We start from the raw sequence: 57,671 nt of genomic DNA, 5'->3' as shown, positions 1-57,671 counted from the left end.
TAACAGGATGTTTCTGAATATGGCGGAACGCATACAAAATCTGCCTCGCAATCTCAGCCAGCACAGTGGCGGTATGGTGATCTGCCAAGGGCATCTTGATTCGGTGGTGCCAATCGAGCGGGCTTCAATGACCGGACGCACGGTGATTCAGTGGGATAAGGACGACGCTTCGGATATGAAGATCATCAAGGTCGATCTCCTCGGCCTTGGGATGATGGCTGTGCTCGCCGATAGCCGGGATTTGGTGTCGAAACACTACGGTGTAGTTCTTGATTACGCGCAGATTCCACAGGACCCGGCTGTCTATAAAACAATTCAGCTTGCCGACACAGTTGGTTTATTCCAGATCGAGAGCCGGGCGCAGATGTCTTCCCTTCCGCGCACGTCCCCGGATAATCATGATGATCTGGCGAAGCAGGTTGGGATCATCCGGCCAGGTACGGTTATAGGAAAGTTTGTGAATCCCTACATCCAGCGAAAGCTGGGTAGGGAGCCTGTCACCTACCTTCATCCTTCATTCGAGCCATTTCTGAAAAGGACGCTCGGCGTTCCGCTATTTCAGGAACAGGTGATGAAGATAGGTATGGCTGCAGCAGATCTGACTGGAGCAGAAGCCGAAGAGTTGCGAAAAGCGATGGGCGGGAAACGCACCGATGCCATTCTGGCCAGACTGAAGTCCCGTCTCATCGAAGGGATGACGGCGAAAGGTATCGGAGCCAAAGTCCAGACGGAGATTCTGCGGATTCTCTCTACTGTACGGGAGTTTATGTTTCCCGAGTCGCACGCTCAAAGCTTCGCCTCGCTCGCATATTCGAGCGCATATACAAGGTTCCATTACCTGGCAGCGTATCTCTGCGCAATGCTCAACAATCAGCCCATGGGGTTCTATCGCCCATCGACTCTTATCAGCGATGCCAAGAGTCACGGCCTGAAATTCAGGCCGATCGATGTCCAGCACTCCAACTGGAGCTGCATACTGGAACCGTTGGGCACTGAGAATCAGAGCAATCAGCATGAACCGTTTGCGGTTCGAATCGGCTTTCGCTATGTGAAGGGATTGCGACAGGAGACTGGCCTTGCCATCGAAAAAGCGCGAGAAAGCGATGGGCCATTCGCATCGGAATACGATCTCAAGCGTCGCGTTCCATCTATTCGCAAAGCAGAACTTGCTCTGCTGGCGAAGGCTGGGGCGTTCAACTGGACGGGAGAGAAACACGACCGTCGGACAGCTTTGTGGCGAGCGGAGCGTGCTGGACAAAGCGCCGGTCCCCTGTTTGAAAACGTCGCTGACGAGTTTGAGATTGATGGAAGCTCGCCACTTCTGAGTATGACCACGGATGAGCGTTTGATCGCGGACTTCTTCGCCACTGGCTTCACTATCGGACCACATCCAATGGCATATCACCGTGCTGCCATGAATGAGGTTGGTGTGACCAGGGCCGCCGACCTCAGGAATGTTCCTAACGGGACATTCGTACGGATTTCAGGAGCTGTCATTGCTCGGCAACGACCCGGTACCGCGAGTGGTTTCATCTTTATCAGTGGCGAAGATGAATCCGGCATCTCGAACGCCATTATTCACCCAAAGGTATACGAGCAAGACAAGATGACGGTTACTCGCGGAAAATTCCTGCTGATCGAGGGTCTGCTCCAGAATCAGGACGGTGTTATCTCGGTGAAGGCGTCTGCTGTTCGTGAGCTGGAGTTCGGACCGATTGATATGCGATCGCATGACTTTCATTAAGACCCGCTGAAGATGGACGGCGGAAGATGCCAGTAGCATCGACGACTGCAAGCAGGGAGGAACTTTCCCTATCCTGAACATGAAAAGATCGGATGGTATCGAACGAGGACTAACAGATGAGTTGGGAGATCATGCGGACCGAAACCGGCCCTTGCGAATGTGGCGAGGGGACAGAGACATTTACGTTCGAGATGGACGACTGGAATCGGACGCGGAGTTCAACGGAGATCCACTGTCCGAAATGTCGAGAAAAGAAGAAGCGGCAAATAGAGGCAGAACAGGCCCACGAGAAGAAAAGGGACGAGCAACTACAGCAAGCGCAGCAACTGGCGACAGAACGCTATCTTCCTCAATGGTTGGCGCTCTTTGCAGGCATGACCAAGAAAGCAGCCTGGGAACGGTACACCGGAGGGTCAGGCTATCCGGCCCTAGGGACGTTCTATCAACACGTCAAACATTCCGGCAGCCTTAGCCAATATATGGAGTGGTGTCTAACGAACGATCTGGAGCGGTCGTTGTGCGTCCTTGAGGTAGAAGACCAGGAAATCGACACCCTCCTGCAGGAACGTGCGCGACTTTGGAAGCCTACCAGCGGTCCTATGTAAGAAAAGACAAGGAATTTGCTCCCGCGTTCTATGATGGAGAATCGCAGATTGCCCATTTCAAGGTGCATGAACAGAGCAAATTCCTATGCCCGAAGCTCGTACAGATAGAAAACAGGTGGGAGCAGTCGATCTCGCGCAGGCAGAATTGGTGCGGCGCGGCCTGGAAAGCATCCGCCGGCGTCTTCTCGATCTCACCAATCGAAATAAGCTGATTAGCTTCCGGCACGCAAAGTCGTCACTCAGAACCGTTGATGTCGATCTTGACTCCGTGTACCAGAGCCTTTTGGACGATAAGAGGTTTCCGTTTGTACCAGTCCCAGAGCCGAGCAGAGAGCACATTGCTGAGTTGGGTGAGAAGCCTGCGGCGAAGGACTTTGCCGAAGCGATCGGATGGTCAACCTCCTACGATCTGGTGAAAGGCACCGGGCAAACGGCATGTCTGCCTGTTCTGTACTACCAGGAAGATTTTGAAACCATCATCCGCAAGATTGGAACCAGTGCCAAGACCGCCATCGAAGAATCTGGCGCAAACATTCTGCATCTGGTTTTCGGTTTTCTGGAATGGCGTGAGTCGGACGACTCGACACAGATACGCCAAGCTCCCCTTCTCGTGGTCCCTGTCTCCCTGATTACTCCGAAGGCCAAAGAAGAGGAGCGTTCGATTCGCCTACAGTACACAGGCGAGGATCTGACTACGAATCTCTCCCTTGTCGAGAAGCTGCGGCGCGATTTCGGGCTGGAGATGCCATATATCGAGGAAGGGGAAACGCCAGATCAGCATTTTCAACGGTTCGCTCCAATCCTGAAGCTGAAACGCGACTGGCGAATCTGCCGACAGGTTTCCCTCGCACTCCTAAGCTTTGGCAAGCTCCTCATGTACCTGGACCTGGATGCGGAGCGTTGGCCGTCCGATGTGCCTTTAGATAGGCATCCCAGACTGGTCGATATGTTTTCTGGCAGCGCAGCTGAAGGTCTATCTTTCGCAACCGAATTTGAAATTGACGAAGAAGCCAGCAAAGGTGACGTACCCGCTATCGTCTGCGACGCCGATAGCTCGCAACATAGCGCACTGATTGATGCGGCGCGAGGAAAGAATCTAGTAATCGAAGGCCCTCCGGGGACAGGTAAATCGCAAACGATCACAAACCTGATTGCTTCGTCGATTGGCAATGGAAAGCGTGTTCTATTTGTGGCGGAGAAGATGGCGGCGCTGAATGTCGTGAAGCGCCGTCTCGATAACTGTGGCTTGGGAGATTTCTGTCTCGAACTGCACAGCCACAAGACAAGCAAGGTAAGTCTGCTGAAGTCGCTCGAAGAGAGGATTCAAGCATCCCCCCGGTTTTCAGCGCCCACCACGCTTGCCCACAAACAAAGTCTCCTGAACTATAAGCGCGACGAACTTACCAAATATGTTTTGCTGCTGAATACACCCTATGGGGCCATCGGAAAGACGCCGTTCGAGCTAATCTGGCAGCGCGACGCACTGCGGGAAGGAGCACCCGAGACCCTTCGAGACATCAATACCGCTTCTTTTCCCGAGGCATATACCTGGGACTACCGGGCGCTGCACGAGCGCAAAGACATGGTATTGACGTATGCGGCCCATCTGCGCCGGATGTCTGAAGCTGGGGGAGCTATTGAGAAGAAAGAGAACCCGTGGGGTTGGCTTCCCAATATAGAGTTAGGCCTTGCCGACCAAGAACGGTTATTAGCTGCTCTGCCCGCGTTAAGCAGTCAATGCACCCGGCGCATCGCGCTCATCGAATCCTTGAGCCGTACATTCTTGCACGCATCCGTGGATGTCAGCGAGTGGCTGGAAACGGTCAACCAGTGGTTCGGGGCGCAGGCGGCATCGGTCGACTTAAAGGTCGATGTTGGCGACCGGCTCACCGGCGTCGGTCAATGGATGGCGGAGATTTCCAATGGAGACGAAGACTGTCACTATGACCTTCTCGGCACGCTATCCGAACAAAAACGGGTTGCGGCGACAGAACACTTTCTAGGAGCCTGCGAACGATATACCGCCTTACTCTCTTCTCTGCCAAGCCGCGACGCTCTGTTGGATAGTAATATCCCGGCCCGTTTTCAAAAACAAGATGAGAAACTGCGCGATCTCGGCCTATCCGACTATTCGACGGGCACCCTGCTGGCCTTAGCAAAGTCTCTTTCTGATTCGGAAAAACACGTCGCCCGCGCCAAGAGCGCAACCAATGATTTGAGTCAGGCATTGGGGGTACGTGCGTCCTTCACGCTAAGGTGCGTTACCGACTTAGTTGCTGCGCGGCAATTATTGACCTCCGCTCCGCTCCATCTCGCGCATTTGCGTGGTCCAGACTTTGCAAAAGACGGCCTGGCTCATCTTCTGGAACTCGGACAGAAAGAATGTATCGCACTCCTGACGGAGAGAGACAGCCTCGCGGAACATTTCGTCGTCGATAGCGAAGCCACCTCTGCCGAACTGCTGGAAGCTGCGGCAACGCTGGACAACACCCCTTGGTACGGCAGACTGGGTAAGGCATATCGCCATGCAGGGATGGTCTACAGGACTCACTGCCATTCGAGCGCGAAGCGAACACGCAGCCAAAAGGCAGCCTGCTTGCGACTGCTTGCACACAGCCAGGCAAAAATACATGCCTTTTCGAGTAAGTCCGAATACACCACCCAACTACGAGAACATTTCACCGGATTGACAACCTCCTGGGATGATCTCATCGTGGTGACGAAATGGCATGAGGAGGTTTTTGTTCGCCTGCCTGAGCACCAGGTCTTTGCCTCCGAGATTCGTTCCGCACTGGTGACATTGCCCGCAACGCGACTGAGAGGCATCCTCGGCGTCGCAAGCGGAAGTTTGCCCCTCCCGGAAGAACTAGAGGATGCGCTGAATCTGCTTACGGATTTACATTCTCGTGTTCCCAATCTCAAGTTCGAGCACGTAGACGCAGAAGTGGACGTGTTCCTAGAAGAAGTGCGCTCCATCGTGTCGGTGTCTGCGAAGTTGCTGGAGATTCTGAGGCCCATCCAGCTTCCAGAATCCGCCACCAGAACTCACGTCCTGGAGTTGTTCGATTCCGTTGCCACAGCTCGCGCCCTGCGTGATTCACTTAATAACAATCACGAGGCACGGAACATTTTGGGGGATCACTATAAGGGAGTTGCAACCTCACCCGCGCCGATTGCTCGCGCACTCTCTATCGTTCGCGCCATTGGTGTATCCAATCTTCCTTCGGAAGTCCGCGGTTGGTTGTCGTCGAGTGAATTCCCGGTAAGACTTCAATGGCTTCGAGAGTGGATCAAGGATTTCAGAGAGAACGGCAATGCTTTGGCAAGCGCGGAGCGGGATGTCATCGGCGCGCTTCATTCTGAGATTCCCTTCGCCAAGCGCACATCGGTAGTTGCTCTGCAAAAGGCAGTCGCCTCAATCGAACGGTGCCGAGAGTCGCAAGCATTACTCCCGATCTGGATCGACGCGCAGCGTTCCGCGAAGCAGTTGCACACCGCAGGACTCGACTATCTCGTTACTTTGTGCCTGAACGGGTCACTTCAGCATGAGGAGCTGGCGAGTACGTTTGAATATCTGTTCTGTGACACGCTTCTTCGGCGGCTGTTCAATGAGCATCCTGACCTGTGGCGTCTGAGCGGAGTTACTCATGAGGAAGTTCGCTCTCAGTTCGCATCTCTGGATCAATCTGTCATCAGTCTCAGCCAACTCGATATAGCTCATCGTGCGAGTCGTCGCATCATCCCGTCAGGTATTCGCGGTTCCGTCGTTAAGGACACTACGGACCTTGCGCTGGTCCAACACGAGATTGCAAAACAACGCGCTCACATTCCTATCCGGCAATTAATGCTTCGGGCCGGGCGAGCCGTTCAAGGGTTGAAGCCCTGCTTCATGATGAGTCCGATGTCTGTAGCTCAGTTTCTGGCTCCGGGGCAGTTATCGTTTGATCTTATTGTCATGGATGAGGCATCGCAGCTACGCCCCGAAGATGCGTTGGGCGCGGTGGCGCGAGGCACGCAACTGGTTATCGTCGGCGATCCAAAACAACTTCCTCCCACGTCCTATTTCCAGAGAACCATAGATGATGAAGCAGAAGAGGCGGATGAGAAATCTGCTGTGGCGGAAGGCGAGAGCATACTGGACATCGCACTGAGCCGCTATCAGCCGGTTCGCAGGCTACGCTGGCACTACAGATCGCAGCATCACAGCCTGATTGCGTTTTCCAATTCTGAGTTTTACGACGATCATCTGATTGTCTTCCCTTCCGCCTACCAGGAACACACCGACCTCGGCGTCAAATACGTCGACGCCAAGGGAATTTACGAGAACCGCAAAAATCCTTTGGAGGCCGAGCGAGTTGTCGATGCCATCCTGGAACACATCATGCTTTATCCCTCGGAGTCATTGGGTGTTGTGACTATGAACTTCGAGCAGCGGGAGCTGATTGAAGAGTTATTGGACATGAAGTTGAAGCAGGACTCGTTCTCGAATGGTTGGATGGAGACCAGAGAAAACACTCCCGAACCGTTCTTCATCAAGAATCTGGAGAATGTCCAAGGGGATGAGAGGGACGTTATCTTTATCTCCGTAACCTACGGCCCGGACTCCCAGGGCAATTACTTTCAGCGATTCTCGGGCATTAATAGTCAGACCGGTCAGCGCCGCCTAAATGTCCTGATTACGCGAGCAAAGAAACGCACCGTGGTATTCAGTTCACTTGATCCAGACATGATCCGCTCAGAGCCGACTACCCCCTGGGGCGTCCGTGCGCTGAAGGGCTATATGCAATTTGCGAAAAATGGAATCTCCGCCAGGCCGGAAGTCTCTCCCGGTGCGGAGCCATCGAATGAGCACGAGGCCGCGGTAGGGGCAGTGCTGAAAGCACAAGGATATGACGTTGTACCGCAAGTGGGTGTCAGCGGGTACTATATCGACTTGGCAGTGCGGCATCCGAACAAGCCGGGAGCGTTCCTGCTCGGTATTGAGTTCGATGGGAAGAGCTATCATTCGGGACGATCCGCCCGTGATCGGGATAGGCTGCGTCAGATGACTCTTGAGAATCAAGGGTGGAAGATACACCGGATTTGGTCTACGGATTGGTTCAAGAATCGAAATGCTGAGGTCGAGAGACTGCTACAGCGCGTTCGGACGTTAGAAGTGCAGTAATAGCGACCTCATATTGTCTTCCGCAATTTACAAGCTGATTCCTTGATCGTTATTCGCCGCGCCCTTCGCATTGGAAAGCTCCCCTGTCATGTTGACCGCAGTTCCTTTGCCTACCTGCTCCAATGCATTTTCCCGTGTGATGGGCTGGGCGTGCCGGTCGTAGAAATCCCCATGCCGGTCGATGTGCAGCCATCCTTTTGTCTCTTCGCTGCGGTAACTCTGAATCGAACCGTTTTCTCCCTTCCAGGTGAAGGTCTCGGCGGTCTTGTAGTCGAGGGCCTGCGCCAGTGGCAACCAGTGTGCTTTGTCCTCGGCGGTCGGTTTGAGTGCTGCAATATGCTGTTGCGCCGTTCGCTCCGGGTGTTCCCGGAGGGCGTCCTTCACCAGGTCGGTGTATCTCCCCGTGATCTCTGGTATTTCCCCACTATTCCATTTTCTGTGCCTGGCTTCGACACGCTCCGCCGCAACCTCGTTGCCCGGAGTGGCTGCTTTCGTGAGGTCTCGAATGTCCTGCTCCATCATTCGTCTGGGAAGCAGGTCGGCGTAGATGGTGGCAGGCATCTCATGGCGTTGCTGCCGTTGTTCTTCTTTGGACTGCTCTTTGCTGTTATCCATTGCTGGCTCCTTGATCGGGGTTTGCTGCTGCGTTGTGGGTTGGGGTTTCTGGAGGTCGATGGCAGACGTTTTGTTCACGTCGGTACTGAGCCGTTCGCCCAGCACTGCGGCGTCGTCGGTGAAGATTCGTGCGTCCTGTGCGGCGCGGGAGACAGAGACATAGGCGAAGCGTGTATTTATCAGGTCCGGGTGCGTGGTCGTATCCATATTCACCAGCACGCGGTCTGCGGTGAGTCCTTGCGAACTGTGTGAGGTCACGGCGTAGCCGTGATCGAAGTGGCGCATCTGCGCCGTGTCAAAGCGGACAGAGCGTTCTTTGTCGCCATCCATGCGGACGGTGACATGCGTTCCGTCAATCCGCTCAATGGTGCCTAGATCGCGGTTGGAGATACGCAACTCGCGGTTGCCGGCGGTGAACTGGATGCGGTCGCCCTCAGCGAACTCGCGGGTGATCTCACGGTAAGCGGTGATGCCTTGCAGTCGCTTGGGGTCGTAGGTGACATGCTGGCCGTCGTCCCGCTCGACCGTGATCTGATTGTCTTTCGCGTTGGTGGAGACCACTGTGGCATAACTGCCCCGCTCGATGCCGTGCTCTTTACTGCCGCGCGTGTAATAGAGAACATCGTCGGTCTGATACTTTGCAGCCCAACTCCGTTCCACACTGGTAAGGTCCGACCGCTGTGTCAAAACCTCCATGCGGTGATCGTCTTTGGAGACGACACCGGAGCTTTGCAGCTCGACGCGGATGGCCTCATTGATCTCGCGGCGGCTGGCATTGTCGGGTGAGACGACCAGCGTGTTCTCCTGCCGGGCGGCATACTCCCTTGCGATAGCCGCGACGCGCTCGGCCCTGTCCGGTATCTCGGTGATGCGGCCCTGCTGCTGCAAAAGGCTGACGCCGGTGGCTGTTTCGTTCCGAGACAGGTGCTCGACTGCTCGCAGCAACTCGGGGTCTTTCTGGCGCATGATGGTATCAAGCTGCGCCGTCCGCATCCCGGCCTGCTGCATCTGCTCGAACGGTTTGCCCGCATCGACGCCCTGATGCTGCCGGGTGTCACCGATTAAGAGGACGCGATCCTGCGGCCCGATCTTCTCCAGAAAGGCTTGCATCTGCCGGGTGCTGGCAAGGCTCGATTCATCGACCATGTACAGATGACGGCTGTTGGGATCGCCTGTGGTCTGCTGGCCGCCACGCACAAGGAAGCTCTGCAAGGTGTCTGCGGAGATACCGGCATCGCGGAGCTGCCGTGCGGCGCGGCCGGTCGGGGCGAAGCCCTCGACTGCATAGCCGTTGCGCTCCGCTCCTTCGCGGATGACCTCAAGGATCGTCGTCTTGCCGGTTCCGGCCAATCCGTGCAGGCCATGTATCCGGTCGCGGGTCGTCAGTATCTCCTCAATGGCTGCGCGCTGGGCGGGATTAAGGAAGTCGCGGGTGGCCGCGTGATCGGCAGCCTGTTCTTTCTGCATGATCGGCTCGACGCTCTTCTGGCCGCGCTGCATGTGGCCGATGGTCGCCAGCTCCGCCGCGATGGTCTCTCGCGTGGTGAACTGCCGCCCCGTCTCGTGCTTCTGGCCGGGGACGGTCTGGAACTCGCCGGTGTCGTGCCGGTGCGCGAAGTTGTCTCGCACCTGGGCATAGGTGAGGTCGCCCATGCCGCGCCGCAGAGCATCCCGCAGGATGTCCCGCTCATCGGTAACGGCTTCGCGCTCGAAGTTGCGCTCCTTCGCAAACGTTACCGCCTCCTGTACCAGCAGCGAAGCATCCGGCACGCGGTCTTGCACCTGGGTTTGGGCGCGTTCGCGGGCCTCCGCAACCACACGGTCTGCCTGATTGCCATACTCGGCGGCGATCTGCCGGTGAGCTGCCAGCACCTCGGCGGGCGTGTGAATCTCTTTTTTGTCGCGGGTATTGTGGGCGGCGATCTGGGCGGCCTCCGGGCCGCTGTAACCGCTCCGGGCGATAGCCTCCTCGATCTGCTGGCGGCGCGGACTCGAAGCGTCAAGATACGCCTGCGAATAGCCCGCAATCTCCGGCGCTCCGCTCTTTCCGGGTTGAATCTCATAGCCCAGATTGCGGAGGCGGTAGGTAAGCTCCGACTGGTAGACGGCAGTGGCAAACTGCTGGCTGTCGAAATAACTCTGCGGCTGAACGGCGCGTGTGGAACCATCCGCCCGTTCAGTCATATTGAAGATGACCGCATGAGTATGGAGCTGCGGGGCGGCGTATCCATCGACCGGACGGGCGGTGTCATGCTCGAACTTTGCCGCGATGAAGTTGCCGGTGGTTTCGGCGGCATGGTTGCCGCCGATCCGTGCCTGCGTATAGCGTTCCAACTCTGTGAGGGCGGTTGTTACCGCCTGACGATGGGCCTCACGGATGCGGTCATCGCCGCCGACCAGCGCGGTCAACGATACGGATTTTGGAGCGGAGAACGTCGCATCCCACCCGGCCCGATGTTCTACCGGCTTGACGGTACTTCCATCTGCCGCCGTGTACTCCTGGCCGTTGCGATGGCGCACCAACTGTTCGGCAGTGTGGGGATTCTGGCCTTCGCTCAGACGCGCAAAGTGCTGGGCGTCGATGGCCCCGGCAAGGCCGTACTTTTCGGTCATCCGGCCCTGCCACTCGCCCGGAATGGTGTCGCCCTGCTTCCAATAGTTCTGCTCCGCCGACGTGAACTCTTTTGCGTGATACGTCTGTGCCTGCCCGGAGCTGAGGGGTTTCGAGATGGTGAGCATGGTGGCGGGCTACTCCTGAAAAGGAAAGGTTGGCTGGGCAGGCTGTTCGTCGCCCTCGCTGGTGGAATCCTCCGGGCTATCCGGGTCACTACCCACAGCGGCAAGCTCCTCCTCGGTCGGCTCGTCGGCGTCCGGCTCTTCGGCCTCAAGGTCGATCTCGGGCGCAGTCTCCAGAGCGGCGGAGGAGACGGGATGCGCCGCCTTCGGCCTGAGTGTCTTCGGATCGAAGGGCAGCTCGTCCTCTTCGACCGTGCGCGGGACAAAGCCGGGGGTGTTTTGCGGAATGTCCATGTACTCGAAATGGAAGCGAGCGACGTTGTTGCCCAGCTTCAGATAGGCGTGCCGGTTGTCCAGACCGGAAATCTCAGAGTCCATGACTAGCGGCTCAACCTGCCGGTCCAGACTGAAGTTCTTGCCGGCGCGGGAACCATCGAAGTGGGTCTCCTTCATCCGCTCAATCTCAACTTTGCCGATGGCGTTGGACACCCATTCCGCGGCCTTTGGCTCCGTGGTCTTGAGAAAGATTTTTGTTGCGGGCTGCGAGAGCATAACTTCGGCCAGGTGGCCATAGATCACCTCTAGCTGCGCCTTACCCTGAAAGCCCAGCACCAATGGATTCCTGCTTTTCCGGTTCTCGGTAATGGCCGTGTGGAGCTGCGGAAGCCGTTGCAGGCTTGCCAGCTCATCCAACACAAACCACACCGGGCGCTGGTCCACGGTCGGCGCGTTCAGCAGCCGGAGAACCAACAAGTCAATCCATAGACTGTTGAGTGGCCGTAGGGCTTCCCGTTCACTTGGCTGCGAGGTAATGAAGATCCATCCCTGACGCTCTTTTGCCCATTCGGTAGCACTCCAGCTCTGATCGGCCTGCTCCTTTCTGGGCAGCATCCGAAGGCTGTCCGCGATCAAACCCAGCGAGGCGAGAACACCGTTCCGCTGTTGCTGTGCGCCCTTGGCAATCATCATGGCCATCTCGGTTCCATGTACCCTGCGGTCGATCTCATCCGGGTTTGCCATCCACGCGACAAGCTCCTGCGGCGTCGGCCCAAAGGTCAGCAGATGGGCAAATATCTTCTGCGGCGTCTCTACGAAAAACTCCCCCTTCTTATCGGTGGTGGGCTGATACAGGGATGCGGCAATGGCCTTTGCCTCGGCCTTCCGCCGCAGCTCCTCGGACGGCCCCCAATAGGGGCATCGTGCGTCCAGTGGATTCAGGATGATGTCACCCCGGCTCCTGTCATAGAATCGCTGCACGAACTCACAGGCAGGGTCGTAGACGATGGCAGAGTGGCCCCGCCCCTGAATCTGCCGAAGCACCTGCATGATGAGCGTCGTCTTGCCCGCGCCTGTGTCGCCCATCAGTTCGATATGCTGCGCCTCGACCTGTCGCGGTATCCGCATCATCTTCTCGGCTTCGGTCGTTTTGAATCCAATGCCGTCGCCCTGCACGGTCTTGTTGAACTGCCGGGGCGTAAGCAGGACAGGGCCTTTCAGGCGTCGCCCATACTTCATTTCCTTGCGGCGTTTGATGTCTTTGGCGATGGAGAACGGGAGCTGCAACAGCAGCGAGAGAAAACCAAAGAGCAGCGGCATCTTGTAGATGTCGCGGAGCTGGTCGCCCGCGAAGACGGCACTTCTTAAGTAAGCGTGGAGCGGCGCATCGACGTAGACAAGCTCCGGCCCGCGATACAGGGCGCGATACCCATGCGCGACGGCTGCGCTCGAAAGCGCCAGAGGGAGATGCTTGCCTCCAGGCGTCGGCGTTGTACCCATCTGTACATCCGCCTCGGTTGCCAGGCGACCCGGCTTCGTCCCATCCCCCACGTACAGAAGTTGGTATTTGTCGCGCTTCCCGAACGCTCCACCCGCCGCCGTTCGTGCATAGGTCGGCGTGTAGAACTGTTGGAGCTGAGACTGGCCGAAGGTGAAGCGGAGGTACACAAACAGGCCGGTCAGCACCAACGCAGAGAACACCGCACCATAGCTGTAAATCAAACTATGCGGCGGCCAAATGATCGTTTCTTTGCGACCCCACTCGGTTGCTTTCATCATGCGACCTCCGCTTCCTGCCGGGCCTCAATCGCCACGGCTCTTTTCCGCTTCTTCACCTCGGCCATGATTCCGTCGAACATCTCCGGGGTGAGCTTCTGGCCGGTGGTGAGCGGCTTCAATAGGTTGGTCAGCATCAAGCGAAGGCCGACCACCTCGGTCAGCTCCGCGCTTGCAGTCGGCTCACCTTCGCGGGCAAGCTCGCCAAGAATGAGTTCGCGGATAAGCTCGCCGCGTTGTTGACCGCGCTTTGCTGCAAGCGCGTTCAACCGTTCAGCTTCACTTCGGTTGAGCTTTGAGGAGACATTCGTAAGCCGAAACGACTCCCGTCGTTTGGCTCTTTCAGTGATCGCTTCGTCGCCGACCAGTGGCATATTTGCTCCCAATTTCCGGGGGATTCCTAGGAAGCCTTGAGGATTCCCAAGAATCCGTGTGGATCGTATGTTATTGCTGTCGCTCGAACGCATCCAGGAATCCGTGAGGATTCTCTGCACGACCCTCGGAGGGGTGGAGTGTCACAATTCTTCCGGCGCGCAGCGCCGCTGTGGCCCTGCCACAGATTCCGATGGAGGATCATGCCTTCAATCCCGCCACAACAGGAGAGGGTTGTGCGGAGGACTGCACCGCGCTTGCAGGCTTCTTTGCAGGCGGCTCCGCTGCGTCATTGGCGGCTGCTCTGCGGACGCGCAACGTGGGCGTGATGCGCTGCGCTTCCGGCGACTTCAGGAACTCCTGAAAGTCGCGGTCTTTGGAGAAGACATAGGCAAGTGCCTGTTCCACGACATCATCGGCAGACGCATGGATGAAAGCGGCGTACTGATCGACCTGCGTAGCGGTCGTATCGGTCAGCCGAATCGAGGCGCTGAGATGGCGGGTTTGGACGACTTCAAGTAAGGGCATGTTCGTTCTCCTTTAGGTGATGAATCAGGCTGTCTTTCTGCGGGCAATCATGCGCTGCGCGGTGGCCGCAATCTCCCGCGCACGAGCGGAGCAAAGTGCGGCGGGAAGCTCGAAGCGACGGCGGGATGCGAGCATCGTCATCACGTCGTCGATGCGGATGCCTTCGATGAGCCAGAGGCGAGCCGAAGCAACATCGACGGTGCGCTGCGCGTAGTAGAGAGGATTGGGCTTGTCGGAGCGGCGCGACGCCAGCTCCCGCGTGAGCTTGACGGCATCTTTACCGTGGGCAAGCTCATGGGAAACCCATGCCCAATCGCCCTCGGAATTGCTGTGCTTTCCGGGCTGCTTTCGGGGAACGATGACATGGTCAAAGAGCATGGCATCGACCGTGCCGTCATCGAGCCGGAAGTCGGCGGGAGTCCAGACGGAATCGCAGGGATATTCAACCGTGACTCTGTGGGCAGGGTCGTATTTACGATTCAGTAATCCCGGTATGCGGAGGACACGGTTGCAATCGGTGCAAGCGGGATCGCCGCCAAAGGCAATCGTGAGCATTTTGAGCGTGCTTTCCTGACGCTCGAAATCGAAGCCATCGACCCGCCAAAGCACCTGATACTTGCCGGGGGATGTGGAAAGGATGGCGGTCGGGACGGGCACGGCATCCGAAGACCGGAGCGCAGCGAGCCGGGCGTCCCCGTCCGTGTCGATGTCTATATATAGATGGCGAGCGGATGCGATGCTCTCTTTCGTCCGCTTGCGGCTGCCAGCGCGGAGCGGATTGGCGGCAACATAGATGTTCGCACCAGTGGCGTTTTCGTGGGCGAGCCAGCCGAGATAACGAGGCGCAAGCGCCTGTTCCAACACAATGACGCGCTGGGTTGCAGAGACGGGATTCTCCCGGCGAAGCAGGAGCGCGATGGTCTCGCCTGGAGCGAAGCAACGGGCAAGAAAGTCGGCGGCAACATTCCTCATGGCTGCACCTCGAAGACCGGCTCGATCTGGAAGCGTTTGGCGTCACGGTCGTAGCCGCGAAGAGCGAGCACTTCGCGGATGACGCGGCGACCCGGCTGCCGCTCGACGTGGACAATGAAATCAACCGCTTCGGCAATCTCCGCCTCGGTGTCAACGAAGGTGGATTGTGAGTGGTTTCGCATAACCAGATTGGCGAAGCGATGCAGGGCCTTCTCCGCTGAGTTAGCGTGGATCGTCGCCAACGAACCGGCGTGACCTGTGTTGAGCGAATCGAGCAGCGTCCGCGCCTCGATTCCGCGAACTTCGCCAAGGATGATCCGGTCGGGTCGCCAGCGGAGAGCCGACTTGAGGAGATCATCGAAAGAGACGCTCGCCTTGAAGGTGTCCGTCTGACATTCGACCGCCAGCATGTTCGGCTTCCGAATATGAAGCTCGGAGGTATCTTCAATGACGACGATGCGCTGGTCCTCTGGGATGGCATTCGCCAAAGCCCGGAGTACGGTCGTCTTGCCGGTAGAAGTTCCGCCGCTGATAAGCACGGTCTTCCCATTGCGAATCTGTTCCGCCAGAATCTCCGCAAGCGACCGCGTGAGAGTGCCGCGAGCGATGAGGTCATCGACCGTAAAATGACGGCTGGGGAACTTCCGAATGATGAGTGCCGGCGAAGGCCGCACGACCGGAGGAATGACCGCCGCCAGGCGGCTTCCGTCCGGGAGCTGCGCGTGGAGGACAGGGTTGTCTTCGTCGAGATGTTTGCCAAGCTGGTTGGCGATTACTTCGAGGCCGGTGCGGAGCCTGCTGGCGTCGAAGGATATGCCGCTGTCGCGCTGAATGATCCCATCGCGCTCATACCACCATGACGCATCGGGATTACCCATGATCTCGCTGATACTGTCGTCCAGCAACAGCGGCTCGATGGGTCGGAGGAATGGAAGGATCAACTCGAAACTCATAGCGGGAACCTCAAGCGATGGAAGCCCGGTGTCTGCCGGGCTTCCGCGAATGAAGAGAAAGGGCCTAGAAGGTCGCGTCCTCTCCGGTGTTGTCAGCCTGCTCCTGGTCTTCCGGGGCGGACTTTTCAGCGCGGTCGAGCTTCAGGATCGAAGCGACCCGGATCTCCCAGATGCGCTGCTTCGTCTCGGCCTTCTTGCTCTTGCTGCCCACCGCCTTCTTGGGCGTGTACTCCCGGCTCCGCAGCTCGCCCTCCACCTGGACGTGTGTGCCCTTGGTGAGCGTGCCTGCGAACTCCGAGAGCCTACTGAAGACGACGCAACGGTGCCACTCGGTATGCGAGCCGTACTCGCCGCTCTTCTTGTCCTTGTAGGAGGACTTGGTTGCGACCTGGAATGTCGTGAAGCTGCGCTCGTTGGCGGTGTGAACTTCTGCATCGTTACCGAGGAAGCCGATGAGGGTTACTTTGTTCTGGTACATGATGGTGTCTCCGTTTTGAATTCCCGATCTTGCTCGGGTCACACCGGGCGGAGCCAAGCGAGAGGCCCCAGCTCCCAAGCGCCAAGCTCTGCATTTACGGAGGGTCCGTCGCAGATGGAAACCGTAACCCGCAGGGCGGCGTAGCCGAAGCAGAAGAGCGCCGTGCCGCCGGGCGCTGGATAGGCCCGAAGCAGTGACCGAGCACGAGCCGGGATACGTTTCGGGAGACACCCCTCAGAGCAAAGTTTTCATCAGCATCCTGGCTGGAGATGTCCATCGCAATCGCAGCTCTCTCCGGGCGTCTAAGGACTCCATAGGAAGAGCGCAGTCCGCCACCATTGTTGCGCGTCGGCAGGCTCCTGTTCGCCTGCTTCACCATGCACGGGGACAGGTTGGGTAAAACAGCCGGGTTGGCGGTAAGAGTAGGCATACGAAGCCTCTGGGAATCCGGTTCGATCCGTTAGCTGAACGCCTGGTCTGCGCGGAAGCGCACGATGGTCAATCCGAGAGGATTGACGGCCAGCTCGTTGTTCTTCACACTCTCGCGGAAGACATAGGTAACGCTGGCAGTCCATCGCTCCCGCTTGAGTTCCGTGTGATCCGCCGGGTTCGTGTAGACCTTCTCGAACTCGATCCGCGCCGAATACGGGGACACCCGAAGGTCGTCAAGGATGACGTTCTTGACCTCGACATCGACATACGGGAGGCTGCTGTCCTTGATGTAGCTCTGGATGACGTTGTCGTTGCGCTCCTGGTCGATCACGGCGCGTTGCACGTCACTGTTGAGGAAGTACAGGGCGCTGGTCTGGTCGCGCTCGATGGTGAAGCGATTGCGGCTGAAGTACAGCTCCGTCCAGCGCGTGAGGTAATATTTGTTCTCAGCCTCCTGGGGACGGTACTGAAAGTTGCGATAGTCGATGGCTTCGGACCGGCCCACGTCGTTAATTCGCACGATCATGGGGTGCATGTTGGCAAGCGCCTTCTGACTCTTATAGGTCAGCGCACCCAACATGAAACACACAGCGGCGAGGACCAGAATCGTGACCTTCAAATACGTGTTCATCACAAGCGGGTCGCCGTACTGTTCAAGATACCGCTCCGCCGCACGAGTAATCTCCGGGGTGGCCTTTGTTTCTACGGTCATAGCGTTTCTCCTGTTACGGCTTATATCGCTGCGCGTACCGCCATCATCAGGACACCCAGACCGCCATCATGTCCGCCTGTGTGCCCGCCAAATAGGCTTTGAGTCATCGCCGGAATCTTGAAGAGGATGTAGATGTTGACCAGCACCAAAAGCACAAGTAGCGGCAAGGTCTGAACGATCAACGCAGGGTCCGAAACGCTCTGGCCGAGTTGGACGTAGTAGTTGGTCAAGACATGGGACAGGACACTCATCGTCGCTGCGGCCACGACTTTGTAAAAGCTGAATCCGAGATATGCCTTCAACCATCCCCAAAACAGCCAATCGAGTTTGTCGAAGACAAGGAACGGAATGAAGAGTGGCCCGAGCAAGCCGATGATCGTTGATGCAATCGCGCCATAGGCGAGGATGGCGGAGACGATTGCTGCCAGCGCAGCCAAAAGGAACTGCACGACGAAATACACCAGCGCGTAGTAAGGGGACATCATGCTGGACAGCATCGAAGGGCCGGTCTGAGAGGAAGCCGTATGGATCTGATTCAGCATCGTCGCGGAACCGTCCGCCCCAATGACGTTTACAAGATTGGCGGTCCCGCCATCGATGAAGCCCTTGATGGAGAAGCCAAGTCCGGGGATGGAGCTGTCGTAGTAGTTCACCATCACGTAAGCGAAGGTGAGCAGCATGAAGAGGTTGAGAAACCTCCCCATGCTGAACCCAGGACCGCCATGCGCGGAAGCTAGAGATTCCTGCACACCGAACCAGACCAGCATAATCGTGGCCAACGCCAGCACAATGTGAATCCCCATCGTGGTAATGGATGGTGCCGCCGTCGATGCAAGCGACTGGCACGCCTGAGCGATATAGTCGAAGAGTCCCGTCCCCATGTTCGATCCCTCTTTTTCTGGTGTGCCGTTTGCTCAGTACGCCTGAGTGAGCAGGTTGGCCGCGCCGCTATTTGTGGTGGTGATATTGGCGTTGTAGTAGCTCTGGTATCCCACCGAATCGCGGAACGACGATTTCATCGCGTCTTGCTGCTGCTTCTGCGCAAGGATCTGCTGGAGCGCAAGATTGGCGTTGATCTGGTTGGCGTCCTGCATAGTACGCAGTTGCAAGAGAAGTGCCTGATTGATGCGCTGCAATTCGGCCATCATGGTTTGTTGCGAGGCGTCCTGGCTCTGCGTGGCTGTTTCCAGATTCGTGATGTCCGTTTGTCTTGAAGCCTGGTTCGCTCGTATCGTTCCAAGCATTTGCAGGTTGTTACTCAGGACAGCATCGTTGATGTCCACGGTTGCGCCCTGCGCGGCGATCTGTTGCTGTCCGGCGACGCTGGCGGTGCCGTAGCCGGGTATGACGTTGTTAGTATGCGGGACGCTCACCTGCTGATACGAGGCAGTGGCTCCGCTGCCTGTATTCGCGGAATTGACCCATCCTGCCGAGTTGCCGTAAGTATTCGAGATTTGTTGCAGCATCCTCAGGTCGGTGGTCGGAGACAGAAACCGCGAGTAGAGCGTAGACGGCGCAAGGATCATCTGGTGATAGAGGTTGTATTGCTGCTGGACGGTGTTGTATGTCTGGAGAGCGGTGCTGGCGATCTTCACAGTGTTGGTGAAGATTTGTGTGCCGTTTTCGATCTGCGTCGCTTCGTTCTGAAGGGACTTACCCTCATTCTCGATTTGCGAGAGAGCGTGAGCCGATTGGGTGGGATCGTAGACGACGCCGGAGCCGAACTGCGCGTGCGCTGCGGGTTGTAGTGACACGGCAAGTCCGAGGGCGAGTACAGTAAGAATAATTTTCTTCATGGTGCTGTCCTCTCAAGTGCGGTGATGGGTGGTGGTTATACCGCCTCATTGTTGTGCGGCAAGAATCTCGCGCTGGAGCTGTGCGAGATGGTCGGACTGGGGCTTGCATTGCGCCTCCCGCGCTTTCTTCCTGGCTTCGAGAGCTGCCATCTGCTCGGTGGTCAGCTTTTGTCCCATCAGAAGGCGCGCCGCGCCGGAGCTGTCTTCGTACAGGCAGGCAGTAGCATAAGAGGGGTAAGCAGCGCTGTACTCGGCCTGCAACCGCTGCACCTTATGCGCTTTGCTCTCACAGCCTGCAAGTGGAATCACGGCCAAAAGGATAAGAACTCGAAATCGCATGGAAATCTCCTTAGTACGTTTGCGGAATGGTGTGGTTGGAATAGGCAGGCAGCAACATGTCCTGCGTGAAATAGACCTTGATCCTGTTTCCCTCCCGAATGGTGATGGTGGGCGGAATCTGCATGAAGCGGTCAAGAATCGTCGTGGCCGACTGCGAGACGCTGGAGGCTGCCCCGGTGGTAAACGCCTGTGAGCCGCTTGTGGTGATGGTCCCGCCACCCTGCGTGATCTCGCCCGCCCCGGCGACCACACCGAGCGCAATGGATGTCCCGAAGATTTGCAGGTAATGATTGTTCACTTTGTCCTTCGCACCCTCCTCGCCGATCTGGTCGAGACCGTGGAACTGGTCGAGGTCCACGCTGTAGCCGTCCGGCATAATCAGCCGATGGAAAACCACGGCCATGCGACGCTGCTGGCCCAGGCCCGCCGCACCGATCTTTTTCGCTTCACCGAGTACCACCGTTCCGTCCGGGATGATGACGTGCTGATGGTCATGCGAATACAGCGGATTGGAGACGAGGACTTTGACGGGGCCTGCGGCGTCACCGTCCAAACGGTTCATCAGAATCGTGTCGAGAACCGTACCCTCATACACGAGGTAGGGCTGACCCGTGGCCGAATCAATGTTCGCCTCCACGGGACGCTTGTAACCCTCAGGGGCTGCTGACTGTTCCCCTGCGGCGCGTGGATTGACAAGACTGTTACCCGGTTGCTGTTGGCTGGCGGGAGCCATCTGCGCCGCTCCCGGCTGTTGTGATAGGCCCTGGGGCTGGGGCTGGTCGGGAGGGTGCGCGTACACGAGGTTGGAAGCGAAACGCGACTCGTCGGCCCGTTCACGCTCCTTTGCCGCAAGCTGCTGCACCTGTTGCTGCTCGGGACTGAGCTGTGGCTGTCCACTGCCCGGTTGCCCATAGCCGGGTTGCGGGCAGGGCTGGCCGGGCACACACGGCGCAGCAACGCCGGTCGGCCCATAGGCCGCGGCGGCTGCCTGCTGCGCGGGTCTCGCAGACGCGAGCGCAGGGTCAGCGGCGGCAAGAGCCGCTTGCTGCTGTTCTTTCTGGCGTTCTGCCTGAAGCTGGTTCTTTAAGTCCTGCACATTGTTGTCGGTGTTGTCCTGCAACATGGGTTGCGGCGGCTGTCCCTTCATAGTGGCCTGATGCCCCGCTGTCTTTTTGCCGGAAGAGCTGAAGACTGCCGCCACTATTACCAATAGCGCCGCACCTAGATACACGAACGTCTTGAGGTTCTTTTGCAGGACGCCCTTTGGCTGGTCCTTCGGCTGCCGCAACTCAGGCTCCGGCTGCGATTGCGTTTCGGGGAAGATGTTGTTCTCGGCCATGACATTTATCCCTTTCGTGCAAAGTCCATCCGCTTCTTGCCCAACTCCACGTAGCCGCTGTCCATGACCTTCGGGATGGTGTACGTGCCATCGCGGAGGTCATAGTTGATGAGGTTGGGCTTGCCATCCCTCATCTCGTACACGCTGAACTTCTCCGGCGCGTTGGTCTTGATGTAGGTGAACTTGTCGTCGTGGTAGATCGACTGAATATCGAAGGGAGCTTCGTTGGCCTTGTAGACGTAATCGAACTTGAGCTGCGTGGGATAGGTACTCTTGTATTCGTCCACGGCCTGCACGACATGCGACTGAAGCACGGCAAGCTGCTGCTTGGACTGCTCCAACTGTGCGGCGGGAACAAACTGCGGAGGGCCACTCGCCGCGACGATCGAAGAATGGTCGGCGGGTTCGACAATCACCTTGAGGTCGGGACTCTCCGCAGAGGCGGAGATGTCCTGCAAGGTGAAGCTGTAGATGTTGCCCTTGTCCGTGATGAGATTCAGGTTGGAACTGATGCCTTGCTTGGCCGGATGGACAAAGCAGAAGTTCCCGACTACATCCACAATCCAGAAATCCTTGTCGCCGGTCGCGGCCTCCATGATCTTCTCTGTGGGCGGGACTTCGATAAGGGTTGTGTACTTCACTTTGGCGCGGATGGGCACGATGTCCTGCGAGTGGTACTGCACGGTGCGGGCCGACGCATCCTGTGCGGTGGCCACAACGGGAGGGAGAGCCAGGGCAATTCCGGCGATGAAGATGAGGGTACGATTCATGCGACAGCTCCTTTACGGTTTGGGGGTAACGACACCGGCCAGCGTGCGGGGCCGGAATGGATGGTCATGGGCGAGATGGCGAAGTCCTTCGGCGATACCGAAACGCTCGAAATACTCACGTTTCTTCAGGTTGTCGCGTGCGTTGTTGGTGGCGGTCCAGTGCGAGACGGAATCGACGTTAAGCTGCACTTTCTTACTCGACTGGGCCTTGCGGATGAGCATCTGGCCGGGCGGCACAAGTCCGGCAATCAACTCAAGCTCGGTGTCGTTCAAATGGAACGCCTCGCGGTACACATCGCGGTCCATCTCCGGGTTTGCCAGGAATATCTTCGTGGGGCAACTCTCGGAGACGATCTGCAACATGCCCGACTCCTGTAACTCCTTGAGGGACTGCGTCGCGAGGATCATGGCGGCATTCAGCTTCCTCCACGTCTTCTGTCCCTGGACGACGTAGTTGCGGATGGTCTCGTTCTTGATGAAGAGCCATGCTTCATCAAGCAGGAACATCTTGAAGGTCGCCAGCTTTGTCGGGTCTGCGATCTCGTTGCTGGCCCGATGAAGGACATAAAACAGCAACGGCTCCAACACATCCGGCGCATCGCCCCATCCCGCAAAGTTGAAGGTCTGGAACCGCGAGAACGAAAGCGTGTCCTCCGCGTTGTCGAAGAGAAAGCCATACTGCCCGCCCCGTGTCCACCGATGCAGGCGCTCTTTCAACTCACCGATGATGTTGCCGAAGTTTGAGACGGTGCGCTGGTCCGGCTCCAGAACGTACATGCGCTCGATACCATCCCACAACTTGCGCTCCTCTTTGAAGTCCAATCGGTAGCGCTGGCCGTTGCCCTCAATCAGCACCCGGAAGAAGCTGAAGAGAAATTGCAGATTCTCTTTTGTGGGCTCCAGAGAGAACGGGTTGATGGTGAAGTCGCGCGAGTCCTGGCCGACGTTTAGATAGCTCCCACCGAAGATGCTGGTGAGCGACTGGAAGCTGCCGCCGATGTCGAAGATGAATGTCAAAGGCGCGTATTTCTGGGCGTTCTGTAACAGAAACGAGCACAGATACGACTTACCGGAGCCGGTCATCCCCAGGATGAGCGTGTGAGCAACCTCGCCGTTGTGCAGGTTGAGGAAGTACGGCGTGCTGTTGTCGGTCTCCAGCACGGCCAGGTATTCCGTGCCGAGATGCGTGTTGCGCCTCTCGCCTGGCAGGATCGTAAATAGAAAGCTCAAATCGGCGTAGTTGGTATTCAGCAGGTATAGCTTGCGAAGGTTCTGCGCGTAGTTGCCCGGTACCGTGGCGAAGTACGCATTGAGCTGGTTGTAGGTCTCGGTGAAGAGGTTGCCGTCCGCGTTGGTGAAGACGCTGGTGAACTCGCCGATGAGCTGGTCGGTCTCCGCCTTGGTAGGCGCATACACCACAATGGTCAGAGAAAAGTCGCCCAGCGATTGCCCGTCGCCGAGGGCGCGCAGACAGTCGCCGAGATTCTCGATGTCGGCCTGCTTCGATTCATCCACCAACACGTCGCGGGGATTCGTCTTCGTCGCATCGTTGCCCATCTGCGACACAAAACCCGTCTTTGACATATTGAAATGACGGCGGCGCTTGTTGACTTCCTTACGGGCCTTGTCCGTAGTCAGTGGCGTCCATTCCGTTACGACGTAAAAGTTAGCGGGGATCTTCAAAAGCGAATCCAGCACCAACGGACGTGTCTCGGTGATGGCTTCCTTCATGGTCAGCACGCGCACGAAGTGGTCGCCCACGCGGAGATGATCGCGTTCGGCCTCGATGTTGCTGTTCACCACCTGATAGTCGAGAAACTGCGTGGACTGCGGCTTGCCCGCGATGCGCCGCTCGTCATAGTTGAGCAAGCGCCGAAAGAAACGAAACTGCTCCTGCTGGTCCAGCACCTCGATCTGCATGAAATCTGCAAGCTGTCGGGCGAACGCCTGCACCTTCTGCTCCAGCCGTGCCAGCTCGTGCTCTATCTGGGAGCGGAGCAAGACCTTCATGCTGTCGTTGGTGAACTGCGTTTTCAGTTCGCCGACCGCCCCGGCAGGATCGCGGAAGAGCTGGGCGAAGGCAGCGCCGACGCCGCTCTTCGAGCGTGGGCCTTCGAGCACGATGGCATAGAAAATTTCGACCTGGTACAGGTGGTCTCGCTTCTCCTCAAAGAACTGCCGCCGCTGCTCGATGGCAGCCTCTACAATCGGGTCTTCATACCGGGCGAATGGGATGTCGGGACGGTTAGATTTGAAGAGATACTGGTACACATGGAAGCCGGGACCAAACGCCTTGAGGGCGGCTTCCAGCCGCTTGACGGCATATTCTTGTTCCGCATGATCCAGGCTTTCGTAGTCCACGCCGGGAACATTGAGGACCATGCCGACGTCACCGCTCTTGGTGAGGAAGGCGGTCTCATTCCAGAAACCATAGAGGTTGATGTGGTCGTTCAGCGATGCCGCTTCTTTCCACGGCTTGATGACTTTATCGAGTCGAAACATCAGCGCACCTCCACGCGGGGGACACTCTGCTTGGCGGCGTCGTAGCGCAGCTTGTAGCGTTCGGATTTGGCGATGATGCGAAGGAATGCCGGGTCGCTGTTCGTTGCCCAATAACCGAAGGCAAAACCTCCCACAAAAACGGCAACGCCGGCCAGGATCGAATTGAAGATATTGAACGCGCCAACGGCCCCGACGCAGACGAAGTAAAACAACGTCCGTTCGACGCCTAGATAGGTGAGGGGCTTATGCAGGCTCTTGAAGACGCGGTTTACGCGGATTCTCTGGTGTTGTTGCTCTGCCATAAGCCCCTCATGCTGCGGTACAAGGTGAGTGGTTTGATTGGAGCGGAGAGAGGCGCTGTTATACACCCCATAGCCAGGTCAGGACATTCACCGCCATGACGGCGATGCCTGTCCCGGCGGCGACACCGGCGAGCGCCTTTTTTGCGCCAGGTTCTCCATGCGCGAAACCATAGCCGCCGATCACGATTGCAACCAGACTTGCGACCTTGGCGACGGTTCCAGTGAAGAGGGTTTGAATGGCCGTAAAGCCAGTGTCAAAGGGAGTGCCGCTCTGAGCATGAGCTGCGAGTGGAAGGGTAAGGAAAACGAACCCGGAAACGCCGATGTATCGGAGTGCCTTCCGAATCCGCTGCATCTGAGGTTGGGGAACTACGGTTTTGAATCTGACATGCATTTGCACCTCCAACGGCTGATGAATCAGTCGTGATAGGCGCAAACTTAGCGGCGGTCAGAGCGTATTGTCCAATAACCTAAGAGGGGTCTGTTATTCCGAAAATGAATAACCGAGAGTTGGCTACACCCGATGTCGATCGGCAGCGCAGCGTTACGTCATCCACTCCGCCAGTTTTTGTTGGAGTTCTTCTTTGCTTGGCAGGTAAAGCTGATATTCCCGAGCGTGGATGTTGGCGTCCTTGGGCAGCGTGATTTCGACCAAGGCAGTGTGCTTCTTCTTGCACAACACGATGCCGATGGTGGAGTTTTCTGCGTCCGTTTTCACGAAACGGTCGAAGTAGTTGACGTACATCTGCATCTGTCCAAGGTCCTGATGCGTGAGCTTCCCTATCTTCAGGTCTATGAGAACGTAGCAGCGCAAGAGCCGATTGTAGAAGACCAGATCGACAAAGAAGTGTTCTTCATCGAAGGTAAAACGTTTCTGTCGTGCCTCAAAGAGAAAGCCTTTGCCAAGTTCCAATAGGAACCGTTCGAGGTGATCGACGATAGCCGATTCCATCTCCGATTCGGAATATCTGTCCCGTTCATCCAGCCCCAGAAACTCCAGGACATACGGCTCTTTCAGCAGGTCTTGTGGTGTCGCCACAAGCTGCCCCTCCTGCGCCAGCTTTCGGACGCCTTCTTTATCCCGGCTCAGGGCAAGTCGTTCATACAGACCAGCATCGAATTGTCTTCTTAGCTCTCGCAGAGTCCAGTTCTGCTTGCTGGCTTCGATCTCGTAAAAGCTGCGCTCTGATAGATTTTTGACGCCTAGCAGAAACACATAGTGCGACCAACTCAAAGCAAAAGGCATCCGTTGATTGCCTTCAACAACCGTCAATTCCCCAGACAGTGTCTGGGAGATTCCGAATGCAGGCAATTTCCCAGACAGTGTCTGGGAAATCTGCGGCAAGCGGTCGGAGTACGCCAAATAGAAGCGGCGCATGTATTCGAGATTGCTTCTTGAGAACCCCCCTCCGAACTCACCTGTCAGACGGGCAGCCAACTCCTTCAAGAGTTCTTTACCGTATTCAGCACGGTCCGCGCCATGCTGCTCGTGCTCCACGATGCGGCGACCGATTTCAAAATTCGTCCATACCTGGATCAAATCAACGCCGCGAACGACACTGTTGCGAGCGGAGAGAATCAAGGCACGGATGCCGTCATATAATGGCGGAAGATTGCTCATGGCAACCATTCTCACACGCGGCATAGCAGCCTCTCAGGGATGTCGGTACATCTTCCAAAGACGCGCCAAGTCCAACCCATTTTCAACCCATAAAGCGAATTCCTTTACGTATTCTTCAAGGCTTTTCCGGGTGGGTTAATCTTCATAAGTTATTGATAGTAAACAAGTTTTCGCTCCTGCAAAACCAGTATTCATGGGTTCAAATCCCATCCGGTGCTCCAAATTTTCAATAGCTTACAGGAGATTCGCAATTTCGGCTCCGCCTCTATAACCCCTCAAGAGATTTATAAAATTTTCGAGAGGCGAGGTGCAGTCGCCACGAAGATCACTCGTGAACGCTATCAGCACGGGTCTATTCGCCGCGTAAAGCGTGCCAGCGGGTTTGCCTGGGAGTTCCGCTACTACGTCGTCGAAGACGATAAGCGAACTGACAAGACGCAGACCCTCGACGGCGCCACCTACAAGACCGAGAAGGCTGTTCGCCGAAAGATCGAAGGCCAGCTCCTCAAGCTCAACGAAGGCACTGAGTACGCGCACCGAAACGATGTGACCTTCAAGACTCTCCTCGAACGCTATATTGAGGAAGAGATCCCGGAGCGGCACACCACCAAAAGTGGATATACCTCGATCATCAACATGTACTTGCGGCCCCGGTGGGAAGACAAATAAAGATCCGGTTCAGATGGCGATAACAACCTTCTCTCGCTACCAGAGAAATAAGTCAACGAACATGCCTTCGCCAATTAGCGGGGGGGCTTCCAACAATGCTTTTGAACACAGCTGTGAAATGAGCTTGTGTCCCGAATCCGAGGTTCAATGCAATGTCGACGACTGACATTGAAGGGTCTCGAAGCATAGTCTGCGCGTGAGCGACCTTGCGACGCAAGACATACTGGTTCGGAGTACAGCCGGTTTTAGCGCGGAATTGGGCTGCAAAATGCATCCGCGAGAGGCCCACGGCGTTACTCAACTCTATCAGGTAGATCGGTCTAAATAGATTGGCCTCGATATAGTCGATCGCTCGATTGAGTTTCCACTTTGCCAGTTTTGAAGGCTCTTTGCCGGAAGATTGGAGATGCATTTTGTTCGAGTCCAGCGCAATGAGGCGAGATGCAAGAGCTAGACTTATGCCATCGAGAAACAGTGGTCCAAAAGAACCGCTTTCATCATCGATGTCAACGAGCATTCGGACGAGATGGTTGAGTGTGCGGTCGTCTGTGCTTTTGGTCGTTGAGCAAATCAATTCTGCATTTGGGCGCCTGCCATAAGCCGCCTCATAACATTCGGCCATCAACGATTGAGGGAGATACACCCGAAAGCTTGTGGAACTCCCATAATAAATTGCATGCGCTTGTTGAAACGGCTCTTTGATCCATAGCGAGTTTAATGGGACCTGACCCTCAAAAAATGGCTTACCGCCAAAAAGCCATTTGCCACGTGGTGAACCAATGAAAAACGTGAGCACATAAGAGTTGTCACCACCGCTGGAGGAGAGTTCGATCGGACAGGGACATGCCGGCGTCAACCAGTGAGTGAGTACCACCTGCGAATCAGAATTGAGAGAACCGGATTCACATTGGGGGCGATTGAACCACTCCAATTCAGATTGAATCAATCGAGTGTTCGGGTGAAACGCCGAGTCAACTTCGTCGCGGTGCTCCGACTGATCAAGTTGCATGAGGGGCAATTGCGAGTTCACAAACTCCTCCTCCGAATAGCTAGATGAAACCGTTCGACCCGATCAAATTTTGTGCGGACGAAACGCTTCCATCTCCTCTGCCGTTCAACTTATCGGATCTCCCAAACATGGGTGGCTCCAAAGGACCGGTTTTTATACAAATCTTCCAATTTAGTTGGCATGCTTCCATTGCCGACCAACGCATTTCCTATGGAAGCGACTTGTATCTTCTCGAAATGAGATCTCGAAATTTCACTGCGCCTGCGACCTTTCCGCCATCGCGCAATTATCGAGAGATAGTGTGACTTGTACAGACGGTAAGTAGATGACTTCAAAAAGTTTGTAGCCGCCCCACTTCTGCGAACTCAATTTAGAAATCAGGCTGCTACCCGATACTGTACTGATCTGAGTACGTGGGCCATTTCCAATAAAGCAAGCTCCAGAATCAGAACTGCACAAATCCCGATATAATCTCCGCAGCGTGATACAGTGCACTCCTCCACGCTAGATGTTTGCGCCTGGAGGATCCCATAAAACTCAAGACCAGCTCCGACGTTTTACAGTTGGGTAAAGTCTCCCTCGAGGATTGGCGCGCCCTCTCTTCGAGGACCAAGCGCATCGTTGTGCCTGGGGTTACAGTAGTCCGTGAAGGATGTGCGGAGCCTCTTTTGGACGCTCTTCCTACTCTGTCCAGTACTTCTATACAGTGGCAGGGCCTGGCCCTGGAATGTTATACAACCCCACCAGTACTGGTATCTCGCCATCAACACCCCGAGCATTTCATGCACATGGTATTACGCGGGGCTGCCAAATACGAGGCGACGACGGGAGGGAGAAATCTGCGGTTCACTTCTCATCCTGGTCAGGTTTTTCTATTGCCCAAGGGTACTGTAGATGAAATCAACTGGTTTGGGAAAGCTGAGCGACTGGCGGTTGCGATTCATCCCTGTTTGCTTACAAGTGCTTTAGAAGAAACTGCACACGAAGTCGATATTGAATTGATGGAACGTTGGGGACTGAACGATCCACATATTTCAGCGCTTCTGTCAGAGATGCAATCCGACCTTGTCGAGAGTTCCCCGGCTGGGATCATTTATGGAGAATCGCTTGCCAATGCATTGGCAGTGTACCTTCTGAGTCGCTATGCCGTTTGGAAACGCACGCCTGTTGCCTATAAAGGAGGCTTGTCGGGATATCGTCTGAAGCGGGTGCTCGACTACATCGCTGAAAACATGGGATCAGATTTAAGTTTGTCGCAACTGTCCGCGATTGCCGGCATGAGTCCGCATTACTTTTCGGAGCTATTCAAACAAAGTACTGGCTTTACGCCGCATCAATACCTCGTTCTACAGAAGATCGAACATGCAAAGAGGCACCTTTGCAACCCCAAGCTCAATATTCTCGATGCAGGATTAGAGGCGGGATTTCAAAACCCAAGCCATTTTGCTCGCGTATTTCGAAGAGTCGTGGGCCTCAGCCCTTCATCTTTTCGCGCAAATTGCTTGCCAAAATAACAGGGTTAGTCGCTCAGAACGTTCGCAAGCTCCCATAGAGAACAGGAGCGATCGACAAAGTCGCAATAGATCTGAAGCCGGAGGACAAGACAGCGACTGCCGCTTTACACTAATCGTGAATGCCTTGATCAGAAGACGCTTACTTTTACCGAGAATGCTTTTTTGCAAACGTACATATACAAGTTGACATCCGACAGAGGCGGCGCACCATGCGCGCCGCCGTCCGTCGGAGGGCATCCGTTACTCACATTATCGATCTGCAAGCCAGCGATTCGGCGCACGGCACAGCCCGGTGATCGTATCGTTGGGATCACCAGTCGCGCCCTTGCCAATCGCGAGGGATACCCTCTTGGCGCTGCGATCTATGCCGCGGTTGTGTCAAGCGTTCTCGATCCGCAGGACTACTACAGCGCTCGGGGAGAGTTTCGGAGCCGTCCGGACTGCATCTACATTTTTCGCCGGGCGACGGGAACGCTGCAACATACAGGCAGAACAGGGCTACATGCTGACCCTGCGTATGCCACAAGCGATGTCGGGCGTTATCCCTACTATCGAAATGCACGAACCCTGTTATGTGAAGATTTTCGATACTTCGGCTCACAAGCTGTACCTATTCCAAAGCGCTTGTCCAACTTGATCGTGATCGCCAACACGCTCGGTCAAGGCCATCGAGTCGTTGAAGAAAAATCTTCCTTACATCCCGAACTCGATGCGCTCTTTAAGTCGCTTTGGAAGCTTCCGACCAGCTATACGCCCGTCCGCGTGGAAGGAGAAGCCTATGGCCACACTCCACGACGCGCTTCATCGAGTGAACTCACACGGAAGACGCGCTAGCTGCGAATGGAACAGATCGAGTGAACTCCAGTTTTCTCGCCATGAGAGTCGCACCAGCAAATCCTCACACTTTGCCATGCACGGCACTCCCGGGAGAATAGCCGGGATGACGACAACTTAAAACATCTCGGAGCTGTTCAGCCATTCTCTTTGCGAGATCGAAAGATTGAGACTTGGAGTTCTCGAAATTTCAGACCGATCTGTACAGCGGTTTGATAGAACATGGCTTTTCATACAGATTCGGGGGTTACAGAGTTAATAAATTAAGTGGAATAACGGGCGGCGCTTGATTTGTCGCTATCGACATCTCGTTCCCTTGGTCCAAAGGACGAGCATAGACAATCAGAACAGGGCAGCATGCCAGCTGCATCACCCGATAGGTTGTTGAACCAAATACCGCGAGATCTAGAGCCCCACGGCCGCGTACTCCCATGACCACTAGATCAGGGCTCTCTTCCAAAGCATATTGGATGAGTTCCCGGTATGGTTTTCCAACGCGCACCGCTGTTTTAACCTTGCCAGTCAGCCTCTCTACCTTTGGAGGAAGCAGCTTATCGAGTCGCTCCATTGCTCTCGTAGTGGCGTCCTCGATGCTGTTCCCGTTCGAGCTTTGCTCGAGCACATGCAGCAGAGTGAGTTCAGCGTCATACTCTGCTGCCACCGAGATAGCATAGTCCAAAGCCCACGCTGAATTCTCAGAGAAGTCCGCACAGAGAAGAACACGCTTCAAGCGACGGATAGAATGCAAATCATCGCCTACGGCCATCGAGTCTAGAGGCGGGATTACGATCACCGGGGAGGAGGCGGTTCGCATAACCCGATCGGTTGTCGACCCCAGCAGCAGGCGATCAAGTCCGCGGTGGCCATGCGCGCCCATGACAATCACGTCAATATTCCGTGCTTGCGCAGATGACAAGATAAGGTCCGGCGCTGTTCCTTTTTTCACAACCAGCTCTGGCTGAATCTCCTCGTGCGTGTGGTTCTTGACGAATTCCTGCAGTCGCCACCGACCTGTCTCCAGAAGTTGCCGATAGAATTCGTTTAAGTCTGCCGCGGAGCCAGCAAAATCAGCCGAAGGATGCCGCCATTCCTCTACGATATGCAACACCACCAGCTTTGCCTGATAGTGCTCCGCCATTGACAATGCATGGCGGTAGGCTCTTACCGAGATTGCCGAGAAATCAATGGGGCAAAGAATTAGTTTAATTTCCAGAATAGTTCCTCTCCACGATCTCTCGTAGACGGTTTTGTCTGCAAATAGATTGCAATTTCAAGGATGCCGAATAGGACCAGAAGCAAGCAGCTTTGTTTGAATCTGGATATGGGAGACCAGCATGCGATGAATCGGACATCTGCCGGCTATGTCAAATAGTCTGCGTTGTTGCTCGTCCGACAGATCCCCGGTGAGAGAAATCTCCATTTCAATTTGGTCCACCATGGCAATCTTCGCGCCAGATTCAGCAGTGTTCTCGGCAAGAACCTTCGAGTATGACAAGGCCGCTTGTACACGCTGAAGAGGCCACTGATTTCTCTCTGCGTACATTTGAACGGTGATAGTGGCGCACGCTCCCAAGGAGGCCATGAGAAGCTCGTTCGCATTGGGACCTGCATCATTGCCCCCTATTTCAACGGGTTCGTCGGACTGTAAGACGTGAGGCCCAATGGTGATGTTCTGCGCGTATTTTTGAGATTCGGATTTTACAAATACATCTCTGGACATGGTCTCTGCTCCTGCATATAGATGATGCTTACGTATGCGCTTCCGCTTGTTGGGCCAGGCGCAAGACTCTGGGTAGCACAGATGCTTCGATCGGCACTGAGTTGACGCCGGGGAGGTTCTCGCGAGCAAGATCGCTGAGTGTATGCCCGGGGGGCATCTCGAAAAAGAGATTGCAGCCTAGCTCTTGCAGAACTGTTGTTGCATCATGCCAGCGGACTCCGTGAGCAATGCTATTTACCAGATCATGCGCAACCAGTTCCTTTGTCCGCATGGCTCGTGCGCTTATGTTTCCGACGTAAGGCATTTGTGGTGTACTCAAGTTCATGGTGCAGATCCGCTTTTCCAGCAGATCTGCCACGGGCTGGAGTAAAGGGCAATGCGAAGGGACAGAAACATGTAGCCGTATTGCTTTGCTGGCACCTTGGCGAAGAGCTTCATCCAATACCCGATCCATTGCCACGTTCGAGCCAGCGACGACAATCTGGCGTGGAGCATTGATATTCCCAACGAATACCGGGGCCTGTTTTGAAGTAATAGCGTGCACGATGGCTTCTACCTGAGATTCGGTGAGACCCACGATGGCCGAAAGACCGTAGCCGGTTGGATAGAGGTTTGCCATCCCCATCGCACGCAGCCTCACCAGCTCAACCCCGTCCCGCAACTGCAGAACGCCAGCAGTCACAGCAGCGGCAAATGCGCCGACTGAGAGACCAGCAACCGCTGCGGGCTGGACGCCTTCCGCGATAAGCGCGCGTGCCGTAGCAACCCCTGCAGTGAATAATGCGAGTTGTACGGCGTTGGTGGATTCTAGACACTGCTCTTTGTCGAGACTGCGCACGTCGAAATGAAGTGCTTCACTGATTTCATCGAGTGTACGGATGACCACGGGATGATCCAACAGATGGTGGATCATCCCCGGTGCCTGCGTTCCCTGCCCAGGAAAGACAAAGGCTACGCTCATCGGGAAGTCACCACGGAATGGGACCGCTCAGCCCAAGGATCTTCGCCGAGCCTCATGCCATCCGGGCAGCGCAATAGAATCCGCGTAGATGATGTGGTGTACTCTCGTAGCGAAAAGCCGCAGACTGGTGTTTCGATGAGGATATCGACCTTCGTGCTTAGGCCGGACACACGCTCCCACAGCGAGCGCGCCTGCGTTACAGAGATGCGCTCCTGCGCGCGGATTGCAATATCAAGATCGCTGGCATCGGCGGTAACTTCACGTCCGCTGGCTAGCTCAAATCCGACGCTCCCAGTCGGTCCCCATGGTAAGGTGAGTTCCTGCCATGCTTCGATGACCCTCTGAAGCGCCTTCAATGCGGGCGATCGAAGGTTGCCTGGAACGAGCAGTTCCGTGGGCCGAATGATCTTGCTAACTAAGTCTTTGCTGAAAAAACCTGCCCAGCGTAGGCTTCGTGTGGCTCCTCGAACTCCCACCGCAATTTGTCCGGCTGGGGCTTGAGCTCGGCGAACAACTACCCAAGGACATGATGTGAGTGTCTCTCTCACCCACATGTCCTCAGCCGCAAAGCCGTCTGGCAAAAACTCAGGATGAATCTGCAGTAGGTCGTGTACCCGCGAGTTGTTGATTTCCGAAATCTGCATGCGTCGCTCCCTTCAGCCAAGATGGTTTACGATAACGATCCATGCAGCCAGCGTGCCCACCCCGACCACGTACGAAGCAATCAGGCTGGAGCTGGCCAGTCCGGGGCTTGAGTCGAAGTCCCTGCCAAACACTACGCCAAAGAAGCCACTAGGCATGGCGCTAATCAGGGTGACGTACCGCATCTGGTTAATCGAGAGATGGATAAGCATGGCAATTCCAATGGCAAGGACCGGCTGAATTGCATTCTTCAAAAAAACTGCAAGGAGAGTGCCTCCCCGGATTTCGAACCGTTGTGCAGAAACGACCAGGCCGGTAAGAAGGAGAGCAGAGCCGTCTGCAGCCGATCCCATCACAGCGAAAGATCTATCAATATAAGAAGGAAGATTCAAGCCGACACAAGAGAACGCAATGCCGAGTAGGGGAGCGTAAACAATAGGTTTCTTGAAGGAACGGACCAAGGAAATGCCCATGTGCGTCCCCCTAGAAACTCCGCCGGAGCCGCGTCGGCTTCCTTCAAGAATTGCTAGCGTAATCGGAGAAACGGTAATGGATCCGATTGCAAGCGATGTTGCCACCGTAACCATGGCTCGCGGGCCAAAGACAGATGCGAGCAATGGCAGTCCGACCGCGGCCGAGTTCGGAAAGCCAAGTGTCAGCGCAACCACTGAGCTATCGGACAAGGAAAGACCTTGTCTGGAGTGAGTCCAATAGAAACTGACCGCGTACAAAATAACATAAACAATGGTCAGCACGAGAGCGGTAGAGGCCTGTTCGCGCAATGCCGACCGCGGTGTTCTGGCAATAGCCAGGAAGAGCGAAGAAGGAACAGCGACGCTCATCACGAAGGTGATAAGCGTCTTGATATTTTGATTGTCCATCATGCCGCGAAGCCCAGCGACATAGCCAAGAAGCAGGCCGAAAAAGATAGGCACTAGAGCGTCAGCAAGAACCCTGCTCATTTCAGTCTCCGCTCCACTGCTTTTCCATGTATGCACGAGCCGCCAATCCTGCCTTCCGCATCTCTCGCGCACCCTTGGATTCGAGCCGGTTGCGAAGATCCGTTGACCCCGCTCGCGCATCCGCAATTGCATCGATCAGTTCTTTTTGGATTTGAGCCACTGTGGCCGGCGCAGGAGTGTCGGGATCTTGTATGTGTAGCAGTTTGTGGAGAAGGCCGAGCTTGGCGTAGTCGCGCACGTCATACGACATCGGAGGAACCTCATGGCCGAGGCGGTCGAGGTCCGCAACCGATCGAAGCGTGATGCGGGCGGCTGCTTCCTTGTGCATGGCGTGGATCACGATATCGTCATCATCGAAAGCGAGGATGCGGTTGGCCTGATAGCCATGCGTCAGGAAGCCTCCGGAGAAAGCGTGTCCCACAATCAGAGCGATGACCGGATGTCCCTTCATCCGCGCAGAGGCGTAAGCATCAGCCGCAGTCGCGGCAGCCAGGAAGATAGCGGCGGTTTCTTCGCGGCGACCATAGGCCTGGCTCTTCACATCCACGATGGCGACTATAGGTCTTTTCTTCACGTTCTCGCTGTGGTCGATGACCTCACTCACACGGGTTGCCAGCGTATAGGCCTCTTCGAGCCCCACCTCACCACGCCGGACACACGGAAAGCGGGCTTTTGGATCCGGCACAACGCAGAGAAATCGCGCTGTGTCTTCGCCGAGCCTCGCATCCGCTGTAAGCACGGACCCGGGATCGCCACCCATGGGTGAATTCACACTGGTTAACGCCTGGAACCATGTCTTACCGCGAAGTCCCACCTGCTTACTCATCACGCGCTTCCTTCTTTTGTCTTAGCTTGTTTGTTATTCCAGTTTTTTCTCAGAGTGAGCGGCTCGATCTGCTGTGAGGTGTCTAGTGCTGCAATGCCGTCGCGATAGAGGTCAATCTGCTGGCTGCGATGCACGACGGGCAGCCCGACTTTCAGGCACCGTTGGACGGCTGCGGCAATCTCCTTCGCATCGTCCTGGAGGAGTTCATCGGCAACTCCCATCCCGACACGCTGTTCACCTCCAAAGACTGCCCAGATGAGCGCTCGATCCGAGGAGTCGAATTCCTCGATCCCGGACTCTTGTTCAATCACCTCAGCGCCGTTCAGACCAAGTCGCGCTTCCCGCGTCATGAGGATGTAGCTCGAAATTCCTGCGACAAGGGACATGCCGCCGAAGCATCCGACCGTTCCGGCGATCACGGTAACGACCGGTGCATGCTGCCGCAGTGCAAAGATCGATGCCATCACTTCGGCAATCGCCGCAAGCCCGAGGTTGGCTTCCTGCAGCCGCACACCGCCTGTCTCAAGCAACAACACAGCCGCTGTCTTTCTACCGTTCTCCGAATCGTGCGTGGCCAGGTCTAGGGCTGCTGTCATCTTCGCTCCAGATACCTCGCCTATGCTGCCGGCTTGAAATCCTCCTTCGAGCGCAATGACCACAGTGGCCTGGCCAGCGATTGTGCCCTTGAGCACGACGCAGCCGTCGTCGGATTGAGGCGCGATGCTTTGCATGGGCAGCCATGGGGACTCGATGCGATCGAATGGCCCGACAAGTTCCCGCCAGGAACCGGGATCCATCAGAGCCTGCGCTCTATCTCTTGCCTCCAACTCGATGAAGCTTTCCCGAGTGACAAATGCCGGAATGACAGTCGCGACGCTCATTGTTCGATTACCTCCACAGCCTGTTCGAGCCGTAGCATCACGCTGCCGGGCGTGGCTCCGGCATCGTTGATATGAATGCGAACAGCGCCATCGAATCTCGCAAAGAACCGATCCAATACTGCCTTCCAGCTGCTTCCAAATCCATTTACGCTGGTCTGAATCGATACATGGGCCGACCCGGTTTCTGCAGGTTCCATGAGAACCTCCATATCGCCAGATCCGACGATACCGACGTGTGCCCTTTTGCTAATCCACCGGTTCGCCGAGGGATAATCGAATTTAAGCTGCTCCATCTCTTTCCTCCCATTCACCCTGGTTTTTGCGGACTTCACATGAGTGGCGCTCGACACTATCCAGGAAGATGGTCGCGGCCAGTAAGTCTGCGCTCCCCCCTGGCGACACATGTCTTGCGACCAGCTCGCGATCGAGATTGCGCATCTCGGCTTGCCCGTTTGAACTGCTGGATCCGCCTGCAAGGAGAACGGCTCGTGCACCCGACTTCGCGGCCTGCAAAGCGTCAATACCTCCACGATAGAGAAGGCATGTGTCGTCCAAGTGAGACATAATGCTGAACAAAGCATCGAGCTGGCAGACCGATTTCTGAAAGCCCGCGGCCTGCTGCCTACGCAGAGTGGGAAGGCCATGGTTTACGACGTGAGGGAAATCGTTCGCAGCTTCTCCGCGTGCACCGGCGACGCCGTAGCGGTTGCGCGCGATGTCACCGTGAGTAAGCAGCTCAAGCTGAGCCTGGTACGGAAGGCGAGCAATGGCACCGGCGGAAGCAGCGATCTCTCGCGCCGTCTGATCCTCTCCGTGCGCAGATGCAGCGACTAGAAGGCCGAGAATCCAGATGGCCCCCTTATGCGAATTGCTCCCATGGGTGGCCGTATACATCGCACACTCGGCATGGCGGCCAATCGTGGCAAGCTCCAGGCGCAGGCTTCTATTCAGGTCACGGCCTTGACTTGCCAAACTCATCGCAGCAAAGTACGGTTCGAGGACTGCCGCAGATCGCAACATCACTTCGAGCGACAGATCCTTATGAGCCCCAGGGCCGCGCTGGTCCACGAGCCCAGGCTTCGGCGTAAGTTCAGCCTCCTCCGTTAAGGCCTCGCGCGCTAAAGCAGCAAGCTGATCCGCACGCTTCAAGCTGCGCGTACGCGCAGCAGGGGCGTTCCTAGTGAAGACGATCGTCTTCATTTACCAACTCCTGAAACGCGCGGGTGGTTTGTATAGATCGCCTGACCAGGCAACCAGATCTTCCATACTTCGCGCGGCGAGCAGCGAACGTTTGGCGCTCAGGCGCTGCACACCGATGTCCTCGGGATAGGCGACGATACCTCTTCGCCGAAGAGCAGCAGTCTCTTCAGGTTTTGCACGGAGGCCAATCGGACTGATTCCGGCTACAGCGGCAATCGCTCGTCGTCGCTCCTCGATTCCTTCAGTCTTGTAGAGGTATGCGATTCCTTCCTCGGTGACCACGTGACTGACGTCTTCTCCGTATATCATTACCGGCGCGATCGGCATCCCTGCTTTCCTGCCGACTTGGACAGCATCCAGGGTCTCGACAAACGCAGGCGTGTCTCCCTTCACGAAGGTCTCTACCGCCTGGACCACTATCTTCCGTCCACGGACCATGGGGCTTGGATCCGTTTTCAAATCAAGCCAGGCTGGACTCGCGTGGCGCCGACCGTGAGGATCGTGCCCCATGTTGGCCGCGCCACCATGGCCGGTGATCCGCCCAGCCGTCACAGTGGATGAGTTTGCATCTCCGTCGAGCTGCAATGTCGACCCGATGAAGGCGTCGATTGCATACTGGCCCACGAGTTGACAAAGGACACGATTCGAACGCATGCTGCCATCGCTGCCGTTGAAGAAGATATCGGGGCGAGCGCGGATGTAATCACTCATCCCCACCTCGCTTCCGAAGCAGTGAATGGTCTTTATCCAGCCACTCTCAATCGCCGGAATCAAGGTCGGGTGCGGGTTGATCGCCCAATGCTCGCAGATCTTTCCGCTCAATCCGAGCGATTCACCATAGGTCGGCAGCAAGAGCTCGATCGCTGCGGTAGCGAAGCCGATGCCGTGATTAAGCGAGTGCACCTGGTGACGCTCGTAGACGCCACGGATCACCATCATCCCCATGAGAATCTGGAGGTCGGTAATTTTCCGAGGATCCCGGGTAAAGAGCGGTTCGATCGCATAGGGGCGGTCCGATTCAACGACAACATCAATCCACGAAGATGGGATATCGACACGAGGAAGTTTGTCAACGATGCGGTTTACCTGCACAATAACAATCCCATCGTGAAAGGCGGCGGACTCGACGATCACCGGCGTGTCTTCCGTATTCGGTCCGGTGTACAAGTTGCCTCCCTTGTCGGCCTCTTCTGCGCACACCAGTACAACATTCGGCGTCAGGTCGAGGAACAGACGAGCGTACAGCTCGACATATGTGTGAATGGCGCCAATCTCAAGAACGCCATCTTCGAGTAGCTGCGCTACACGGAGGCCCAATGCCGCGAAGGCGAAATCAATCTTCTTCGCTATTCCCAACTCAAAGAGAGTGAGATGTTCCGGCCTGCTGATGCTGGAGATGATCAGATGCAGGTCATGCAGTTTTTTGGGATCGGCTTTGGCCAAAGAACGGGAAAGAAAGTCAGCCTGCTTTTGGTTGTCGCCCTCGATCACGATGCGGTCACCAGCCTGAATTAGCAGGTGCATTGCATCGAGAATACGATCCGCCTGTAATATCGGCCCATCCATCCATGAGCGGACGGCTTCTATTCGCCTTTTCTTTTCGGCATGACGCGTAGACCAGCTTCTCGTCACGGGAATCGCCTGAACACCCATGGTCTCGCTCTCCCGTCATATCTATGACTGAGTGAATTCTAAGGAGAGAGCCAAAGTTATGTCTTTCGCGATCTAACTGAATTTACGAAAAGCGACTATTTCAACTACGCTATTCTGCCTATTCAGCGACTGACATTGAGAATGTTTAGCTTTTGCTGAGTAAATATCTCAGGGTTGAGGAACTCATCGATAAGCTTTAATTTAAATCTTTCGCAGTGCCGTTCTTCTATCAAGAGCCGTTTCGATGTACTGTGTCTTTGCTTCCCTGTCTTGAAGCCATTTGCTCAGATCTTTGGTGATCTCGAGGTCGGCACCTCAGCGCCATCGGCGCGGATCAAAAGCACTCCTGAGTGTGCACTCTTGCAAACGCATCTTCATTATGAATTATAGTAACTAAGGAATGAGTTGATTGGACCCTAAAAGATTGACATGCAGGATCGGAAATAATTTTCGGTCAAAAACTTTTAATATGAACCGCCCCTACTAAGGCCGATCTGCCAACGATGCCTGCGCAAATTATTTACGGCATGCGGCGGATTCTGCTCGAGGCCCGTCGTCTCATTTCCAGGCTAATTATCAGGCGTCTCCTTAGGTCTCTGTCTACAGAGTTGCCCGGTATACGCGTTCCTCCCCCTCTCAACTCCCAAAGGACATCACATGGCAAACATCGGCTTTCTTTCTCTCAATCTTACAAGTCATCTCAACGTGGGTATGTCACTTGCGAAAGAGCTTGAAGCACGCGGACACAACGTCACATTCTTCAATATCCCTGATGTGAAACGCGTCGTCACGGACAGAGGGTTGCGCTTCGTCGAGATGGGGAGTAAGGAACTCCCGGAAGGGACTCTCCAGCCTCTTCTTGAACAGCTTTCCAAGCTTCAGGGCAATGATGCCTTCGCATTCCTTTTTGCCGGAATGACTGGGTTGACTCACATTGCGGCAGGGTATCTTCCTGATCTACTTCGAAACGAGAAGATCGACGCGCTTGTTATCGACCAATTATTTGCTGGCGGTGCGACCGTAGCGCAGCATCTGAACATACCCTTTGCCTCCATCGCCAGTGCTGTCTTACTCAACCGTTGGGACGGTGCGCCAAATCCAAAGTTTTCCTGTGACTATGACCCATCCGAGGCCGGCATCGAGCGGAACAGAAAACATTGGGAACAGGTGCGCGAAGAATGGAAGCCCTGGACCGATGCAGAGAACATTCATCGTGAGGCATGGGGCCTCCCTCCCTTCCACAACATGGTTGTGGATAGCTTTTCCCCAATCGCGCAGATATCTCAACAACCGAAAGGCTTCGACTTTCCTCGCCCGGACCTGCCCGATCACGTACATTACGTCGGGCCGCTGACTCACCCGTCCATTCGCCGGTCTGCAGACTTTGACTGGGAGAAGTTGAACGGCAAACCCCTTGTTTACGCATCATTGGGGACCCTCCAGAACGGCCTCAATTGGGTTTACAAGGCGATCCTTGAAGCCTGCGCTCCGCTGGACATTCAACTTGTATTGTCAACAGGAGGGGGTCCAGTAGATGAGGCGGAGATCGGCGCGGTGCCGAATAATGCCTTGATGGTTAATTTTGCTCCCCAATTCGACTTGCTGGCGCGATCGTCACTCTGTATCACCCACGGGGGACTCAATACGGCAGTGGAATGTCTGACCCATGGTGTACCGATGGTCGCCGTACCAATCACGCATGAGCAGCCCGGTGTAGCCGCTCGCATTCGTTATACGAATACCGGAAGGTCTATCTCTCTGGACGAACTTGACGCCCATCGCCTTCGAGAACTCGTGAAAGATGTGCTGGTGAATCCGCTGTACCGGGAACAGGCGAAGAAGTTCCAACTACAGATTGCTAAAACAAACCCACTCAAGAAAGCTGCCGACATCATCGAACGCGATGTTGTTAGGAAGTAGCGATGCGCGACGGACTCTTTGCTTTGCCCGGTCGCTTTTTACTCGGACAAGCACACTGTCTTTCGCGTGAACTGACGGACGCGATGGGAGGATCCGAGATGACGCAGTTCGGTCGTGCGCTGGTAGAGCTCAACATTGAGATCCTCTGCGCTAACTCCAGCCAGGAGAAGGGCTGGATCGAGCGGGCTAACCGCACTCTGCAGGGCTGGCTAGTCAAGGAACTGCGACTAGCCGGCCTTTGCGATATGGCAGCTAACAACCGCTTTCTTCCGTCGTTCGTCGAGCACTTCAACGAGCGCTTCGCCTTGACCTCACAGAAGACTGAGAACCTTCACCCTGCACTGCATGTCAAGGCGACTCAACTCGCCGATATCTTGTGCCATCGTGAGCGGCGGCGCGTCAGTCAGCAGCTCACGATGGCTTATGCTCGCAAGTAGATCATCCTAAGACGTAGCCCGGTTAGTGGTGCTCCCCAGTTCTTCAATGTTCCTTTTCGATCGGTGAAAGTTCAATCGCACTGCTTATGCCGTCTTCGTCCACCCGAACTTCAGTGCTGTCATTGTTGTACTTTCTCAATACGAGGGGACTTCGATATGCGATCGTGTCGACCCCAGGCCATGCGAACAAGCGATACCCACCAGGCTTGACCCCGGCAAACGAGAAGTTCCTCTGCTTATCGGTTATTACTTTGTAGATCTCACCCGAATCCTCAGATTGCGCAATCACCTCGGCACTTACAGCAGATCCCTCCCACTCCTCCACAGAGCCACGCATCGGGATGCTCGGCCCCTTGATCTCCAGTTCTAAGTTCACTGTGCCTTGCCCCGGCGCAACTGAGAATTTCGCACCGTCGACGCTTCTCCCCCCTACAGAAACCGAATCCACGTAGGCCTGTTTACCAGGCGGAAGGCTCAGAATGTACTCTCCCGCAGGCACTGAATGAAAGTTGAACACTCCGCCTTTTACCGACGCATTGCGATCGAGTGTCGAACCGTCTGTACTCGAGAGCAATAGCTGCGATAGGGTTACTCCCGATGGAAGCGTCGGGAGCTGGCCGCTTATCTCCACATTGGGAGCAGCTGAGAGAATAAGATGATCCACCGGCGCAGCGGCCACCACAAACCGCAGTGTCGCACGCCGCCCTTCCTGGTTTGCGAGCCAATCCGGTGGAAGAAGAGAGAGCCGAGCGTTTACATCGATATTGGGTGCAGCCGCGATGGGGGGAGCGCTCAGCGGAGAAGCGTTCCTTCCTAACGGAGACTCCACATGTCGCTCTTGCTGGCCTCCGAACCAATTCGCTGTCAGTTGATAGTGCCCCGCTGGAACATTCGATATGACGAACCGGCCTGTGACGCTATCGTATTGGACATTGCTATTGGTATCCAGGGTCAGCCCATCACCCGACTCTGCCTGCAATCTAAGAAATGCATTTGGTGGATGACCCGTGAGCGTGCCTGTGACTTCAAACGACGGTGAATCAGCGATACGTACTTCGGCCCATCCGGCTTCGTTACTTCGCAAAGAGATTGGTGTTGCCTGTTCGAGATCCGTTACACCGGGATAGAAGATTGATTCTGGAAGGGCTCCCGCTGCGGCATCTTGTGCCTTCTGTGTCTGTTTTCCTGACCGGTGCTGAGGGAGAACCTGGATAAGGAATCTTCCCTCCGGAAGCGTCGGGCACTCGAACCCTCCGTCCTGGTGCGTATTTGTACCGCACCTCGCATCCAGCGAAGCAAACCCCTCATGGATCGCCAGCAGGAATACTCGAACCTGCGCGGGATAGGGACTTCCAGAGACATCCAGAACCCTGCCTGATATCGAAGCATGGACTTGACGGACATCCTGGGCGGCAGCTCCAAGAGCCGAGGTTAGACCCATCAACAGAATGCATATCTTCTTCATAGTCGACACAGAGCAGCGAGACGGTAAGACCACGGGGTTTCCTGCAGGTACTTCTAATTAACGAAGGCTTGGTAAGCCAACAAATCGGGCATGGTGAGACGATCCAACACAATCCTTACTGCCGCTGAAGCTCAGCCATTATGCTTACGCCAGATTCTGTACTGTGATATGCGAAAAAGGAGAAAACCCCTTGCCGTGCGGAATTATCATGCGTACGACGCCTCCACATGACCAACTAGGAAGGGTTCAGTTACTTTGCAGCAGAACTGGACTACCCCGCAGCGTGTCGGCGAAACGAATGGGAGCGGCGAATAGTCGCCGCTCCCATTCTCGCTACCCCCAAGGATAGATACACTTGGAACACTATTGCGTATGGCGCCTCCGCATGGCCAACCAGGAAGGGTTCATTTACCTGCATAGGGGTTGAATAGTTGCCTCCAATTAGCGACGTGATCCAGTCCAATAATCAACGCATACATCAAATAACCATTTGTAGCGATTGTAACCGGATTGTTGGTCCGCCAATTAGTTGGGTCCGCTTCGTAGCTTTCAAAATTGAAATCTTCGTCAAACAGCGCATACCAGGGTATAGTGTTGCTTTGCGTACCACCTATTATGAAGTTGCCTACGTTATCAGTAGCGATAGTGGGGGAATATAGAGTATATAAACCCGTACTGGACCAGTCCGGCCAACTCGAGGCTCCAATAAGTTGACTGGTAACCCAAACAACGCTATTAGTACCCATGCCCACGATCGTCAATGAATTCACTATAGGATTGTAGGTAACACTGGGCCACCCATATATCTGTCCGTTACTTATGGATCCGCCATCATGCCATGTACTTCCGTCAAACCACATGCCATACACGTTCAGATTGTTATACCCCGCATACACAAGGTAGATACAACCACAGTTAACGTTATATTGCACAGCGCTCACGGGATAAGGGGTGGTCTGGCCTGAAATTACGGTCCAATACCCGGTCCAACTTTGGTATTCTCCCGAGTTATTAAGATAGATCATGGCGTAATAGATGTGGTCGTCAGTGCCGACGTGGAGTGCCATGTAACTGTTTTGCCCGTAAGGAACAATCACAGGAGCTAGATATGTCCGTGTCGATCCCAGATTGAAGTTGCCGATAGCAGCACTGGGTCCATTTCCAAACGAAAACCACACTTGATCGTCGCTCTCCCCCCTCCACATGCGAATGAGGGTAAACGAACCAACGGTTCTGGCTTCGCTATATTGGCTCAATGTTTGCAGAGTTTGGCCATTAACGTTTTCTTGATTCCATTTGGAGCTTTCGCCCGGAAACGTGGCGAAAGCTTTTGTGGAGGAAGCCACAAGTATGAGAACAGCAAGGATCGCGGTAACGGGCAATAATCGCTTCAAAAATTGATATTTATGCATATAAGCCTCTCATGAGAAAGTTCTGGGGAGTGGATTCTTAGTTTGTTGATCTAGCCTCAAAAGATTTCAGCAAGCACCTGATGAATTAGCATCGAAAGTTGCAATGACATTTCTCCATTGTCTTTCTAACCTAGTCTAGGAAAGATGACGGGATAGGTCTTTCGTGATTGATTGGAGACTTTTGAGAATGCACGATCATTAGCTATATTGTTGAATAAATCGACTTCCTTTCTTCAGAGCAATCAAGGCTACATCGTAAGTTAGTACTAGAGCGTGTTCACACTATCGGAGAGCTTCGACGATGAGTGCAAAGCCGAGGAATAGGACGTCGAGTTTCCCGAAGCGGGAGAAGATTCTGCGGAAGCCCTTGAGCCGCCAGAAGAAGCGCTTGATCTCGTTGCGCATCTTATAGAGGGCCCGGTCATACTTCCACAGGTAGACGCTATTGGATTTTGGCGGGACATTGGGATCATTCCCAGGTTGGGCACCGGTTGTCTGGTTCTAGCGCCCTCATACACCCGATCCATCAACATGGGCAAGCCTCCCGGCATCGCTCCCATATCGGCCAGCAGTGCGTAGCCTTCGGGAGTATCACGCGCACTACGGGGCGATACAGCACACGCCCAAAAGGAATAGATCATGCCATCTGAAGGGAGAAAATCGGTAGTGTTTGGACCACGGTGTTCGACTTGCGATAATCGCGGGAGTGCTAGCTCCAACCATTTAGGGCATTCGGGCAACTTACAGGAGCTGGATCGAGCCTGCCCCCAGCACCTTCACGCTGTCGGCCTACTTCGTCGATGACGCCGGTAAACCCTTTCGGGTAACTGGGTTAAATGGAAAAGTCCGGCATGTGCCAGACTTGATATCTTCTCTCGATTAAGACTTATCAGCCATGTCAGGGCTATGTTATGCAATAGATACGGTTGATCCATTCTTCGGACCGAGTGGATTTTTTGTGTAGCTATACAAACGTGCAGAGTCGAGATATGACGCGGTGGTTAGGTCGGGCCTTTTCGTCCTCCGTTGCCTTATTGTCAAGAACATGCTCGTTTTCACATCTCCCTCATCAAACCGGACATGCACGGCTAACACACTCGTTTCTCGGACAGAACTTCATGCTTTCGCCCACATAAGGTTTTGTCGAAGCATAAGCAGTCGGATGATCGTCCTGCGTTTCTTGCGACTACGCCCATCCTCCTCTTCAACCTAAGTATCGAGACACATCTTCACGCTTGTGAACGCTCTTGTACTTGCGATAACGCTCGGGAAGGGCGTGCCAGTGCACTCCGGAACGCAGGACCCAAATTACACCGTTGATGAAAACACAGTTGAAGAGTGGTTCGCCGAACGGATATCAATGCGGCTTGAACCAATGGGATTTTGAAATCGGCTATCTGAACCCTAGCCCACTCCCTTTCATAGTTGGGAACCGCCTTGTTGATCAACTTGTCCATTTTTTTGATCTGGGCGAGGCGCCTCGCCCGCGCTCATATCTACGACACCACTGTTGACAACGGCCGCTTGAACGCTTGGATTCGTGGCGAGAGTCTCATGGACCATCATTCCGCGCCGTGATTCGCTGTTGAGAAGTATATTTCCCGGTCAGCGTTAGAAAGGCTTCTCGACGCCTTGATCAGGGCGAGCAAGTCATGGACGTCAAATCCACCGTCCTCATCGTTGCCCTCACTGCGAGGACCTCCACGGTAGTTCGAGGCGAGCATGATGTATCCGTGCCGCGCCCAGCTGCTCATGATCATCAGGTTTCTAGTGTTGATGACTTCTATCTCACCGACACCACTGCCGGCACCAGATGATGACAGGCAGTCTCCCATTCCCGCGCTTCATCGTGTGTTTTTACAAAACTCAATCATTTTCGAAAGACTCATTGCATTTCTAGATCTATAAACTTAACCAAGGATATAGGAATAGAACGGATCGACTGTGTCGGCCTGTATCGCTGATATATCGAAATTAAGATGCCTAATACCCCGCCTATGACATATGAAGCCGCCGTCAAACATTTGTACTCCCGCGGATTCGAACTCGCTCCACGTCCTGGAGAAACAACCCCAAATCGTGAGTTCGACCTCAACCAGATGCGGATTTTAGCTGATTCACTCGATAGTCCGCAGGGGCGCTACCCTTCTATCCTAATCGCAGGCACCAACGGCAAAGGATCAACTTCCGCCACCATTGCAAGCATTCTCAATGCCTCAGGCTACAAGACAGGTCTTTACACTTCGCCGCATCTGTCCCGAATTAATGAACGCATCCAAACTTCTGGTTCTGGTGCGTCCAACAATCAGCTCGTCGCCATCACTGACGATGATTTTTCCCGCCTGTATACGCAAATAGATAATGTCGGCACAGAGCTTACACGCAAAGGAACACTCTCGCAGTCCCCTTCTTTGTTTGAGGTCATGACGGCTCTTGCATTCCGTTACTTTGCCGAGCAACAAGTCGACATTGCAGTCCTTGAAGTCGGCCTCGGAGGGCGTCTTGACGCCTCAAATATCGTCCAGCCTCTTGTCTCCATCCTCACGGATATTGATCTTGATCATATGGAATGGCTTGGCGACACGGTTGCAAAAATTGCGAGAGAGAAGGTAGGAATTCTACGCTCCGAAGGCATTCTCGTTACGCTCCCCCAACATCCTGAAGTCGACGAGGTTATCGAGGATGTGGTCACTAGTCTCAATGTCCGTCGCGTAAATGCAGCTGACTACCTCCCTTCACATGACGATCAGTCTTCAAGCTGGACAAATCAGTATACAATTGGCGTTGGGGTCGATCACCTCAGAGTGAACTCGCCTCTTGCTGGCCAACATCAACGGCGCAATCTCGCCATTGCGATCGCCTCTGCATTTGAGCTTCAACGAAATCATGGGTTCTCGAGAATTACGTCTGCCTCCATCGAACAAGGCATCCACCAAACCTACTGGCCGGGCCGGCTCGAATTTATGTCGGGCGACAACCATTCGACCATCCTGCTCGACGTGGCACACAACCCTGCAGGTATTGCCACGCTCCGGTTATATCTCTCATCGATTTTCAATAGCGCCAGTGGATTGCCACACCAACTAATTTTTGGGGCGCTCCGCGACAAGTCTATCCATGAGATGGCACAGAAGTTATTTCCACTATTCCGCGGTTCTATTGATCGTATTCACCTCGTTGCTGTGAACAACCCGCGGGCCGCCTCGCTGGAGGAGCTAAAAGCTGCTACCGATTCTATCGGTGCCGTCACCTTGATGCATGCCTCCGTAGCCGACGCACTCAAAGAGGCTCAAGAGACAGCCAATTCCACTATTGTTATTGCAGGCTCCCTTTTCTTAGTAGGTGAAGCACGCCATCTCCTTCTCGCTGGCAAGAGCTGAAACAAATCTGGGAACCCGATCTAGATAATAGAACTGAGTAACGCAGTCGCTCTCTTACGGCTAAGTTTTGTAGCCTAATTGCGCGCGGCGTGGGGTTAAGTCACTGCACCACTGCAAATATATTTGCCGTACCATATCTACAGGTCGCGTAAAGCGGACTCATGAAGTAGAGCAACCAACAGGAACAAAACGGAAGGGCATGTGTTGTATCCAGGGAATGGACTGTCGAAGATTCCGAGAGGAGACGGTCGTAGCCTCAGTCACAAACGATAGTTTGCTGAACAAATATTCTGCCGTCCATGAAGAAGAGCAAACAGGCTCTGTTACAGATCATGCATAAAGAAATAAACGTCAAGCTTATCAATGCGGCAGAAGCAAAGGAAAACTATGGCTATATTCAATTCGCTGACCCCCTCACCGAACTCCCTAATACTACGAAAGCTCGGCACAGTCGAGCGGCTCCACTGGCTCTGGAACCAGAATCATCCGAACCACTTCGTCATGGCTGCCCATGTAATGGGCGCAACCACGGAAACAATGTGGCGAAGCGCTTTGAAGCAAATCCAACGGCGACATCCATTTCTCAATGTCTTCCTAGACGAGGACGATCAATCCGGACCAACCTTTCACCTGGCACAGGGATGTGAGGTCCCGCTTGTCATCAAAGAGCGCATGTCGGCTGGTCAGTGGCAGGAAGAGCTGACGAGACAGTTAGAAATTCCATTTGATGAAACCATCGCCCCCCTATTCAGAGTAGTGCTTTTACTCGAAGAAGACGAGTGCGACATTATTCTTACAAGTCACCACGCGATTGCGGATGGAATGTCGATGGTGTATCTCATCCGAGATCTGCTTCAAGCCGTCAGCGGGACGACGTTGGACATGTTGGGCACACCTCCTTCTCAAGAGGAGCGATTTGCCTCTCTCTACAAAACATACTCTGCGCGGGCCTCTGAAGATCGTGTCGCCGCAGGTCCCAAGAAAGAAAAAGAGATCAAACTGGCGAGAAAGTTTGGAAGTCCGAAGGTAAGAAGCCTCCGCTTGTCCGAACTTCAGACGTTGACTCTAATCCGAAAGGCAAAGCAAGAGGGCACTACAGTTCATGCAGCCGTTTGTGCTGCATTGACTCTTGCGGGCAGAGACTCCAGTCCAGCATGGAACGATCAAGAGATCCGAGTCATGTCGATGATCAATATACGAAAGCTGCTGGGCAACCACGAGGATTGTGCTCTTTCAGTTGCTGTCGGCATCGTTCCATTTGAGCCGAAGCCCTCCACCGATCTTTGGCAGTTAGCTCGCTGGGCTAAAGAGGCCCTGGCTCCCTCTCTGACACTCGAGAGCATTATCGAGTTGAGTCACGCCGTTGAAACGGCTCTTCCGGAAGGCACGGATGCCGAGGGCCTCTCAAAATTCGCATCCCAAGGGTTAAAGCACGATCTTGTTGTCACAAACGTGCAACGGATCCCCTTCGATACAAACTTCGGAGACATCCATCTGGAAGCCGTCTGGGGTCCGTCAGCCTTGAATGAAGTCGAGGGCGTCCAGGCTGTTGCACTTGCGACCACAAATGACTCGATGTGCCTCGTTCACACAAGCTATACGCCCATCGAGGATCTTTTAGAAAATGCTGTGGGACGATTACTCGACGCGTGCTCCTGGTGACGATTCGACGGCGTCTCCATGCCCTCTCACGAGATTGGATCACGATTTGTAAGAGCTTTGCCGCTGTACTGCGGTCCTTGGTTACGGTTGCGCTCTTGGAGATTGAACCTAGTGCGCATATGGTGGGTTTCTATAGATAAGGGAAGAGAGCAAGGACGTTTTTTGATGGAACCATCAAAAGTATCTAACTTGAATGCGAGTTTCTCGTTACGAGTGGCTCAGAATCAGCAGCGCTTAGCTGAGAATATCTTAAGCTCATACGACTTTGTGATCTGTGGAGCTGGGAGTACCGGTTCGGTGATAGCTCGACGACTTGCAGAGAATGAGAACGTGAAAGTACTGCTGCTGGAGGCCGGAGGAAGTGATGATTTACCTTCCTGCACAAATCCCAATCTCTGGCCGTCGACGCTTAAATCTGATCTTGCCTGGCAGTTCGAAACACAGCCAGAAAAGCATCTTCTAGGGCGCACCCTACCATACCCAATGGGCAAGGTTCTTGGTGGAGGTTCCAGCATCAACGCGTGTGTATGGCTCGTAGGTCACAAGAGTGACTGGGACTTCTTTGCAGAATGTACTGGGGATTCGGCGTGGTGCCACGAAGCTGTCCGCAAGCTATATCACCGGATCGAGGACTGGCGCGGAGAAGCCGATATTAATTACCGCGGACACAGGGGTCAGGTATATATAACGCCTAATCGCAATGCACCTTTAGCGCCCGCCTTTCTAGAAGCGGTAGTGTCTGCCGGAATCCCACGATTCGACTCTCAGAATGGTCCTTTAATGGAAGCCGATAGCGGTTGCTCCATAGCCGAGTTGAATGTGCATGATGGAAGCCGCCAGTCCATCTTTCGCTCCTACACCTATCCCGTAATGGACCGTCCCAATCTAACCGTACTGACAAGAGCACTTGTCACGAAGATCCTATTCTCTGACAATAAGGCAACGGGCGTGGAATTCATTCATCTGGGCAAAGTAGTCACCGTACAGGCGGGTGTAGAAGTTGTCGTCTCATCTGGAGCGATACAAACTCCAAAGCTGCTGATGCAGTCTGGAATTGGTCCACGCGACCAACTCATCCGTTTTGGTATACCTGTCATTAACCACCTGCCCGGTGTTGGCCAGAACCTCCAGGACCATCCGTTATCGGGTTGTCTCTGGGAAGCACCGGAGGTCCCCGAATCGACTTCAGTGTTGACCCAGGCTATTGCTCTATGGAAAAGCGCTCCTGAGAAACTTACGCCTGACATAGCTGCGTACCTGATTGCACGCCCTCTTGCCACGGAGAATGGAGGAGCTAGACCAAAAAGTATGGTCTGGGGAATTCGGTCGGCCGTGCTCCAGCCTCGAAGCCGTGGCCAACTGCTCTTGACCGGTCCGAATGCCTCGGACGGCATGCGTATCGAGCCAAACCTCTTGTCCGATCCCATGGATAGAACTGCAGCCCTCACGGCCCTCAAGTTCTGTCGCGAGTTAGGGAGGTCACCTTCTCTGCGAGCATTCGCTGGTCGCGAACTGGAACCCGGGAATCTCGACGATAGAGGCATGGAAGACTATCTCCGACGTACCGTACAAACTTTCTGGCACCAGAGTTCCACGGCAAAGATGGGTAAGGACGACATGTCGGTAGTCGGAGGCGATTTGTTGGTACATGGAGTGCAGAGACTTCGAATTGCCGATGCTTCGGTGCTTCCCCGTATCACCACTGGCAACACGATGGCACCTTCCGTGGTGATTGGAGAGCGAGCAAGCGACGCCATACGAAGCCACCATGGCGTCTGAAGCTTCGAGCGCAACGGTCTAGCTTGTCCTCTGGGGACATCGTGTGGACATGTTATTAATTGATGTCCATCCCTTAATAAAGCTTTAGTGACAATGAGGCTCGTTGATGTCTGTCCTCGCTGTTGAGTAAGGGAGGTGCACAAGTTCTCTCGTCAGCTTGAACGAGTTGGGGCAAGCAGGAGAGTTTCCCAAGCATCAGGCACAAAGCTCTGGCCTCATCTACACATTAGCCATATATTAGCCATCGCTACCTCGCATCCTTCGGAACATCGTTTACGGTGCTACGAAGATATAGATCTATCTTTCTCGGTTTCGGTAACGGTTCGAATATAGGTCTGCAGGCGATACCCTCAAAGGGAAAGTACAAGACGCATTTGCCTTGGATATCCACATTCAGGTTTCCATTAGACAGTGAATGCTATCGGGAAGCTGCCTGCGCTGCCTTTTCGATGATCGCCGCTACCTCTTTGGGATGAGACTCGTACACAGAGTGGCTCGCACCGGTGATCTCCAATGTATGGCTATTGGCTCGCTTAGCGTACCAACGCTCGAGCTCGGGATTGATGATCCGGTCTGCACCAGCAACGATCACCCAACTTGGCTTAACGCGCCACGCTGGTGTCGTGACGATGCCAGCAAAGTTCGAAATTGAAGTCAATATTTGCGAGTTGGCCTCAAACTTAGCTTGAGCCTGAGGAAGATCCGCAGCAAAGTATGAAGGGAAAGCGACCTGATCGAGATAGTTGAAGTCGTCAGAAGTGGACTTGATGAATCGAGATTTAGCTAGATCGCTAGAGAATTTTCTTGCCATCCGCTGATTCACTCTCGCCAGCATCGGGCATATGGGCCGCGACATAGACCAGGCTGACAACGTGGGAATCAGTGCCGGCTTGCGAGATCACGCTCCCCCCGTAGCTATGACCGACCAGCACAGTTGGCCCGGACTGCATAGCAAGAATGCGTCGCGTCGCGGCTACATCTGCCTCAAATGAGGTAAGAGGTTCCTGCACGACGAAAACCTTATACCCATCTTTGACAAGAATAGCGTAAACCGGTTTCCATCCGGACCCGTCGACCCAGGCACCGTGCACGAGGACAATATTCTTTGCCGGAGCGTTCTGTGCGAACACAGGCTTAGCTTCCGGCAAAGCAATGAACGCGAGTAATACCGCCGCAAATGTTGTGACTTGTTTCAGCACTGTGATTCCTCCAAATGATATTGATCGCGGCAGCTATAGGCCCTAGAGTAAGTCAGACTTCACCATACGAATCGCATGAGCATCATGGACACGTAGTTTGCAAGCGATGGAGATCGCTTATGTCATTTTCGACGCTACATCGACCTCGCATTCTTCACGTCCCCCTTCGGACTCGCCATCTGCAACCACATCTAGTGTAAGAGCAGAAAGACAGGGAATCTTTCGTGATCGAACCACATTTTGGATAAATGCACGACCATGAATCCTGTTGTATTGCACTCTCTCTCGGCCCTTGGTGACGCAGTAATTATTCCTTAGAACATGCCTGAGAACTGAGACAGGCCCACGGAAGGGACGTGCCAATGAATCATCGTCGGCGGTATGGCTAGCTACCTAGGCATTCTAACTTCACCTTTGGAATCTGCACCCGCTAACCCCTCCAAAGTTTGGAAGAAGCCTTCGATGTGATCCAGCTCATAATCGTGCATTTCCGTAAGTCTCGGTTCGATCACGAAAGACGCTCTTCCTTGCTTTTTCTACACTACTTATATTCGCAAGGGGTGATATCTATAGGGATCCCTGAGAATTAGAGGTTGATCCACTGTTTGAGAGTCAAGTAAGTAATCTCTATCGATCTTGCCCCACTAATAACAGGCAGTGACCTCGAGGAGAAATCGTTCCAGGAGATTTGCAAAGCAGGAGTTAATCGCACGGGCTGTTCTTGAAGCACATTGAGGGATGGAATTTTTAGCAAATCCAGAAGTGACTAAAAGATAATGGCACTCGGCGAGGATCGTCTCTACTTTATTCAGCGAGACCCGTAAGGTGAAGCGTGAGACGTGGCAACGCCACAGCATTTTGGAATTCAGAATATATACATCCTCAACCTGTCAATATGTTCTTCGAAATATTAGCTCTATTGCTAAACCTTTGTTCAAAATCCCGTCAATGATCCCGAAACCAACCAGAAAGCAATGCGCGGAGAAATCTTATGTTTAAGAACAGATCTTTTGGGGCCATACTGATCGCCTGTCTTTTCCTTAGCCTAAGTTCAGCGAGCGGACAGGATCACGCCGAGCATTCCCTTCATGTAGACATTCCCGTAAAGTTAGAAAAAGCTAATGTTGTGTTCGACATCGGCCATGCAGTTTACCTTGGCGATATGCCCTTTGTCATAGGAGACCTCAATTTGCTGGCCAATGATTTCCGCGATGGTAATACCAAAGGTCAGATTGTTGCCGTTCTTCACGGAGATGCTGCCTATTTCGTGCTGAATGACGAGGCTTATAACATCAACCGTCATGTTAAAACGGGTAACCCCTACGGGGCACTTATCGCTGGATGGATGAAGGAGGGTGTGCAAGTCGAATTATGTGGTGCCACCGCCCACGCCAATCATTGGGGCAATGCAGACCTTATTTTCGGAGTGAAGGTAGATACCGACGCGATGATCAGAGTAACTCAACTGGAGCAGCAGGGTTACACCCTCATTTACCAGTAAAAGACTGGCCTATATCGCCATACTCCACGTTGAGACCAACATCTGATTTTGAAAGTACAGGAGATAAATCATGAGACACTTGCACTTAATTCCATTGCTCTTAGCGTTTGTTTTACCGGCATGGGGATTCGATAACCCCGCTCAGGCGAATAACGGAATTATCAATGTTTCCAGCAATCACTCGGTCGACCAGACCGTCGATAAACTCAAGGGTATTCTCCAATCGAAGGGGATCACCCTCTTCGCTGTGATCGATCACAGCGGAGAAGCTGCAAAGGTAGGCATAACAATGCTCCCCACTAAACTTCTAATTTTCGGCAATCCCAAGGGAGGGACGGCCCCGATGCTAGCCGCACCCAGCATCGCTCTTGATCTCCCGTTGAAGATTCTTGTTTGGGAAGATAGCCAGGGAATGGTCTGGCTCTCCTACAATAGCCCCCAATATTTAAAAGAGAGACACAACCTGCCGGATAACCTCGTGCAGAATATCTCTGCCGTCAAAGCATTGGCTAATAGCGCTGCCGAGTAATTACGCCGTCTGGTAATTTGACATGGGCGCGCTCCAGGAAAAATGATGAAGCGCATTATCGGTCCGAGGTTTATCGGAGCTTCCCTCGTATTGCTATTGTGTATTCCTGGGCGCGCCCAAAAGTCGGCGATGACCGAGTCTTTGCCCGAATTAGATGTTCATGTCGGATTGAACTTAAATGTTCGCCTCGTGTTTCAGGATAAACGGATGCTGGACGATAGTGGACTCATTGGTACGGAGTTGGGGCCCAGCATAGAGTTTTACCTGAAGCCGATTCGCATTCTCAGAGAGGTCACACTCTTCAATCTTGATGAGACAAAATCCGTACCCCTCACGATGTCAATTGGTTACCGGAAACTCATCTATCCGGGCAAACCTACAACTAGTCGAGTGGATCCAGTTGTAGAAGTCCATCTGCCCTTATGGGGGCATATATTAGTTACCGACCGAAACCGCGCCGATATAGATCGGACCGACGGCAGTCTTGACTGGCGCTATCGCAATCGATTAACCATGGAACGCCGTTTCACGATTCGCTCCTATCATCCCGGCCCTTATGCCAGCGTCGAATTCCTCCATACCAGTAGGTATGGAAAGTGGAGTAACACACGCCTCGACGTAGGCTGTCTGCTGCCACTCAGTAGACACCTCGATCTCGATTCCTATTACGAACATGATAACGACACGGGACCCCGACCTAATCAGCAGATTAACGCTGCAGGATTCATTCTCAATCTTTATTTTCCAAGGCACATGAAATGAGCCCATCAGCTCTCGCATGGAACGTGCTTCGCTGCTGCCAGTGCTGCGTACCATTCTTACATCACCGATCAAATGGTGAGACCAACAGCCTCGGTTTCCTTTTGGCGGATGTGTAATTGCTGGCGAGAATCGGGTGCGATACGTCAGCCCTCTTGCGAAGACTGCCTGCCGCATTCGATTGAAAGAGTCGAGGGTGGCTATCGCTCCATCTCAATTGGCAGTCAGCAGATGTGGTTGATTTATGTCCATGCAGCCACATCCACTGGGAATAGTAACCCACGGGATTGCTATCAGCCCAATCGGCAACCAATTACCCAGAATCGTTTATAGCTCAACCTGCACTGCAGGAAAGTCGATCTCCGTGTCGGCAAGGCGATTGTTGTAATTCGTGAGGGTATTCAGGGAAATATTGGCAATAACTTCAACCATCAGACCATCGTCAACACCAGCCTCTCGCGCAACCGCAAGATCTGCATCGTCTACCAGGCCTTTGTGCTGAATTACCTTCACGGCAAACGTCGCAATGGCATTGTCCAGTGCATTGCCGCTCTTTCCAGCCCGGGCATTGAGAATTTCGGAGGAACTTAAGCCTACAGTCGCTGCGGTTTGAGTGTGACCCGAGAGGCAATACTGACAGGCGTTTGCCTGTGCGGTTACCAGAGCTACGATCTCTCGCTGGCGGCTCGTCAAACGACCCCTCATAAGGGCTTTCGAAAAAGCATGATAGCCGTTGAAAGCAGCAGAAGACTGGGCGAGGGTAGCCATAGCATTCGGCACTTTGCCCCTCCGGGCCTTTATGTCATCGAGAATTGCTGTAACAGCTGCATCGGCTGATCCAAGAACTGGCGAAATGCGCGGCATTGATATTCTCCATTATGTGATCCAAGGATCGTTTTTAAATCGCTCCTTCCGAAGTCCTGGCCTTCAATTAGAGCGATATTGACGTTGTAACGTAGTCTCTATGCTGATTTGTAACGAAGAGCTCTGATCTCATAAGTTCACAAGCCGGCGTAGACCAACCTGGTAAAGTGGGCCGGAGCGATCACAAAACGTCCCCACTTATCGTCAAACGCTGCCGTTGGTTTTGCAGCAACTACTTCATCTATTGATTTGCCCTGACGCTTCAGTGCAGCTATGTTGTCGCGTACTGTTACGAGCATATTGCGAAATTCAATCAACTGAGCGCGTGTGCCGACTGGACCGTGGCCGGGAATCATAATTGTCTTATCGGTAGTGCGTTCGACTGCTTTGTCGGCCCATTTGATCGCGTCGTTGATATTGCCGCCATCCTGGTTATCAATAAATGGATAGTTGCCATTCCAAAATAGATCTCCAAGAGCCATCACATCTGCTTTTTCAAAATAGATCCATACATCGCCATCGGTATGGCCAGGACCATAATGTTCAACATGAATTATGTCCCCTCCGAACCTGAATATCTTGCTGTCATCTATTAGGAGAGTCGGACGTGCATCGGCTGTTACAGGTGGGAGCGTCCAGTTCCAATCGTCAACGTGAGTCGCTTGAGACAAATGCTTCAGCGTATTCCGTTGTGCGACGATAGTTGCGCCAGATTCATGCAGCCAAGCATTACCATCAGTATGATCCCAATGCCAATGAGTATTCACTACGTATTTCACTGGTGTAGGACTGATCGCGCTGAGTGCGACCTTCATTTTGGACTCTGACACCCCAATGCCCGCGTCAACGAGAAACTTTCCTTGTTTTCCGGATAAAATGATGACGTTGGCTCCAGATCCCATTATTACGCTGATATTTCCACGCAACTTTTCTGTTACCAGATCACCCTCTGCTCTGCGAAGATAATGAGCCCCTGCGCCCGTATGAAAATAATCATTTGGCATAATACCTGAGGGCAACGGTTGCACTGAAGTCGGCGGAGTCTGGGCGAACGCAGGTGGTACAAGGAGACACAATGCGAAGCCAGCATAAAGGACCTTTGAAAGGGGACGATTGCACCCTATGACGATGAGATTTTCTAAGAAATGCCTCATATTGATTTATTTTCCTCGTTTGGGCCGATTTGACTTTCCAATAGCATCCTGCATACACGCCCAAGTACATACCTTTGTACCGGCGAATCGACATGGCCATGTATTGAGTCCACGACTATCCGGTATCCAGAGACGATAGCCGTTTTCTTGTCGCGACTATGCCTCAAGTTTCGGCATAAGTAATCTCTAAACAACTCTAATCAGAGTGAAAACCAAAAGCTTCCATGAATGCACTGGATTTATGGAAATGCACGTATGTCAAATTGCCCATTCAATATCTGACATAACATCTTCGTGCATGTTCAACGCTTCAACTGCTTTCCATAGCAACGGGAGCGAAAGATCCAGCAGCGACCTTAACACCAAATAAGAGGCGGCCCATCACTTTTGTCCTGGATCTCCACTTATGACGTCTTGCGTGGTAATCACTTTACTTTAAGCAGGAAGGTTTGCTGCATGAATGCCAACGATCACAAAGACGACTTGCGACGGAGGTAGGCCTTAGCCGAGTCCGCCAACGTAACGACCGCTGCCCCAAGCATGATTACGTCTTTGACGATAAGCCTCCCCGCTCCTGACAAATAAGGGAACCCATAAGCTGAATCTCCGAGAGCCGGAACCCATGCTTCGGGGGTGGTTACTAGAGCGTGTTTCATAAACACCTGCGCATTGTGATCCAGAGGCAAGCGAGATAGAAGAAGGCTCTG

General features: G+C 54.4%; 49 protein-coding genes and 3 pseudogenes (1 of these 52 running past the window's edge). 14 read left to right on the top strand and 38 right to left on the bottom strand.

Features of this window, described 5'->3' with window-relative positions; genetic code table 11:
- The 3 genes from GSQ82_RS06585 to GSQ82_RS06575 form a co-directional block, all read left to right on the top strand.
- A protein-coding gene (locus GSQ82_RS06585) for a DNA polymerase III subunit alpha (RefSeq protein WP_158791457.1) crosses the window boundary here: on the top strand, positions 1-1,744 show its 3' portion. It extends 1,490 nt beyond the left edge of the window; 1,744 of the gene's 3,234 nt are visible here — the last part of the coding sequence; its start codon lies beyond the left edge, outside the window; its stop codon occupies positions 1,742-1,744.
- A 131-nt stretch (positions 1,745-1,875) separates the two neighbouring features.
- Positions 1,876-2,349: a hypothetical protein gene (locus tag GSQ82_RS06580; RefSeq protein WP_174243046.1), complete on the top strand. Its 474-nt coding sequence runs from the start codon at positions 1,876-1,878 to the stop codon at positions 2,347-2,349.
- An 85-nt stretch (positions 2,350-2,434) separates the two neighbouring features.
- A complete protein-coding gene (locus tag GSQ82_RS06575) occupies positions 2,435-7,513 on the top strand; it encodes a DUF4011 domain-containing protein (protein ID WP_158791453.1) in 5,079 nt (1,692 codons plus the stop codon).
- 27 nt (positions 7,514-7,540) lie between these two features.
- Here GSQ82_RS06575 and mobF read toward each other — a convergent pair whose 3' ends face one another.
- The 17 genes from mobF to GSQ82_RS06490 form a co-directional block, all read right to left on the bottom strand.
- Positions 7,541-10,867, bottom strand: a complete 3,327-nt coding sequence (gene mobF / locus GSQ82_RS06570) for a MobF family relaxase (protein WP_158791451.1) — start codon at positions 10,865-10,867, stop codon at positions 7,541-7,543.
- A gap of 9 nt (positions 10,868-10,876) precedes the next feature.
- A complete protein-coding gene (locus tag GSQ82_RS06565; RefSeq protein ID WP_254061471.1) occupies positions 10,877-12,919 on the bottom strand; it encodes a type IV secretion system DNA-binding domain-containing protein in 2,043 nt (680 codons plus the stop codon).
- On the bottom strand, positions 12,916-13,290 hold the full coding sequence (locus tag GSQ82_RS06560) for a ribbon-helix-helix protein, CopG family (RefSeq protein WP_158791449.1): 375 nt from the start codon (positions 13,288-13,290) through the stop codon (positions 12,916-12,918). The genes GSQ82_RS06565 and GSQ82_RS06560 overlap by 4 nt, the downstream gene beginning before the upstream one ends.
- 199 nt (positions 13,291-13,489) lie before the next feature.
- A complete protein-coding gene (locus GSQ82_RS06555) occupies positions 13,490-13,816 on the bottom strand; it encodes a hypothetical protein (RefSeq protein ID WP_158791441.1) in 327 nt (108 codons plus the stop codon).
- Between the two features lie 24 nt (positions 13,817-13,840).
- Positions 13,841-14,788 (bottom strand): RepB family DNA primase, encoded by a 948-nt coding sequence (locus tag GSQ82_RS06550; RefSeq protein ID WP_158791439.1) that lies wholly within the window; start codon positions 14,786-14,788, stop codon positions 13,841-13,843.
- Positions 14,785-15,741, bottom strand: a complete 957-nt coding sequence (locus GSQ82_RS06545; protein WP_158791437.1) for a CpaF family protein — start codon at positions 15,739-15,741, stop codon at positions 14,785-14,787. The genes GSQ82_RS06550 and GSQ82_RS06545 overlap by 4 nt, the downstream gene beginning before the upstream one ends.
- A 64-nt stretch (positions 15,742-15,805) precedes the next feature.
- Positions 15,806-16,219 carry a single-stranded DNA-binding protein gene (locus GSQ82_RS06540; protein WP_158791435.1) on the bottom strand — a complete coding sequence of 138 codons (414 nt, stop codon included), beginning with the start codon at positions 16,217-16,219 and terminating at the stop codon, positions 15,806-15,808.
- A gap of 460 nt (positions 16,220-16,679) precedes the next feature.
- Positions 16,680-17,363: a VirB8/TrbF family protein gene (locus GSQ82_RS06535; protein ID WP_158791433.1), complete on the bottom strand. Its 684-nt coding sequence runs from the start codon at positions 17,361-17,363 to the stop codon at positions 16,680-16,682.
- A 20-nt stretch (positions 17,364-17,383) separates the two neighbouring features.
- Positions 17,384-18,244, bottom strand: coding sequence for a type IV secretion system protein (locus GSQ82_RS06530; protein ID WP_158791431.1), 861 nt, complete (start codon positions 18,242-18,244; stop codon positions 17,384-17,386).
- 33 nt (positions 18,245-18,277) lie between these two features.
- Positions 18,278-19,159: a hypothetical protein gene (locus GSQ82_RS06525; protein ID WP_158791429.1), complete on the bottom strand. Its 882-nt coding sequence runs from the start codon at positions 19,157-19,159 to the stop codon at positions 18,278-18,280.
- 45 nt (positions 19,160-19,204) lie between these two features.
- Positions 19,205-19,498, bottom strand: a complete 294-nt coding sequence (locus GSQ82_RS06520; RefSeq protein ID WP_158791427.1) for a hypothetical protein — start codon at positions 19,496-19,498, stop codon at positions 19,205-19,207.
- Positions 19,499-19,508: 10 nt separating this feature from the next.
- Positions 19,509-20,837, bottom strand: a complete 1,329-nt coding sequence (locus GSQ82_RS06515; protein ID WP_158791425.1) for a TrbI/VirB10 family protein — start codon at positions 20,835-20,837, stop codon at positions 19,509-19,511.
- A gap of 5 nt (positions 20,838-20,842) precedes the next feature.
- Positions 20,843-21,607 carry a TrbG/VirB9 family P-type conjugative transfer protein gene (locus tag GSQ82_RS06510; protein WP_158791423.1) on the bottom strand — a complete coding sequence of 255 codons (765 nt, stop codon included), beginning with the start codon at positions 21,605-21,607 and terminating at the stop codon, positions 20,843-20,845.
- A gap of 12 nt (positions 21,608-21,619) precedes the next feature.
- Complete coding sequence (locus GSQ82_RS06505) at positions 21,620-24,109, bottom strand: VirB4 family type IV secretion system protein (RefSeq protein ID WP_158791421.1); 2,490 nt, start codon at positions 24,107-24,109, stop codon at positions 21,620-21,622.
- Positions 24,109-24,411 (bottom strand): VirB3 family type IV secretion system protein, encoded by a 303-nt coding sequence (locus GSQ82_RS06500; protein WP_158791413.1) that lies wholly within the window; start codon positions 24,409-24,411, stop codon positions 24,109-24,111. Before GSQ82_RS06500 ends, GSQ82_RS06505 begins: the two co-directional genes overlap by 1 nt.
- A 58-nt stretch (positions 24,412-24,469) precedes the next feature.
- Positions 24,470-24,805 carry a TrbC/VirB2 family protein gene (locus GSQ82_RS06495; RefSeq protein ID WP_158791411.1) on the bottom strand — a complete coding sequence of 112 codons (336 nt, stop codon included), beginning with the start codon at positions 24,803-24,805 and terminating at the stop codon, positions 24,470-24,472.
- 150 nt (positions 24,806-24,955) lie between these two features.
- Positions 24,956-26,032, bottom strand: coding sequence for a YhcG family protein (locus GSQ82_RS06490; RefSeq protein ID WP_216847034.1), 1,077 nt, complete (start codon positions 26,030-26,032; stop codon positions 24,956-24,958).
- Between the two features lie 213 nt (positions 26,033-26,245).
- On the opposite strand from GSQ82_RS06490, the gene GSQ82_RS06485 reads away from it, so the two are divergent.
- Positions 26,246-26,701: a hypothetical protein gene (locus tag GSQ82_RS06485; RefSeq protein ID WP_158791407.1), complete on the top strand. Its 456-nt coding sequence runs from the start codon at positions 26,246-26,248 to the stop codon at positions 26,699-26,701.
- 52 nt (positions 26,702-26,753) lie between these two features.
- Here the strand turns inward: GSQ82_RS06485 and GSQ82_RS06480 are convergent, their stop codons facing one another.
- Positions 26,754-27,731, bottom strand: a complete 978-nt coding sequence (locus GSQ82_RS06480; RefSeq protein WP_158791406.1) for a helix-turn-helix domain-containing protein — start codon at positions 27,729-27,731, stop codon at positions 26,754-26,756.
- A 602-nt stretch (positions 27,732-28,333) separates the two neighbouring features.
- Between GSQ82_RS06480 and GSQ82_RS06475 the strand changes: the two genes are divergently transcribed.
- Together GSQ82_RS06475 and GSQ82_RS25595 are read left to right on the top strand one after the other, a co-directional pair.
- Positions 28,334-29,224 carry an AraC family transcriptional regulator gene (locus GSQ82_RS06475; RefSeq protein ID WP_256370062.1) on the top strand — a complete coding sequence of 297 codons (891 nt, stop codon included), beginning with the start codon at positions 28,334-28,336 and terminating at the stop codon, positions 29,222-29,224.
- Between the two features lie 162 nt (positions 29,225-29,386).
- Positions 29,387-30,058 (top strand): hypothetical protein, encoded by a 672-nt coding sequence (locus GSQ82_RS25595; protein WP_158791402.1) that lies wholly within the window; start codon positions 29,387-29,389, stop codon positions 30,056-30,058.
- A gap of 247 nt (positions 30,059-30,305) precedes the next feature.
- Here the strand turns inward: GSQ82_RS25595 and GSQ82_RS06465 are convergent, their stop codons facing one another.
- From GSQ82_RS06465 to mdcA, 10 genes are all read right to left on the bottom strand, one after another.
- Positions 30,306-31,256: a universal stress protein gene (locus tag GSQ82_RS06465; RefSeq protein WP_256370061.1), complete on the bottom strand. Its 951-nt coding sequence runs from the start codon at positions 31,254-31,256 to the stop codon at positions 30,306-30,308.
- Positions 31,257-31,328: 72 nt separating this feature from the next.
- Positions 31,329-31,778, bottom strand: a complete 450-nt coding sequence (locus GSQ82_RS06460; RefSeq protein WP_158791398.1) for an OsmC family protein — start codon at positions 31,776-31,778, stop codon at positions 31,329-31,331.
- Between the two features lie 28 nt (positions 31,779-31,806).
- Positions 31,807-32,739: an ACP S-malonyltransferase gene (locus tag GSQ82_RS06455; protein ID WP_158791396.1), complete on the bottom strand. Its 933-nt coding sequence runs from the start codon at positions 32,737-32,739 to the stop codon at positions 31,807-31,809.
- Positions 32,736-33,383 carry a malonate decarboxylase holo-ACP synthase gene (locus GSQ82_RS06450; RefSeq protein WP_158791394.1) on the bottom strand — a complete coding sequence of 216 codons (648 nt, stop codon included), beginning with the start codon at positions 33,381-33,383 and terminating at the stop codon, positions 32,736-32,738. The genes GSQ82_RS06455 and GSQ82_RS06450 overlap by 4 nt, the downstream gene beginning before the upstream one ends.
- A 12-nt stretch (positions 33,384-33,395) precedes the next feature.
- Positions 33,396-34,343, bottom strand: coding sequence for an AEC family transporter (locus GSQ82_RS06445; RefSeq protein WP_158791392.1), 948 nt, complete (start codon positions 34,341-34,343; stop codon positions 33,396-33,398).
- Position 34,344: 1 nt separating this feature from the next.
- A complete protein-coding gene (gene mdcE / locus GSQ82_RS06440; protein WP_158791390.1) occupies positions 34,345-35,169 on the bottom strand; it encodes a biotin-independent malonate decarboxylase subunit gamma in 825 nt (274 codons plus the stop codon).
- Positions 35,169-36,050, bottom strand: a complete 882-nt coding sequence (locus GSQ82_RS06435; RefSeq protein ID WP_158791388.1) for a biotin-independent malonate decarboxylase subunit beta — start codon at positions 36,048-36,050, stop codon at positions 35,169-35,171. The genes mdcE and GSQ82_RS06435 overlap by 1 nt, the downstream gene beginning before the upstream one ends.
- Positions 36,047-36,343 (bottom strand): malonate decarboxylase subunit delta, encoded by a 297-nt coding sequence (locus tag GSQ82_RS06430; RefSeq protein WP_158791386.1) that lies wholly within the window; start codon positions 36,341-36,343, stop codon positions 36,047-36,049. The genes GSQ82_RS06435 and GSQ82_RS06430 overlap by 4 nt, the downstream gene beginning before the upstream one ends.
- Positions 36,330-37,250, bottom strand: a complete 921-nt coding sequence (locus tag GSQ82_RS06425; protein ID WP_158791384.1) for a triphosphoribosyl-dephospho-CoA synthase — start codon at positions 37,248-37,250, stop codon at positions 36,330-36,332. The genes GSQ82_RS06430 and GSQ82_RS06425 overlap by 14 nt, the downstream gene beginning before the upstream one ends.
- Complete coding sequence (gene mdcA, locus GSQ82_RS06420) at positions 37,251-38,903, bottom strand: malonate decarboxylase subunit alpha (protein WP_158791382.1); 1,653 nt, start codon at positions 38,901-38,903, stop codon at positions 37,251-37,253. It abuts the gene before it with no gap.
- 657 nt (positions 38,904-39,560) lie between these two features.
- Between mdcA and GSQ82_RS06415 the strand changes: the two genes are divergently transcribed.
- Positions 39,561-40,823: a glycosyltransferase gene (locus GSQ82_RS06415; RefSeq protein WP_158791380.1), complete on the top strand. Its 1,263-nt coding sequence runs from the start codon at positions 39,561-39,563 to the stop codon at positions 40,821-40,823.
- 27 nt (positions 40,824-40,850) lie between these two features.
- Positions 40,851-41,257: pseudogene (locus GSQ82_RS06410) on the top strand (ISNCY family transposase); the annotation flags it as partial.
- Between the two features lie 46 nt (positions 41,258-41,303).
- Here the strand turns inward: GSQ82_RS06410 and GSQ82_RS06405 are convergent.
- The 5 genes and pseudogenes from GSQ82_RS06405 to GSQ82_RS06390 all read right to left on the bottom strand — a co-directional run bounded on the left by GSQ82_RS06405 (position 41,304) and on the right by GSQ82_RS06390 (position 45,972).
- The gene (locus tag GSQ82_RS06405) at positions 41,304-42,725 is read right to left on the bottom strand and encodes a hypothetical protein (protein WP_158791378.1); all 1,422 of its coding nucleotides are present in this window, start codon (positions 42,723-42,725) and stop codon (positions 41,304-41,306) included.
- Between the two features lie 404 nt (positions 42,726-43,129).
- Complete coding sequence (locus GSQ82_RS06400) at positions 43,130-44,137, bottom strand: hypothetical protein (protein WP_158791376.1); 1,008 nt, start codon at positions 44,135-44,137, stop codon at positions 43,130-43,132.
- Positions 44,138-44,419: 282 nt separating this feature from the next.
- Positions 44,420-44,754: pseudogene (locus GSQ82_RS24980) on the bottom strand (IS5/IS1182 family transposase); the annotation flags it as partial.
- Positions 44,755-45,368: 614 nt separating this feature from the next.
- Positions 45,369-45,470 (bottom strand): annotated as a pseudogene (locus tag GSQ82_RS06395) (transposase); the annotation flags it as partial.
- Between the two features lie 229 nt (positions 45,471-45,699).
- On the bottom strand, positions 45,700-45,972 hold the full coding sequence (locus GSQ82_RS06390; RefSeq protein ID WP_158791374.1) for a S9 family peptidase: 273 nt from the start codon (positions 45,970-45,972) through the stop codon (positions 45,700-45,702).
- A gap of 144 nt (positions 45,973-46,116) precedes the next feature.
- On the opposite strand from GSQ82_RS06390, the gene GSQ82_RS06385 reads away from it, so the two are divergent.
- From GSQ82_RS06385 to GSQ82_RS06375, 3 genes are all read left to right on the top strand, one after another.
- Complete coding sequence (locus tag GSQ82_RS06385) at positions 46,117-47,517, top strand: folylpolyglutamate synthase/dihydrofolate synthase family protein (protein ID WP_254061469.1); 1,401 nt, start codon at positions 46,117-46,119, stop codon at positions 47,515-47,517.
- A gap of 363 nt (positions 47,518-47,880) precedes the next feature.
- Complete coding sequence (locus GSQ82_RS06380; RefSeq protein WP_216847031.1) at positions 47,881-49,179, top strand: condensation domain-containing protein; 1,299 nt, start codon at positions 47,881-47,883, stop codon at positions 49,177-49,179.
- Between the two features lie 165 nt (positions 49,180-49,344).
- Positions 49,345-50,958: a GMC family oxidoreductase gene (locus tag GSQ82_RS06375; protein ID WP_158791368.1), complete on the top strand. Its 1,614-nt coding sequence runs from the start codon at positions 49,345-49,347 to the stop codon at positions 50,956-50,958.
- A 418-nt stretch (positions 50,959-51,376) separates the two neighbouring features.
- Here the strand turns inward: GSQ82_RS06375 and GSQ82_RS24975 are convergent, their stop codons facing one another.
- Both GSQ82_RS24975 and GSQ82_RS24970 read right to left on the bottom strand, forming a co-directional pair.
- A complete protein-coding gene (locus GSQ82_RS24975) occupies positions 51,377-51,769 on the bottom strand; it encodes an alpha/beta fold hydrolase (protein ID WP_254061468.1) in 393 nt (130 codons plus the stop codon).
- Positions 51,750-52,157, bottom strand: coding sequence for a triacylglycerol lipase (locus GSQ82_RS24970; RefSeq protein WP_254061467.1), 408 nt, complete (start codon positions 52,155-52,157; stop codon positions 51,750-51,752). The genes GSQ82_RS24975 and GSQ82_RS24970 overlap by 20 nt, the downstream gene beginning before the upstream one ends.
- Before the next feature lie 991 nt (positions 52,158-53,148).
- Here GSQ82_RS24970 and GSQ82_RS06365 point away from each other — a divergent pair.
- The 3 genes from GSQ82_RS06365 to GSQ82_RS06355 all read left to right on the top strand — a co-directional run bounded on the left by GSQ82_RS06365 (position 53,149) and on the right by GSQ82_RS06355 (position 54,949).
- On the top strand, positions 53,149-53,658 hold the full coding sequence (locus tag GSQ82_RS06365; RefSeq protein ID WP_216847030.1) for a DsrE family protein: 510 nt from the start codon (positions 53,149-53,151) through the stop codon (positions 53,656-53,658).
- Positions 53,659-53,728: 70 nt separating this feature from the next.
- Positions 53,729-54,187 carry a DUF302 domain-containing protein gene (locus GSQ82_RS06360; RefSeq protein WP_158791366.1) on the top strand — a complete coding sequence of 153 codons (459 nt, stop codon included), beginning with the start codon at positions 53,729-53,731 and terminating at the stop codon, positions 54,185-54,187.
- Positions 54,188-54,229: 42 nt separating this feature from the next.
- Positions 54,230-54,949, top strand: coding sequence for a DUF2490 domain-containing protein (locus tag GSQ82_RS06355; RefSeq protein WP_158791364.1), 720 nt, complete (start codon positions 54,230-54,232; stop codon positions 54,947-54,949).
- A 324-nt stretch (positions 54,950-55,273) separates the two neighbouring features.
- On the opposite strand, the gene GSQ82_RS06350 is transcribed toward GSQ82_RS06355, so the two are convergent.
- The 3 genes from GSQ82_RS06350 to GSQ82_RS06340 form a co-directional block, all read right to left on the bottom strand.
- Entirely contained in the window at positions 55,274-55,810 is a 537-nt protein-coding gene (locus GSQ82_RS06350; protein ID WP_158791362.1) for a carboxymuconolactone decarboxylase family protein, read from the bottom strand.
- Positions 55,811-55,947: 137 nt separating this feature from the next.
- Complete coding sequence (locus GSQ82_RS06345) at positions 55,948-56,964, bottom strand: MBL fold metallo-hydrolase (RefSeq protein ID WP_216847029.1); 1,017 nt, start codon at positions 56,962-56,964, stop codon at positions 55,948-55,950.
- Between the two features lie 470 nt (positions 56,965-57,434).
- The coding region (locus GSQ82_RS06340) for a DUF417 family protein (protein WP_174243047.1) at positions 57,435-57,671 on the bottom strand (237 nt) is incomplete at its 5' end.

It is taken from the genome of Granulicella sp. L60 (assembly GCF_009765825.1).
Lineage (GTDB): Bacteria > Acidobacteriota > Terriglobia > Terriglobales > Acidobacteriaceae > Edaphobacter.
This window is presented reverse-complemented; position numbering and strand designations above follow the sequence as displayed.

Coding starts and splice junctions, on each gene's coding strand:
- GSQ82_RS06380 (WP_216847031.1), top strand. CDS start 47,881: ATGCGGCAGAAGCAAAGGAAAACTATGGCTATATTCAATTCGCTGACC.
- GSQ82_RS06565 (WP_254061471.1), bottom strand. CDS start 12,919: ATGATGAAAGCAACCGAGTGGGGTCGCAAAGAAACGATCATTTGGCCG.
- GSQ82_RS06540 (WP_158791435.1), bottom strand. CDS start 16,219: ATGTACCAGAACAAAGTAACCCTCATCGGCTTCCTCGGTAACGATGCA.
- GSQ82_RS06405 (WP_158791378.1), bottom strand. CDS start 42,725: ATGAAGAAGATATGCATTCTGTTGATGGGTCTAACCTCGGCTCTTGGA.
- GSQ82_RS06525 (WP_158791429.1), bottom strand. CDS start 19,159: ATGAAGAAAATTATTCTTACTGTACTCGCCCTCGGACTTGCCGTGTCA.
- GSQ82_RS06415 (WP_158791380.1), top strand. CDS start 39,561: ATGGCAAACATCGGCTTTCTTTCTCTCAATCTTACAAGTCATCTCAAC.
- GSQ82_RS06515 (WP_158791425.1), bottom strand. CDS start 20,837: ATGGCCGAGAACAACATCTTCCCCGAAACGCAATCGCAGCCGGAGCCT.
- GSQ82_RS06490 (WP_216847034.1), bottom strand. CDS start 26,032: ATGAGCAATCTTCCGCCATTATATGACGGCATCCGTGCCTTGATTCTC.
- GSQ82_RS06545 (WP_158791437.1), bottom strand. CDS start 15,741: ATGAGTTTCGAGTTGATCCTTCCATTCCTCCGACCCATCGAGCCGCTG.
- GSQ82_RS06365 (WP_216847030.1), top strand. CDS start 53,149: ATGTTTAAGAACAGATCTTTTGGGGCCATACTGATCGCCTGTCTTTTC.
- GSQ82_RS06355 (WP_158791364.1), top strand. CDS start 54,230: ATGATGAAGCGCATTATCGGTCCGAGGTTTATCGGAGCTTCCCTCGTA.
- GSQ82_RS06505 (WP_158791421.1), bottom strand. CDS start 24,109: ATGTTTCGACTCGATAAAGTCATCAAGCCGTGGAAAGAAGCGGCATCG.
- GSQ82_RS06445 (WP_158791392.1), bottom strand. CDS start 34,343: ATGAGCAGGGTTCTTGCTGACGCTCTAGTGCCTATCTTTTTCGGCCTG.
- mdcA (WP_158791382.1), bottom strand. CDS start 38,903: ATGGGTGTTCAGGCGATTCCCGTGACGAGAAGCTGGTCTACGCGTCAT.
- GSQ82_RS06390 (WP_158791374.1), bottom strand. CDS start 45,972: ATGGGAGACTGCCTGTCATCATCTGGTGCCGGCAGTGGTGTCGGTGAG.
- GSQ82_RS06400 (WP_158791376.1), bottom strand. CDS start 44,137: ATGCATAAATATCAATTTTTGAAGCGATTATTGCCCGTTACCGCGATC.
- GSQ82_RS06350 (WP_158791362.1), bottom strand. CDS start 55,810: ATGCCGCGCATTTCGCCAGTTCTTGGATCAGCCGATGCAGCTGTTACA.
- GSQ82_RS06500 (WP_158791413.1), bottom strand. CDS start 24,411: ATGGCAGAGCAACAACACCAGAGAATCCGCGTAAACCGCGTCTTCAAG.
- GSQ82_RS06430 (WP_158791386.1), bottom strand. CDS start 36,343: ATGGAGCAGCTTAAATTCGATTATCCCTCGGCGAACCGGTGGATTAGC.
- GSQ82_RS06360 (WP_158791366.1), top strand. CDS start 53,729: ATGAGACACTTGCACTTAATTCCATTGCTCTTAGCGTTTGTTTTACCG.
- GSQ82_RS06375 (WP_158791368.1), top strand. CDS start 49,345: ATGGAACCATCAAAAGTATCTAACTTGAATGCGAGTTTCTCGTTACGA.
- GSQ82_RS06560 (WP_158791449.1), bottom strand. CDS start 13,290: ATGCCACTGGTCGGCGACGAAGCGATCACTGAAAGAGCCAAACGACGG.
- mdcE (WP_158791390.1), bottom strand. CDS start 35,169: ATGAGTAAGCAGGTGGGACTTCGCGGTAAGACATGGTTCCAGGCGTTA.
- GSQ82_RS24975 (WP_254061468.1), bottom strand. CDS start 51,769: ATGGCAAGAAAATTCTCTAGCGATCTAGCTAAATCTCGATTCATCAAG.
- GSQ82_RS06555 (WP_158791441.1), bottom strand. CDS start 13,816: ATGCCCTTACTTGAAGTCGTCCAAACCCGCCATCTCAGCGCCTCGATT.
- GSQ82_RS06385 (WP_254061469.1), top strand. CDS start 46,117: ATGCCTAATACCCCGCCTATGACATATGAAGCCGCCGTCAAACATTTG.
- GSQ82_RS06580 (WP_174243046.1), top strand. CDS start 1,876: ATGCGGACCGAAACCGGCCCTTGCGAATGTGGCGAGGGGACAGAGACA.
- GSQ82_RS06520 (WP_158791427.1), bottom strand. CDS start 19,498: ATGCGATTTCGAGTTCTTATCCTTTTGGCCGTGATTCCACTTGCAGGC.
- GSQ82_RS06345 (WP_216847029.1), bottom strand. CDS start 56,964: ATGAGGCATTTCTTAGAAAATCTCATCGTCATAGGGTGCAATCGTCCC.
- GSQ82_RS06450 (WP_158791394.1), bottom strand. CDS start 33,383: ATGCAGATTTCGGAAATCAACAACTCGCGGGTACACGACCTACTGCAG.
- GSQ82_RS06425 (WP_158791384.1), bottom strand. CDS start 37,250: ATGAAGACGATCGTCTTCACTAGGAACGCCCCTGCTGCGCGTACGCGC.
- GSQ82_RS06550 (WP_158791439.1), bottom strand. CDS start 14,788: ATGAGGAATGTTGCCGCCGACTTTCTTGCCCGTTGCTTCGCTCCAGGC.
- GSQ82_RS06575 (WP_158791453.1), top strand. CDS start 2,435: ATGCCCGAAGCTCGTACAGATAGAAAACAGGTGGGAGCAGTCGATCTC.
- GSQ82_RS06495 (WP_158791411.1), bottom strand. CDS start 24,805: ATGCATGTCAGATTCAAAACCGTAGTTCCCCAACCTCAGATGCAGCGG.
- mobF (WP_158791451.1), bottom strand. CDS start 10,867: ATGCTCACCATCTCGAAACCCCTCAGCTCCGGGCAGGCACAGACGTAT.
- GSQ82_RS06535 (WP_158791433.1), bottom strand. CDS start 17,363: ATGACCGTAGAAACAAAGGCCACCCCGGAGATTACTCGTGCGGCGGAG.
- GSQ82_RS06455 (WP_158791396.1), bottom strand. CDS start 32,739: ATGAGCGTAGCCTTTGTCTTTCCTGGGCAGGGAACGCAGGCACCGGGG.
- GSQ82_RS06460 (WP_158791398.1), bottom strand. CDS start 31,778: ATGTCCAGAGATGTATTTGTAAAATCCGAATCTCAAAAATACGCGCAG.
- GSQ82_RS06435 (WP_158791388.1), bottom strand. CDS start 36,050: ATGAGCGTCGCGACTGTCATTCCGGCATTTGTCACTCGGGAAAGCTTC.
- GSQ82_RS06510 (WP_158791423.1), bottom strand. CDS start 21,607: ATGAATCGTACCCTCATCTTCATCGCCGGAATTGCCCTGGCTCTCCCT.
- GSQ82_RS06530 (WP_158791431.1), bottom strand. CDS start 18,244: ATGGGGACGGGACTCTTCGACTATATCGCTCAGGCGTGCCAGTCGCTT.